General features: G+C 41.3%; 53 protein-coding genes and 2 pseudogenes (1 of these 55 cut by a window edge). 45 read left to right on the top strand and 10 right to left on the bottom strand.

Annotation, left to right across the window (positions count from 1 at the left end; genetic code table 11):
- Positions 1-594: 594 nt before the first annotated feature.
- Entirely contained in the window at positions 595-1,083 is a 489-nt protein-coding gene (locus tag AC0YN4_RS18840; RefSeq protein WP_475836470.1) for a DinB family protein, read from the top strand.
- Positions 1,084-1,213: 130 nt separating this feature from the next.
- Here AC0YN4_RS18840 and AC0YN4_RS18835 read toward each other — a convergent pair whose 3' ends face one another.
- Complete coding sequence (locus AC0YN4_RS18835; protein WP_475836469.1) at positions 1,214-2,140, bottom strand: VOC family protein; 927 nt, start codon at positions 2,138-2,140, stop codon at positions 1,214-1,216.
- Between the two features lie 289 nt (positions 2,141-2,429).
- On the opposite strand from AC0YN4_RS18835, the gene AC0YN4_RS18830 reads away from it, so the two are divergent.
- The 13 genes and pseudogenes from AC0YN4_RS18830 (at position 2,430) to AC0YN4_RS18770 (ending at position 12,708) form a co-directional block, all read left to right on the top strand.
- Positions 2,430-3,299: an alpha/beta hydrolase fold domain-containing protein gene (locus tag AC0YN4_RS18830; protein WP_475836468.1), complete on the top strand. Its 870-nt coding sequence runs from the start codon at positions 2,430-2,432 to the stop codon at positions 3,297-3,299.
- A gap of 71 nt (positions 3,300-3,370) precedes the next feature.
- The gene (locus AC0YN4_RS18825) at positions 3,371-4,123 is read left to right on the top strand and encodes an SDR family NAD(P)-dependent oxidoreductase (protein WP_475836467.1); all 753 of its coding nucleotides are present in this window, start codon (positions 3,371-3,373) and stop codon (positions 4,121-4,123) included.
- A gap of 243 nt (positions 4,124-4,366) precedes the next feature.
- Positions 4,367-5,362: a phosphotransferase gene (locus AC0YN4_RS18820; protein ID WP_475836466.1), complete on the top strand. Its 996-nt coding sequence runs from the start codon at positions 4,367-4,369 to the stop codon at positions 5,360-5,362.
- A 53-nt stretch (positions 5,363-5,415) separates the two neighbouring features.
- A pseudogene (locus AC0YN4_RS18815) lies at positions 5,416-5,748 on the top strand (immunity protein Imm33 domain-containing protein); the annotation flags it as partial.
- Positions 5,749-6,282: 534 nt separating this feature from the next.
- A complete protein-coding gene (locus AC0YN4_RS18810) occupies positions 6,283-6,648 on the top strand; it encodes a DUF2185 domain-containing protein (RefSeq protein WP_475836465.1) in 366 nt (121 codons plus the stop codon).
- Positions 6,649-6,805: 157 nt separating this feature from the next.
- Positions 6,806-7,162 carry a VOC family protein gene (locus AC0YN4_RS18805; RefSeq protein WP_475836464.1) on the top strand — a complete coding sequence of 119 codons (357 nt, stop codon included), beginning with the start codon at positions 6,806-6,808 and terminating at the stop codon, positions 7,160-7,162.
- Between the two features lie 150 nt (positions 7,163-7,312).
- Entirely contained in the window at positions 7,313-7,759 is a 447-nt protein-coding gene (locus AC0YN4_RS18800; RefSeq protein ID WP_475836463.1) for a hypothetical protein, read from the top strand.
- A gap of 307 nt (positions 7,760-8,066) precedes the next feature.
- Positions 8,067-8,369, top strand: a complete 303-nt coding sequence (locus tag AC0YN4_RS18795; protein WP_475836462.1) for a hypothetical protein — start codon at positions 8,067-8,069, stop codon at positions 8,367-8,369.
- A 380-nt stretch (positions 8,370-8,749) separates the two neighbouring features.
- Positions 8,750-9,139 carry a hypothetical protein gene (locus tag AC0YN4_RS18790; RefSeq protein WP_475836461.1) on the top strand — a complete coding sequence of 130 codons (390 nt, stop codon included), beginning with the start codon at positions 8,750-8,752 and terminating at the stop codon, positions 9,137-9,139.
- A 221-nt stretch (positions 9,140-9,360) separates the two neighbouring features.
- Entirely contained in the window at positions 9,361-9,771 is a 411-nt protein-coding gene (locus AC0YN4_RS18785) for a DUF6188 family protein (RefSeq protein ID WP_475836460.1), read from the top strand.
- Positions 9,772-9,998: 227 nt separating this feature from the next.
- Positions 9,999-10,682: an SDR family NAD(P)-dependent oxidoreductase gene (locus tag AC0YN4_RS18780; protein ID WP_475836459.1), complete on the top strand. Its 684-nt coding sequence runs from the start codon at positions 9,999-10,001 to the stop codon at positions 10,680-10,682.
- Positions 10,683-10,868: 186 nt separating this feature from the next.
- On the top strand, positions 10,869-11,453 hold the full coding sequence (locus tag AC0YN4_RS18775; RefSeq protein WP_475836458.1) for a hypothetical protein: 585 nt from the start codon (positions 10,869-10,871) through the stop codon (positions 11,451-11,453).
- A gap of 310 nt (positions 11,454-11,763) precedes the next feature.
- On the top strand, positions 11,764-12,708 hold the full coding sequence (locus tag AC0YN4_RS18770) for a helix-turn-helix transcriptional regulator (protein WP_475836457.1): 945 nt from the start codon (positions 11,764-11,766) through the stop codon (positions 12,706-12,708).
- A 392-nt stretch (positions 12,709-13,100) separates the two neighbouring features.
- Here AC0YN4_RS18770 and AC0YN4_RS18765 read toward each other — a convergent pair whose 3' ends face one another.
- On the bottom strand, positions 13,101-14,018 hold the full coding sequence (locus AC0YN4_RS18765) for a helix-turn-helix transcriptional regulator (protein ID WP_475836456.1): 918 nt from the start codon (positions 14,016-14,018) through the stop codon (positions 13,101-13,103).
- A gap of 210 nt (positions 14,019-14,228) precedes the next feature.
- Between AC0YN4_RS18765 and AC0YN4_RS18760 the strand changes: the two genes are divergently transcribed.
- Together AC0YN4_RS18760 and AC0YN4_RS18755 are read left to right on the top strand one after the other, a co-directional pair.
- Complete coding sequence (locus tag AC0YN4_RS18760) at positions 14,229-15,185, top strand: sigma-70 family RNA polymerase sigma factor (RefSeq protein ID WP_091222579.1); 957 nt, start codon at positions 14,229-14,231, stop codon at positions 15,183-15,185.
- A gap of 65 nt (positions 15,186-15,250) precedes the next feature.
- Positions 15,251-15,676 carry an SRPBCC family protein gene (locus tag AC0YN4_RS18755; RefSeq protein ID WP_475836455.1) on the top strand — a complete coding sequence of 142 codons (426 nt, stop codon included), beginning with the start codon at positions 15,251-15,253 and terminating at the stop codon, positions 15,674-15,676.
- 162 nt (positions 15,677-15,838) lie between these two features.
- Here AC0YN4_RS18755 and AC0YN4_RS18750 read toward each other — a convergent pair whose 3' ends face one another.
- Positions 15,839-16,234: a YmaF family protein gene (locus AC0YN4_RS18750; protein ID WP_475836454.1), complete on the bottom strand. Its 396-nt coding sequence runs from the start codon at positions 16,232-16,234 to the stop codon at positions 15,839-15,841.
- A gap of 244 nt (positions 16,235-16,478) precedes the next feature.
- Here AC0YN4_RS18750 and AC0YN4_RS18745 point away from each other — a divergent pair, with 244 nt between their 5' ends.
- From AC0YN4_RS18745 to AC0YN4_RS18730, 4 genes are all read left to right on the top strand, one after another.
- Positions 16,479-16,667: a hypothetical protein gene (locus tag AC0YN4_RS18745; RefSeq protein WP_091222570.1), complete on the top strand. Its 189-nt coding sequence runs from the start codon at positions 16,479-16,481 to the stop codon at positions 16,665-16,667.
- Between the two features lie 174 nt (positions 16,668-16,841).
- Positions 16,842-17,297 (top strand): hypothetical protein, encoded by a 456-nt coding sequence (locus AC0YN4_RS18740; RefSeq protein ID WP_475836453.1) that lies wholly within the window; start codon positions 16,842-16,844, stop codon positions 17,295-17,297.
- Positions 17,298-17,462: 165 nt separating this feature from the next.
- The gene (locus tag AC0YN4_RS18735; RefSeq protein ID WP_475836452.1) at positions 17,463-18,263 is read left to right on the top strand and encodes an aminoglycoside adenylyltransferase domain-containing protein; all 801 of its coding nucleotides are present in this window, start codon (positions 17,463-17,465) and stop codon (positions 18,261-18,263) included.
- A gap of 217 nt (positions 18,264-18,480) precedes the next feature.
- Positions 18,481-18,741, top strand: coding sequence for a hypothetical protein (locus tag AC0YN4_RS18730; protein ID WP_475836451.1), 261 nt, complete (start codon positions 18,481-18,483; stop codon positions 18,739-18,741).
- A gap of 99 nt (positions 18,742-18,840) precedes the next feature.
- Here AC0YN4_RS18730 and AC0YN4_RS18725 read toward each other — a convergent pair whose 3' ends face one another.
- A complete protein-coding gene (locus AC0YN4_RS18725; protein ID WP_475836450.1) occupies positions 18,841-19,527 on the bottom strand; it encodes an ankyrin repeat domain-containing protein in 687 nt (228 codons plus the stop codon).
- Positions 19,528-20,139: 612 nt separating this feature from the next.
- Positions 20,140-21,411 carry an IS110 family RNA-guided transposase gene (locus AC0YN4_RS18720; protein WP_475836449.1) on the bottom strand — a complete coding sequence of 424 codons (1,272 nt, stop codon included), beginning with the start codon at positions 21,409-21,411 and terminating at the stop codon, positions 20,140-20,142.
- A 305-nt stretch (positions 21,412-21,716) separates the two neighbouring features.
- Between AC0YN4_RS18720 and AC0YN4_RS18715 the strand changes: the two genes are divergently transcribed.
- Positions 21,717-22,187, top strand: coding sequence for a pentapeptide repeat-containing protein (locus tag AC0YN4_RS18715; protein WP_475836448.1), 471 nt, complete (start codon positions 21,717-21,719; stop codon positions 22,185-22,187).
- 324 nt (positions 22,188-22,511) lie between these two features.
- On the opposite strand, the gene AC0YN4_RS18710 is transcribed toward AC0YN4_RS18715, so the two are convergent.
- Positions 22,512-23,774, bottom strand: a complete 1,263-nt coding sequence (locus AC0YN4_RS18710) for a carboxylate--amine ligase (protein WP_475836447.1) — start codon at positions 23,772-23,774, stop codon at positions 22,512-22,514.
- A 154-nt stretch (positions 23,775-23,928) separates the two neighbouring features.
- On the opposite strand from AC0YN4_RS18710, the gene AC0YN4_RS18705 reads away from it, so the two are divergent.
- The 5 genes and pseudogenes from AC0YN4_RS18705 to AC0YN4_RS18685 all read left to right on the top strand — a co-directional run bounded on the left by AC0YN4_RS18705 (position 23,929) and on the right by AC0YN4_RS18685 (position 26,836).
- Positions 23,929-24,459: a hypothetical protein gene (locus AC0YN4_RS18705; RefSeq protein ID WP_475836446.1), complete on the top strand. Its 531-nt coding sequence runs from the start codon at positions 23,929-23,931 to the stop codon at positions 24,457-24,459.
- A gap of 103 nt (positions 24,460-24,562) precedes the next feature.
- On the top strand, positions 24,563-25,591 hold the full coding sequence (locus AC0YN4_RS18700; RefSeq protein WP_475836445.1) for a sialidase family protein: 1,029 nt from the start codon (positions 24,563-24,565) through the stop codon (positions 25,589-25,591).
- Positions 25,592-25,603: 12 nt separating this feature from the next.
- Positions 25,604-26,059 (top strand): hypothetical protein, encoded by a 456-nt coding sequence (locus tag AC0YN4_RS18695; RefSeq protein ID WP_475836444.1) that lies wholly within the window; start codon positions 25,604-25,606, stop codon positions 26,057-26,059.
- A gap of 149 nt (positions 26,060-26,208) precedes the next feature.
- A pseudogene (locus AC0YN4_RS18690) lies at positions 26,209-26,412 on the top strand (AraC family transcriptional regulator); the annotation flags it as partial.
- A gap of 34 nt (positions 26,413-26,446) precedes the next feature.
- On the top strand, positions 26,447-26,836 hold the full coding sequence (locus AC0YN4_RS18685) for a GyrI-like domain-containing protein (protein WP_475836443.1): 390 nt from the start codon (positions 26,447-26,449) through the stop codon (positions 26,834-26,836).
- A gap of 272 nt (positions 26,837-27,108) precedes the next feature.
- On the opposite strand, the gene AC0YN4_RS18680 is transcribed toward AC0YN4_RS18685, so the two are convergent.
- On the bottom strand, positions 27,109-27,504 hold the full coding sequence (locus tag AC0YN4_RS18680; RefSeq protein ID WP_475836442.1) for a hypothetical protein: 396 nt from the start codon (positions 27,502-27,504) through the stop codon (positions 27,109-27,111).
- Between the two features lie 513 nt (positions 27,505-28,017).
- Here AC0YN4_RS18680 and AC0YN4_RS18675 point away from each other — a divergent pair.
- The 7 genes from AC0YN4_RS18675 to AC0YN4_RS18645 all read left to right on the top strand — a co-directional run bounded on the left by AC0YN4_RS18675 (position 28,018) and on the right by AC0YN4_RS18645 (position 32,722).
- On the top strand, positions 28,018-28,314 hold the full coding sequence (locus AC0YN4_RS18675) for a DUF5316 domain-containing protein (protein ID WP_475836441.1): 297 nt from the start codon (positions 28,018-28,020) through the stop codon (positions 28,312-28,314).
- 269 nt (positions 28,315-28,583) lie between these two features.
- Positions 28,584-29,069 (top strand): hypothetical protein, encoded by a 486-nt coding sequence (locus AC0YN4_RS18670; RefSeq protein ID WP_475836440.1) that lies wholly within the window; start codon positions 28,584-28,586, stop codon positions 29,067-29,069.
- 140 nt (positions 29,070-29,209) lie between these two features.
- The gene (locus AC0YN4_RS18665) at positions 29,210-29,626 is read left to right on the top strand and encodes an SMI1/KNR4 family protein (RefSeq protein ID WP_475836439.1); all 417 of its coding nucleotides are present in this window, start codon (positions 29,210-29,212) and stop codon (positions 29,624-29,626) included.
- Between the two features lie 696 nt (positions 29,627-30,322).
- A complete protein-coding gene (locus tag AC0YN4_RS18660; protein ID WP_475836438.1) occupies positions 30,323-30,670 on the top strand; it encodes a helix-turn-helix domain-containing protein in 348 nt (115 codons plus the stop codon).
- Positions 30,671-30,841: 171 nt separating this feature from the next.
- The gene (locus AC0YN4_RS18655; RefSeq protein WP_475836437.1) at positions 30,842-31,312 is read left to right on the top strand and encodes an NUDIX hydrolase; all 471 of its coding nucleotides are present in this window, start codon (positions 30,842-30,844) and stop codon (positions 31,310-31,312) included.
- A 95-nt stretch (positions 31,313-31,407) separates the two neighbouring features.
- Positions 31,408-32,031, top strand: coding sequence for a hypothetical protein (locus AC0YN4_RS18650; protein WP_475836436.1), 624 nt, complete (start codon positions 31,408-31,410; stop codon positions 32,029-32,031).
- A gap of 160 nt (positions 32,032-32,191) precedes the next feature.
- Positions 32,192-32,722 carry a DUF3221 domain-containing protein gene (locus AC0YN4_RS18645; RefSeq protein WP_475836435.1) on the top strand — a complete coding sequence of 177 codons (531 nt, stop codon included), beginning with the start codon at positions 32,192-32,194 and terminating at the stop codon, positions 32,720-32,722.
- Positions 32,723-32,874: 152 nt separating this feature from the next.
- Here AC0YN4_RS18645 and AC0YN4_RS18640 read toward each other — a convergent pair whose 3' ends face one another.
- On the bottom strand, positions 32,875-33,390 hold the full coding sequence (locus AC0YN4_RS18640) for a hypothetical protein (protein WP_475836434.1): 516 nt from the start codon (positions 33,388-33,390) through the stop codon (positions 32,875-32,877).
- A 350-nt stretch (positions 33,391-33,740) separates the two neighbouring features.
- Between AC0YN4_RS18640 and AC0YN4_RS18635 the strand changes: the two genes are divergently transcribed.
- The 5 genes from AC0YN4_RS18635 to AC0YN4_RS18615 all read left to right on the top strand — a co-directional run bounded on the left by AC0YN4_RS18635 (position 33,741) and on the right by AC0YN4_RS18615 (position 36,498).
- The gene (locus AC0YN4_RS18635; protein WP_475836433.1) at positions 33,741-34,148 is read left to right on the top strand and encodes a hypothetical protein; all 408 of its coding nucleotides are present in this window, start codon (positions 33,741-33,743) and stop codon (positions 34,146-34,148) included.
- 57 nt (positions 34,149-34,205) lie between these two features.
- Positions 34,206-34,544 (top strand): hypothetical protein, encoded by a 339-nt coding sequence (locus tag AC0YN4_RS18630; protein WP_475836432.1) that lies wholly within the window; start codon positions 34,206-34,208, stop codon positions 34,542-34,544.
- A 153-nt stretch (positions 34,545-34,697) separates the two neighbouring features.
- Complete coding sequence (locus AC0YN4_RS18625; RefSeq protein WP_475836431.1) at positions 34,698-35,207, top strand: hypothetical protein; 510 nt, start codon at positions 34,698-34,700, stop codon at positions 35,205-35,207.
- A 252-nt stretch (positions 35,208-35,459) separates the two neighbouring features.
- Positions 35,460-35,861 (top strand): hypothetical protein, encoded by a 402-nt coding sequence (locus tag AC0YN4_RS18620; RefSeq protein WP_475836430.1) that lies wholly within the window; start codon positions 35,460-35,462, stop codon positions 35,859-35,861.
- 151 nt (positions 35,862-36,012) lie between these two features.
- Positions 36,013-36,498 carry an Imm26 family immunity protein gene (locus tag AC0YN4_RS18615; RefSeq protein ID WP_475836429.1) on the top strand — a complete coding sequence of 162 codons (486 nt, stop codon included), beginning with the start codon at positions 36,013-36,015 and terminating at the stop codon, positions 36,496-36,498.
- 378 nt (positions 36,499-36,876) lie between these two features.
- Here AC0YN4_RS18615 and AC0YN4_RS18610 read toward each other — a convergent pair whose 3' ends face one another.
- Together AC0YN4_RS18610 and AC0YN4_RS18605 are read right to left on the bottom strand one after the other, a co-directional pair.
- The gene (locus AC0YN4_RS18610; RefSeq protein WP_475836428.1) at positions 36,877-38,142 is read right to left on the bottom strand and encodes an IS110 family RNA-guided transposase; all 1,266 of its coding nucleotides are present in this window, start codon (positions 38,140-38,142) and stop codon (positions 36,877-36,879) included.
- A 203-nt stretch (positions 38,143-38,345) separates the two neighbouring features.
- Positions 38,346-38,723 (bottom strand): DUF3888 domain-containing protein, encoded by a 378-nt coding sequence (locus tag AC0YN4_RS18605; protein WP_475836427.1) that lies wholly within the window; start codon positions 38,721-38,723, stop codon positions 38,346-38,348.
- A 162-nt stretch (positions 38,724-38,885) separates the two neighbouring features.
- Here AC0YN4_RS18605 and AC0YN4_RS18600 point away from each other — a divergent pair, with 162 nt between their 5' ends.
- The 7 genes from AC0YN4_RS18600 to AC0YN4_RS18570 form a co-directional block, all read left to right on the top strand.
- Positions 38,886-39,800: a phosphotransferase gene (locus tag AC0YN4_RS18600; protein WP_475836426.1), complete on the top strand. Its 915-nt coding sequence runs from the start codon at positions 38,886-38,888 to the stop codon at positions 39,798-39,800.
- 363 nt (positions 39,801-40,163) lie between these two features.
- Complete coding sequence (locus AC0YN4_RS18595) at positions 40,164-41,237, top strand: CHAP domain-containing protein (RefSeq protein WP_475836425.1); 1,074 nt, start codon at positions 40,164-40,166, stop codon at positions 41,235-41,237.
- A gap of 999 nt (positions 41,238-42,236) precedes the next feature.
- Complete coding sequence (locus AC0YN4_RS18590; protein ID WP_475836424.1) at positions 42,237-42,785, top strand: hypothetical protein; 549 nt, start codon at positions 42,237-42,239, stop codon at positions 42,783-42,785.
- 97 nt (positions 42,786-42,882) lie between these two features.
- A complete protein-coding gene (locus tag AC0YN4_RS18585) occupies positions 42,883-43,410 on the top strand; it encodes a hypothetical protein (RefSeq protein ID WP_475836423.1) in 528 nt (175 codons plus the stop codon).
- Positions 43,411-43,687: 277 nt separating this feature from the next.
- Positions 43,688-44,719, top strand: coding sequence for a LacI family DNA-binding transcriptional regulator (locus AC0YN4_RS18580; RefSeq protein ID WP_475836422.1), 1,032 nt, complete (start codon positions 43,688-43,690; stop codon positions 44,717-44,719).
- A gap of 426 nt (positions 44,720-45,145) precedes the next feature.
- Positions 45,146-46,456 carry a sugar ABC transporter substrate-binding protein gene (locus tag AC0YN4_RS18575; protein ID WP_475836421.1) on the top strand — a complete coding sequence of 437 codons (1,311 nt, stop codon included), beginning with the start codon at positions 45,146-45,148 and terminating at the stop codon, positions 46,454-46,456.
- Between the two features lie 271 nt (positions 46,457-46,727).
- Positions 46,728-47,552: the 5' portion of a carbohydrate ABC transporter permease gene (locus AC0YN4_RS18570; RefSeq protein WP_475836420.1), read on the top strand. Its footprint extends 321 nt past the window's final position; the window shows 825 of its 1,146 coding nt (coding positions 1-825); the start codon lies at positions 46,728-46,730; the stop codon falls past the right edge of the window.

Genomic DNA, 47,552 nt, shown 5'->3' with positions numbered 1-47,552 from the left:
TAGCCCCACGGGCAGTGACGTTCTACCCCGGCTACCCGTACTAAACCTCTTAAAGACAAAAGAGGTCAACCAGTAAAAACTGGCTGACCTCATAATACGAACGGGCAGTTTGACTGATTAATGTATGTGCAACAATGGAACTGCTAATGAGTCAAACAGGAAGAAGGTCTTCAGTTGTTTCAGGGATTCATAATACTGTTTATCGGTATTTTGCTTTTGGTATCAGCGTATTTTCTTTGGAGGAGAAGCAATGCAGAAACTTTTTGGGTAACAGTTATGGAACTTCTTCATGATATATTTTACGAATATGTTTTTACGAGTTCTCGTTTATGGGCATTAGTTTTGGGGTTGGTCGGTATTGTTATGGCTATCATCGGGGGACTTTCAATTATTTTGTCATTCAACTAAACGGGTACGATAGCTAAACGAACAAGGAGCAGTTTGCCGGCGGCAGCTGCTCCTTGATTCGTTGAAGTAACGGGGAGTATAGTTCCAATAAGTGGTAGTATAGATGACGAGAAGGACTCAATAGTAGGTTCTTTGTTCGACAGAATAGTAGCTTAAATTAAATCGTGAAAGAAGCGGAGGAATATCATGCAAATTATGTTCCGTTACAATTGGTTGGTCAGGGAAGAATGGTACCGGTGGTGTGAGGACGTACCGGAGGAGGAACTGCTTCGTATTCGTACAGGTGGAGTCGGAGGGATTTTACATACTCTTTTTCACATTATCGATGTGGAGTGGAGTTGGATTCGTTCCCTGCAGGGAAAATCGGATTTTCAAGAAAGCTTTGAAAGTTACAGTAGTTTGGAGAAAGTCCGCAACCTGGATGCAGCGTTCCGGCTTGAAGTGCAACCGTTTGTACATTCCTGGGACATAGATATGGAGACTCGCCCATTTTACGATCCCCAACCGGATGGGAAAATGGCCATCGATGCGTGGGGTGAAGTAATGCGTCATATAATCGCACATGAAATCCACCATATTGGCCAACTATCGGTCTGGGCGAGAGATGTTGGCAAAAAGCCTGTGTCAGCTAATGTTATTGGCAAAGATCTCATTAAACCCCAGTTGTTAAGCTAACGGGCATGATAGCTGAACGAAAAAGGAGTAGTTTGCCAGCGGCAGAGCAACGGCCTGCTGGAGAAATCCAGCAGACGTGGTAAAAGCTGCGAAAGCCCCCTTCGATCTATACAGAGAGGGCTTTGAATGATTAGGCTTCGTCGCTCCTTCTCATGCCTCCAAGAATAATGCTGTACCCGTCCGGGTCCGTAATACGCGCATCGAGAAAGTCCCAGCCATCATTTGAGGTTTCAAGCGGTTCCGTTCCGATCGTACCGCCTATGGCTCGTACTTCGTCAACGATAAGTAATACATCCTCCCATGACACATGAACAAAAGTATCCCACGGGAAATCGGGGCCTTCCCATAAACCCTCAACGTCTCTGACTTTTGCGCATTGGGCATTCGGACATACATCGTTAGGAGATGCCGCTTGTTGTAAAATCACTTCCATCACAGGGTACGGTGCCTCCGGATCACCTCGTCTTGCATACCCGGAATCGTTCACCTCGTCACAACCTAGCACTTTTTTGTACCAGTCCAGCGACTTCTTCAAATCGGAAACAAGGCGTACTTGAACCGTTTTTATAAACTTATCTTCCGGCTGCTGCGAAATCGCTTCCTCCGTCTGAGAACGGTTGGCGCTCAAAACAATGTTGTAACCGTCATAATCGGTAATATGCGCTTTCATGTATAGTCGGCCTTCGTACGCGTATTCATAAGGCTCTACTGTAATTTTACCACCTCTGCTGCGTACTTCCTCGATGATATAAGCGAGGTTATTCCAAGCGACCTCAACCAAAGAATCACAACCATACTCCGAGCTTGTCGCTTCCGCTGGTTCATCCGTGCGTTTCTGTGCGACTGCGTTCGGGCGAATATGGTCCGGCGAAGCGGCTGTGCTGACAATGAGCCCCATTCCCCCTCTGTCTCCCCGAGTTGCATGTCCATAGCCGCTGATGTCGTGACATTGCAGCACATTGCGATACCATTCCTGAGACTTTCTGATATCGGATACTAGACGTACAGGGAACGTTAAACCAAATTCTCCTCTTCTGACCGGTTCGTTGGAAGTCAAAATAACAACTCCTCTGCTACAAATATTGGTGATACCATCTTCGCCTGATAGGCTCACAACAAATATATCATATGAACTTTAACCAAACTATTCCTTTATTGCTATAATTAGCAGGTTCTATATTAATGTTCAAGTGGGAGGCTGTCCTTGTTCAGCCAGGGGCAGGAATGACGGCAGTAGCATCGGCAGCCTGTTCCGCTAACGGGCAGGATAGTGTAATCACTTTGTACTTTGCGAATACCTTAAAGTTAAGCATTAATGAGGCAAGGTTCGGAAGGAGACAAAGAAGATGAAAGAAACAAAGATTTTTAAACAAGTGAATAATTGTTCTATTAACGCTGACATCTATTACCAAGGGAGAAATTCGCCTGTCATTATTTACATTCATGGTGGTGGCTTAATTGCTGGAACTAGAGCTTGGATGTCTTTAGAACAAATTGAGTATTTTTGTCAGGCTGGATTTAGTGTTGTGAATATTGATCACCGACTGGCTCCTGAAACAAAATTGGAATCGATTGTAGAAGATATTAGAGATGCATTTGAATGGGCTCGAACCAAAGCAACGGAATGGTATGATTTTGATACAAATAACATTGCTCTATTTGGTAAAGCCTCTGGTGGTTATCTAAGCTTGTTAATAGGCACTATGGACATTAAACCAAAAGCGATAGTTTCTTGTTTTGGACATGATATTCTAGGGGAATGGGCGACGAAACCGAGTGAACATTTCCGCCAACAATATGAAATCGTTGATAAGCAAAGCGCCTATCAATTCATAGGGGAAAAAGAAATAACGAATGGTCAGTGGGAAGAACGGGGCAATTTATTATTTTATTGTTTTCAGCAAGGTGTTTGGGTTAATGAAGTGACCGGATTCGATCCGGCTAATGATTATAATAAATTAATACAATATAGCCCTATTCATAATATCACTGCGGAGTATCCGCCTACGTTATTTCTACATGGAGATAAAGATAAAATAACGCCATATGAGCAATCGGTGATGATGTATAAGAAGCTTCAAGAACATGGAGTATATACTGAGTTGATAACGATTGAAGGAGCGGATCATGATTTTGATCGAAATTTTCATGATCCGATGGTTCAAAGTGCATTTCAAAATGTTGTTGATTTTTTAAGAACACATTTATGCAAGTAATTCTCAGAAATGGCGCGGAGGATCAGCTGCCGTTTTTGCCAATTCAATAAACTTCATTGTGAGGGATAAACATGAAAGACTTATTGGGAAAAGTCATATTAATTACAGGCGCCACCTCAGGCATTGGGCGTGCGACTGCCGAATTACTTGCATTAAAAGGAGCCAAAGTTGTCGTTAACTTTCGTTCAGACGAGAATCGCGCGGTGGAAGTCGTTAACCATATTCGGGAAATAGGCGGGGAGGCATTGTCCGTACAGGCCGATGTTACCCAAAAAGAACAAGTCGATAAGATGGTTGAGCAAGTCATTTCAACCTTCGGGAAGATAGATGTTTTAGTCAATAATGCTGCAGGGGGTATACGTCAAAGTACTTTTATGGATGCCAGCGAAAAATTATGGGAAGAAAATTATAAATTGAATATCATTAGCGTCCTTTTGTGTTCACAAGCAGTATTAAAGCACATGATTCCAAAAGAGAAAGGTAAGATAATAAATATTTCTTCAACGGCAGCCCGTTACGGTGGCGCGGGAGAAAGTATTCATTATGCTTCTGCCAAAGGAGCATTAAATACGATGACAATCGGAATGTCCCGAGAATTAATAGAATACGGAATCATTGTTAACGGAGTTGCGCCAGGTTTGGTCGATACGCCGTTTCATCAAAAATTCGCGCCAGAAGACGATAGAATTGCCCGAATGTCTACTTCCATACCCATTACACGAGTAGCACAGCCCATTGAGATCGCGGAATGTATAAGTTTTCTTTCATCAGATGCCTCGAATTACATATTAGGAGAAATCATAAATGTTAGTGGTGGTCGATGAGTCATTATTGGCTTAAATATTGAGCATCTTCAGGGAATGTCTTAAAATATCCGAACAGAAAGTGGAGTACCCTAAAAAGAAGCCTATTACGCTAACGGGTACGTTAGTTGAAAAGACAATGGAGCAGTTTGCCGGCGGCAGCTGCTCCTTGTTTCGTTGAATATTCCCTAAATTTTCTCATTGTGATACCCTGTTGGGAGTATCTGGTTTGAAAATGAATGGATATAGGATTGGGGGATAATTATGCAAGAAAGAATTGATATGATCGTTCGTAATTACTTTGAGGATTCTGCATACCATATCGATCCGGTACCATTCGGTCTGACTAACTTAACGAAAATTTTAACAATAAATGACCAAAAGTATGTCATTCGAATCTACAACCGTCATACTAAAAGTGTAGAAAGCATTAAATTTGAAGATCAACTAACATTGTATTTGAGTAAACAGAATCTTTCATTTGTCGTGCCCGTATTTTTAAATACGAATGAGGACGAACAATACGTGCACTTGTCCGATGGAACATTATGTGCGATCGTTTCGTTTGTTGAAGGGGCAGTTCCGGAGATATCTAGTGTTAATCAAGCCACAGAGTTTGGTTCTGTTGTAGGTGAAATCAGCTTAGCACTTAATCAATGTGCAGCAGAGTTAATATTTGAAGGCGTTCCCTTCACAGAAATTTATGGACTGCATCCATTAGCCGATTATGATGCTGTTGCATCTTTTATCAAGGCTCCACCCTTTGAAATTCCTCAAACAGCACTTAACTTTTATAAAGATATGATCGGCTTTGTGGAACAACATAAAAATGAATGGATAGAATTGCCGAAGCAATTAGTTCATCATGATGTATTAATCTACAACTTACTCGCAAAAGAGAACAAAATAAATGGTGTATTGGATTTTGATTTTACCTCACTTGATATTAGCTTTATGGAGTTTACTATTTCTCTTAATCACATCATACATTTGACAAACGGATCATGGGATATGACGGAAGCATTTATCAGAGGCTACTCTAAATTTCGAAAATGTACATATCGAGAAATGAATCAACTGGAGATGTTGACTCGAATTTACCATATTGCTGTACTTCATATTTACATCGGTCAGCATTATTCTGGAAATAATGTCGAGCAGAACTTTAATTACATTCTAAGTCAATTTCAAACAAGGAATGAATGGCTGAAAAAACATCTTTCTTCAATTAATGAACTGATTGAAGATTACTTAATTTGATCCATTTGTTCAACTAACGGGCACGATAGTGAAGGTGAGGTGCAATTAGTAGAATGATTGAATCCCAACAAAGTATTTGTCTTAAATACGGTGCTGAATTTCTTGAAAGCGGTCTTAATGAAAAGCTGGGAATTGCTCTTAATGTGAGAGATAAATTAGTCCCTATTAATGGACTAAGGCATAATCCTGAAAATGGAACATGTGGGTGGTATATCTGGGCTGGCGAGGGATTTTCAGAAGAGCCTGACTTCTTTGTCCCCATACATGTAAGGCATATAGATGAGTGGAATCCAGAATTAAAAAAATATCTTGGATTGGGACCAGGTTGGAGATTTCTTATTACGAACGATTATGAGGATGTATGGTTTGACCAGTCATTATTGGATTGACTGATTAAGCTCCCTCGAAATGATTCAGTTTCCTCACTCAGACTCATGAATTCGCAGGATTTCATTCTGTAGATGTTTAAAGAAGTGGATGAAGGAGAAGCCGGTAGCTGGGGGATGGGGAATTGGGCATGCGGGAATAGAGGTGAATTTTGTACCACCCATATTGTTCCATGTGTGCACGTCTCCACATCGCCATAGCGATTCTCGCTCCCTCCCATTCACATCTAACTACGGAGTGGAGGTCGGTCTTGTCGGGTGACAAGAACATTATCTCATTAAAAGCCGCGAATATCGCGGCTTTTTGTATTTATGGGATCAAGTTCTTGTCAAAACCAAATGACAAGAACTTGATCCCATTACCGAAATTGACAAGAACTTGATCTCATTACCGCGAAAAGCTAGAAATCGCATTGATGAGTTAACAATCCAGAAATAACCGACTGCACTTCGTTGAACTAACGGGCAGGATAGCGCGAATGGCTTCGCAAATATTTCAGGACGGAAACATAGTGCATAAGAGGGGGAACATGAATGTTAGGGTTTAAAAAAAAGAAAAAATATAAAATACCTGGAGAAAAGATACGGAAGTTGATTGATTCTAATGAGGGATGTATCGCAACGGACAGGATTACCGTAGATGGATGCAAAGTTGGTTTCATGTACAGAGAAGTACCGTCACCAGATAATCCAGACAGTGGTTGGCGCTTTATGGCAGGAGATGAGGACGATGATTATATGAATAATCCTGAGAATCATGCTGTTTACCAAGTAAACACGATATGTAATTATGATTCTGAAATTATACAATTTCTTGATGCTTCACCGGGAGCCGCTTTTATCAGAGATAAAACAGGTAGGCTGGTATTAGACGAGGAATGGGAAAATCCAGAAGAATGAACTAACGGGACACGATAGTTTCATGATACGACGGCAGCCGGCCAAACGATAGGTTGCCGTTTTTCATTGAAGTAACGGGCAGATTAGTGGAGGAATTTCCCTTTCCTTAGTCGAATACGACTTATGTCAAATTCCAATAAGAAGGGCTGGGTTAGATATGAGTATTATTCTAAATAAAGCTGGCGCGATATTTATACCTGTAAGTAACATAATCAGTGCACGTGCGTGGTACTGTTCCATTCTTAATCTGGAACCCAACTATGAAATAATCGCAGGTCATTTATGCTGTATACCGTTCGATAATAATGGATTAAACCTTGTTCTCGACAGCCGAATATACAACGAGGAATCCCTCTACAAAAACCCCTCATTCCATTTCAATACTGACGACATACATAAGGCATATGACTACTTAAAAGAACGGAATGTTGAACTTGTGACCGAAATAGAGCATGGACAGTGGATTAACTTTAAAGACCCTGATGGGAACGTATTGATGATTTGTCATTGTTAGAGTAACAATCGTCTATTGCGCTAACTTGGAACGATAGCACGATGAAGAACAGGCCGTCTATTGTCGGCGACCTCTTGAGCTAACGGGCAGATTAATTTCAGACTGAACTGGTAAAATAAATATAACTTGGTTGGAAATGAGGACTGAATATTGGTGGATAAGGTGGAGAAAAAGCTCACGGAAGATATTCGAAAAAAATTAGCATTGTCTTTATTTAATATGGGCTTTAAACGAACTAAGCCTACATTTTACACGAAACTACATCAAGACAGAATTGATTTTGTTCATTTGCACAAATTCACGTTTGGTCCTAAATTTAGGGTTCATATAGGAACCAGGCTCTTATTAGATTCGTTTGATGCAATAGCCTTAAATGGAATAGATAGTGACTCATTTAGAAACAAGTATAATTTTAGTTTTGAATCAACTGAAGAATCGGTGAGTCAATGTGTTAGTGAAATGACTCGATTTATTCAAATTGAAGGTACGAATTGGTTTAATCATTCTAAGGCATTAAGTAAATTAGATTCGTTAGAAAACAATTCAGAATTAGTTAGTAATAGTTACAAACTTCTGGGTATCAAAAAACAAAACTAATCTCAACTTGTGCTATGCGATGTATCACATGGAATCGAACGTCAGTATGTCGTTGAACTAACGGGAACGATAGTTCAACAACAACACCAGGCAGCTGGCAGGAATAGGTAGCTTATTACGCAAATGGGTAGTAATGCGGTTACGATATTGTGGTATCTGAAACAGCTTAAAGTAATAAAAAAAAGGGGATGCCTTTTATTAAACAATGAAATCAAAAAAAATATATATTATTTTCATGTTAGTGATTTTCATTTTTACTTCATTTATTGTTTTTATCTACAATTATTACTCGAATTTTAACTTTAGAATGAAGATGGATTTAATTACGACCACCGAGTCTGAAAGTAAAATTAAAGACAAGAATGGGAATGCACTAATATTGCCCAATAAAACAATTTTTCAATTTCAAAGTGGTGAAAGAGAAATTGTATATTATTGCAATCAAACAGAAGATAGAATAAAAAAATTCTATGAAGTAATATCGGAATCGTTTGAAGAAAAAGACAAAAACAATTTTCAATTTAAATACATACAAACCTTATATGAAATACATCTTTCTAAAATGGATGGTTGGAGTGGAAATCGAATTCATATAACATTAATAGAATAATTTTGTATTACACCACCCGAGGCATTTCTGATTACGCTAACGGGCACTATAGCTCAATAAACATCAACGAGGCTGCCGGCAAATAAATCCGGCAACCTTCTTTGCACTAACGGGCAGGATAATACAGGAAATTCAAGAATAACCTATACAACAGGACAACTGATACCGTAGTAGACCAACAAAAATACGAAAGCAGCAGTCAATTAAACGGCTGCTTTTAGGTTTGTTCTGCAAACGGGCAGTTTAGTTCCAATTTGTGGTATTATGTAGACTTTAAACAATAAGGGGGGCTTGCAATTCGTTTTGCTATTTTCTTACTACTTTGTTGTCTAATAAGTGGATGTAGTGGCGTTAAGCAGACGGATGTCAGAACCAACTCGATGATTTATGATTTTACTGAACCCTCAAAGTTCCCATTTGAAATAAATGAGGTTCACACAGAAATTGAAATTGATAACCTTCACCAATTTGTTTTTCATTATAAAAATAAGCAGACTGATCAAGAATTAAAATACATTTTGAGCAAGGTTATCATTGGTGAACCTGATACGTTATCGGATAGGGAAAAAATGCAGTCTTTACAGCTCGAAAACGGGATGCATGCCTATTATAGAGAAGATGGAGAAAGTCAATCGATATGGTGGGAAAGTGAGAATGGTTTTAAAGCTCGCTTTGTGTATTACATTAACAGCAACGGCCATCTGGAGCCATTAGGCGAAAACAAACTAACTCAAAATGAACTAATAAATTTAGTTAATCAAGTTGAGTAGCAAGTTGGAAATGATGATTCGGCATTCAACTAACGGAGAACGTTAGTTCAATCATTACACGACGGCGGCCGGCCAGACAATCGGCTGCCGTTTTTCATTGAAGTAACGGGCAGGATTGTTTAATTTACTGCGCGAATACCTCAAATATAGAAAGTCCACGAAGTCCCTAATATGACGTTAGATGAAATGGCCGAACAACTTGAAAGATCGAAGGTGAATTTGTGAAAAGAGACAAAAGTCTGATAGATTTTTCACCAATTTTAGGACAAAAGATTACTGAGATAAACCGAATGTTTCCAATACTAATTCTCAATGAAGGACACTTGACTATTGAGTGCCCTTGGAGATTAAGGAAGGGAAACAGAGTAATTGTGGGACAACCAGAAACAGAAATAGAAGACAAGAAGGATCAGGCATTTATAGAATTGGAAAACATACTCATAGGTAATACAATAAAAACCATAATACATTTCGAAGATATTTCAGATCTTATTGTGGAATTTGACGGGGAAGTGTTTCTCGATTTATTTCATGACAGCTCATGGTATGAGGGGTGGCAACTTCAAGGTCCAGGACAATTTTGTGTTGTATCAACGCCAGGTGGAGGCTACTCGTATTGGAAAGAAGATTAGACCTGATTACGCATCGGACCATTCAGCCCCTACCAAGGGGTCCGAAGGTGCAGGTTCATGCGGACATACCTGCGAGAGATGGCAACAATCATTAAGCTAACGGGTACGATAGCTCGGACAATAGAAAGGCAACCGATCGGAGGATCTGTTGCCTTTCTATATTTAAAGGGCAGGATACATTGGTGGTACCTCGAATATACAGTGAAATCGAATTATTTAAATAAGAGGTGGATAAAGTGAAATGTTTTATTCTAACAGGTGCTTCACATGGAGTAGGTGAAGCCATCGGCAAAAAACTATTATCAGAAAATCATCATCTTATATGTATCTCTAGACAAAAGAATGAAGCACTTATTACTTTAGCAAATTCTAAGCAGACGATTTTGGATTATTTCGAATTTGATTTGAATCATGTTGCGGACATTGATAGATTAATGAAAAACATCTTTGAGAAGATAAGTCCTGACATTGCTTCATTATACCTAATTAATAATGCAGCAATTTACTTTAATCAACCTATAGCAGAAACAGATCCAGGTTTGTTAGCTCAGTTGATGAATATTAATTTGGTTTCACCCATGATTTTAACTTCAAGTTTCATAAAGCATTCTAAGCAATTATATGTTGAAAAAAGAATTTTGAATGTTTCGTCCGGATCATCATTCAATTTGACCTCAGGTGGAAGTTGTTATTCAACATCCAAAGCCGGTTTAGAAACTTTCACAAAAAGCATTGGAATCGAAGAAACTAATGTCAAAATTATGGCTGTTCGACCAGGTATGGTCGATACAGAGATGCATGCTACTACAGCAAATAAGAAGATTCTAAAAACACCTGAATATGCTGCTGATCGAATACTTACTTTCCTAATGGATCGTTTTGAACACGGGAAGACGGTAAAAGCATGGTAAGCATCAACTAACTGGGAACGATAGCTCAATGACACTAAGCTGCCGGAATGAACGGTAGCCTGTTCTGCTAACGGGCAGGATAGTTTCATGACTTCACGAATACTTCAATTATGTAGATCACGTGATTTTAGGTTATCTGGTAGGTGAGATCCCCTAAAACAATTTATTAAGGCTTGGAGGATTGTTATGTTTAACATAAAAGAAAAAACATTCTGGAGTTGGTTTCAAGAAAACGAAAGCTCACTTATTAATGATATTTTACTCCAGGATCAATTAGTCGAGAGATTACATGAATACTGTGAAATGCTTTCATATGAAATTGGTCAACTAAGTGAAAAAGAATACGAGTTTGTAGTTTCAGCAGGCGGTAATACGGATTATTTCAATAAAGTAGAAAAGTTAGTAAAACATTCTCCATACATTAAGAACTGGTTAATAACTGCCTTTAAACAACCCAAAAGTAGAGAATTCAAAATTAATCAACACAGTATTGAAATTAGTACAGATGATTTATGGTTTGAACCATTAGAAAATAAGAAACAGCCGAATAATTTTGGTCTAATGATATTTATTAATGGGTATTCAAGTTTCAAGCGTATAGAATATAGGGAAATGATAGAGTTAATTTTGCAAACCATTCTCGGAGAAGAAAGTTTTGCGAAGAATATTAAATATATTGAAATGGAGCCATTACCAAATGATTTTGAAAAGTACATATCAATAAAGGATTTGCCTGAATATATAGATTGGAAGAAAAGTAGAATACAATGATTTTTGAGAATATCCATGAGTCCAGGACACTTCACCTAATACCGTATCCGCGCTGTGGTCCTGGCGGCTCCTCGGTCTGCCCGAGGAATTTCGAGTATCAGATTCGTCCTTCATTGAGCTAACGGGCACGATAGTTGAACGAACCAAGGAGTAGGGAAGGATCATCCCTCGTGTTCGACTCTTGCTCCTAGCTACCTGATATTTACGACAAGCTTGCCCGTTAACTTAATGAATAAAGGAGCAGCTGCCGCCGGCAAGGTGACAGAACATGTCATTGAATTATTTAAACATTGCTAAGAAGGTGGTCAGGATGTCCAAGTCCAAAAGATTGATGGAAATGATGATGACCGTTAACCGGAAGCGGCGGTTCAAAGTTCAGGAGCTTGCCGACGAATTCGGTGTCTCCAAACGCACGATTCTAAGGGATTTGCAGGAGCTTAGCGAGCTGGGGGTACCGCTCTACTCGGAAGTAGGGCCGCATGGGGGGTATCAGGTTGTAAGGGAGCGGGTGCTGCCTCCGATCGCTTTCACGGAGGAAGAGGCCGTGGCGATGTTCTTTGCGGTGCATGCCCTGCGCCATTACTCCTCGTTGCCGTTCGAAGCGGAATCCGCCTCGGCGCTGAGCAAGTTCTACCTTCATATGCCCGGGGACGTCCGGGATCGGATCGACGGCATGAAAAACCGGGTCGACTTCATTACACCGACAAGGCGGGGAGACGCGCCCTGCTTGGCCACTCTTCTTGACGCTGCCGTACACCGGAAGGTACTCTCAGTCAAATACGAGTCGAAGGAAGAAGGGGAGAGCAGTCGCCGGATTCAGCCGGTCTGTATTTACGCGAACAACGGTTTTTGGTATTGTACGGCTTATTGTTTCCTGCGCCAGGGTTTGCGCGTGTTCAGATGCGACCGAATTGGCGAGGCGGCTTATGACGAATCCGGCACGGCGCCGCTCGATCTGGGCGATGTAAGCCTTAGCCGTCGTGCGTCAGCGGAGCCGAGAGAGCCGATACGCCTTCGCGCGGAGCTGAGCAGAGCCGGTGTCCAGCGGTGCGAATCCGAATTGTGGCTCGCTCCTCTGCTCCGCGTGCGCGAAGACGGAAGCGGGACAATCGATAATAAAGTGTCGCGTGGAGACATTTCTTTTTACACGGATTTCTTCATCGGACTAGGAAATGAAGCTGAATTGGAAGAACCGGCAGAATTAAAGGACTCGATTCGGCGGAGGCTCTCGGAGATGTTGGCTCGCTGTCAATGAACGGTTTTTCCCCATTCAGCCTTTTTTCCAACGAAAAACTGACACCTGCAAGGAGCAGGTGTCAGTTCACATCACGGCCTCTTCTTTTATTGGCTACTGATGCCGGCGATAAACTCCACACTCTTTATCTCCGAATAAAGTTTTTATAATTTCCGCTTTTGAAAGAAAGCCAGCAACGAAATCATATGAAACAGAGGTAGCTTAGGCGTCTTCTGTTCAATCCGATAATACTTCCAAGCATGTTTATCGATTTTTTTAAGCTCCCAATTTCTTAGTCTAGTCTGTTCTTCATAAAAAAAAGAATGATCTAACAACTAAATCACTTCCCTTTAAAATAAATGGTGATCGATCGAACGGTTTTATTATAAAAAAAGAAGTATGACAGCATAGTGTCACACTTCTTCATAGCGATTTAACATTTTCCCAATTTTATCTTTTATCTTTTGCCTGAGTGATTGAGGTTCAAGTACAACTGCGTCCTCGCCAAAACTGAGCAATTTCTCAATTAGCCAATCTGTGTCAATTGCCTTAACAATTGTTAACAACAGAGAACCGTCTTCATTAAACTGCTTCTCATCCAAATAAAATTCATCCAACACAGTTGCAAGCGAACCAGCAGTGAAATGAATGACGGCATATTCGGTTTGCTCCTGATTCTTGCCGCCGCCGGATAAAATATCCTCGGTGTGGATATTATGATGCCGCTCGAACAATTCCGGTAAGACAGCAAGCTTCGACATTCTCGTTAATTTGAACACCCGATAATCGTCCCTGGAGCGGCAGTAGCCATACAAATACCAGGCGTCGTATTTTAGCAGAAGACTGACGGGCTCGACTATGCGATCCTGACGTTCGTCCTTGGCATTCATATAATGAAAGTGGACAAGCTGGCGGGCATTAATGGCAGAGTGCAGCGTACGGAGATGGGAAGTATAGGATCTCCAACTGCCGAGATCCATCGTCAGGCTCGGAGCTCTGCTGTTCTCAGTCTGAACGGTCTTCAGTCGTTGTATCGTATCATGTGCCCGCACATCTTCAAATACGGTTGTCGTGGACTTGAGCAAGGTAATTAAGGAGGCAATATCGTCGGAGCTGAGTAGGCTTTTATCCATCTTGTATTCCTTCATGATTCCATACCCACCGTTTACGCCTTGGTAGGAGACAACAGGAATGCCCGCCGCACAGATCGCCTCAATGTCCCTGTAAATTGTTCTTTGCGAAACACCGTACTTGCACGACAATTCAGATGCAGATACCACATCATTATTAAGCAGCATATAGATAATTGATATTAATCTCTCTAACTTCAAGGAAGTCACCACCTTTAGTATTGCACTGTTATGATAGTAGTGTACATTGATAGTTCTTATTTAACAAACTGGATGTAACTAAAGGAATGCTAAGGTTGCCGTTTTCTCAACTAACGACAGGCGGCGTAGCCGTTTCGCCTTGTGGCTGCCGGATGATTCGAATATGATGGATGGAGGACGTTTCAAGTAGATCGACCTTAGGAGGCGAAGATGAACGAAGCCGCTTTTGATATGAAGTTATTTGAGAGCTACAAGCCGGGGTTAACCTCGTATTGTTATCGAATGTTGGGATCCATTGATGATGCGGACGATGCTGTACAGGAAACCTATATTCGGGCATGGCAGAGCTGGGATCGTTTCAGACAGGACTCATCTATTAAAACATGGATCTACCGCATAGCGTCGAACTTATGCCTGGACAAGCTGAGGCAAGCGAAGCGCCGTACACTTCCCGTTGACCTGTCCGATCCGGCAGTCAAGATTGTCGAACCGAACGAAACGCTGCCAGATTCGTCCTGGATTTGGCCCTCACCTGAATTCGGAGAAAATCCGGAAGATGCTCTCGTTCGCAAGGATACCCTTCAGTTCTGCTTTATCGCACTCTTGCAAACCTTGCCGCCTCGTCAACGCGCGGTTCTTATTCTGAGGGATGTCTTTGAATGGTCTTCGAAACAAATTGCGGAAACATTGGGAATGTCGCCGGCAGCGGCGAACAGCGCCTTGCAACGCGCCAGGGAGACGATGGACCGAACGCGGCTTCGCTCCGACGAATTTAGCAAGATGGATGTCAATCCCGACCAAAATCTTCTCTCGCGGTATGTGGAAGCGTTTGAGCAATTCGATATCCAAGCGCTTGTGTCGTTGTTCCATGAGGAAGGTTGTATGTCCATGCCGCCTTTCGCCATGTGGATAAGCGGGCAAGAAGATTTGTCCGCGTTTTTTGCGCTTACGCGCTGGCATTGCGAGGGGTCCAAATTTTTGCCAACTACAGTGAATGGTGGTTATCCCGCTCTGGCGCAGTATGTGCCAGGTAAGGAGGCATCCGTCCTGGTGCCTTGGGGCATTCACGTGATTGAAGAGAAAGATAATCGGATCTTCCATGTTCAAAATTTCATAAATGCAAAATTATTTTCCCGATTAGGGCTTCCGGAACAAATAGACCGATGAATTCGGAGATTGGCGTTCGTCTATATTAGTGAGAACAAAATTCCCGTAAAGAGGTGTCCTTCACAATGGAAACAAGCAATCCAACAAAAGTAACCGTAGAGACCGTCGTTCAAGCCCCTGTAGCAAAAGTATGGAGCTATTGGACCGAGCCTGACCACATTACGAAGTGGAATCAACCTTCCGAGGAATGGCATGCGCCAAGAGCGGAGAACGACTTGCGGGCCGGAGGCGAATTCCTGACAAGGATGGAAGCGAAGGATGGCAGCATGGGTTTTGATTTTAGCGGAATTTACGACGAAGTGAAGCTGCATGAGACGATTGCCTACACATTGGGAGACGGACGGAAAGTGGATATTGCGTTCGTCGATCAAGGCGAGGCCACTAAGGTCGTTGAAATCTTCGACCCGGAGAGCACTCACCCCGTTGAATTCCAACAGGCGGGCTGGCAAGCGATTATGGATAGTTTCAAACGTTATACGGAAGCATCATAATAATAATCGAGGCGCCTATTAAGGCGCCTTTTTCAACAGGATAAATCAAAACTCTGAAGCAGCTGGCTAGAATGCTCGGCTGCTTTTTCGTTACAGGATAGGGAGATGCAAAAAAAGCCGTGCTTCGCGGCTTTTCTAGTTGAGGTAATGAACCTGTAATGCTTACATGCTACTGACGTCTACGCCTGTTTGCCCGTTGTAGCCATGAGAATGCGGGTTGCGGCCATCGACCGTCGTAAAGCCTTCAAACTGATGGTAGTGTCCCCCGTTAGGAAGGGGAACCGCTGGACCTGTAGTTCCTTGTAACGTATGGGTGTGGCCTTGGCTAACAAACGTGACTGTATTATAGCTGTGAACATGAGGGACACCGGTAGGAGAGGGAGCGGTCCAATTCACGTATTGGTGCGAGTGTCCGTCGTTCACAGTGGTCATCCCGGACAACGAATGAATATGAACTTGACGAGGACTGCCGTCCCATGAAGTGATAAAGAGCTTGTGGGCGTGAAGAGAATCATCTTCACCGGAATCGAAAATGAAACCGCTAATTGGAATTTTCATGGAGGATCTCCTTTCATGAGTTTGGTTTCTCGGGATAGTGTATGGTTGTTTCATTGAGGAGTGAAACGGCATTCGCCTATACTCGATGAGCACTTTAGACCCGCAGAATAATGTAGCGAAACATTAAGTAGTTGGCAACGTATTGAGTTATACCTACATCTTTTGTAAAGTCGTTGTATGAGGCGAAACTGTCACAGCAGTAAAGCTTTGGAATGAAATTAAGAAGCGGAGTGATTATTTGAAAATGAAAGATGACGGTAATGGTTCTTTCATAGGCCTTGGAATTGCTTTAGGTGCCGCTTTTGGTTCCGCTTTTGGTGTCGCATTTGGAGCAGTATTCGGTAATGTAGGTCTTGGAATTGTATATGGAACTTCATTTGGAATTGTAGTCGGATTAGCAGTCGGTATTTTTAGAAATAACAAAAACAAGTGAAAACGCTCGATTACGTTAACGGAGAACGATAGTTCAATATAAATACTATGCTGAAGCTGCCGGTAAGATCGGCGGCTTTATCACGTTAACGGGCAGGATTGCGCAATGTTTTCGCGAATATTTCAAGATGAATTTGCTAAAGTCGATATACTAAAGAACTTGGAGAAAAATCTCATGAAATATTTTCTTTTTCCATATTTAAAGTACAAAGAAGTAAATGTATATATTGATGGTCAGAATCAATTGTATTTAGTGTCAACAGGTAAATCTAAAAAGTATGGTGTAGCGGAGATAGATTATATCAATAAATTAGAATCCGGATTCACGGATAATGACCTTAAAGAAAAGTTAATGGATTCATTTTCCAAGTGTTATTCCATTGAATCTACGGATACAAAGGCAAATGAAACAGTCATGGGTAGATTAATGGGGTACAAATCTTATACACGAGCAGTAAAGGGTTTGAAATTAGTAGGTATATCATGGAGTTATAGAAAGGGATATAAAATTGTTCTAACTGAAAAGATACAAGGACAAGGTTTTGTTCAACTAATTATAGAATCCAATGATGAAACACTTGTCAGATCTGTAAGAGAGGGAATTGAGCTGGCATGTATCTCAAGCGAATGAAGTACGACTATGCTGGTTGGAGTCATTGAGCTAACGGAGAACGATAGTTGAACGTAAATTGGAGCAGTTTGCCGGCGGCAACTGCTCCTTTGTTTCATTGAAGTAACGGGCAGTTTAATTCAATCAATCTGTTTGAAGTTACTATTAACAAAAGGGGATAGACTAATGAATGGTAATATCAAACCAACAGTCTATGAAGATGTAAACGAGGTCCTTAATTATTTCCTAACGAATATTCAGAGCATTACAGCAGAAAATTTTGTTGGCATGTATGTGATTGGCTCACTTGCACTTGGAGATTTCAACCCAGTTAGCAGTGATATTGACTTTGTCATTGTGACTGATATTGATATTGGCGATACTCTCTTCAAAAGATTGAAAGATATACATGCTGAGTTTGCTTCCAGTAGTTCGCCCTGGGCTAATAAGATAGATGCGGTATACATTACTTTAGAAGCCTTTCGTAATGACAACTCGCCCTCAATACAGTATCCTCAAGTAGAACATGGGACTGAGTTATTCAAAAACTCTCTTGAAGATGGCTGGATCTTTCAGACATACACATTACGTGAAAATGGGATTGTCGTTTTTGGTACTGAACCATGCTCCTTTATTAACCCTATTGACCCTAAAGATATGATACCTTCAGTAAAGGCTATTGCAGGATTGTGGCTCGAATGTGCCCAACGCGATTCTTCTTGGCAGGAATGGGTTAGAATTAGGAAATGGCAGGTTTTTGTTATACAAACTCTTTGCCGAATGCTTTACTCACTGCATACGGGTTCAGTAGCCTCAAAGCCTCTAGCTATAAATTGGGCTCGACACGAACTGGGCAAGCCTTGGGATTCGCTGATTACGCGTTCTTTATCATCGAAAGACGAGAATAGTAATATTACAAAGCGTGATATGGACGAAACAATTGATTTTATTCGATACACAGTTGAGAATGCTAAAGTAAATTGGTAATTACGCTAACGGGACACGATAGTTCAAAGAATCATGGAGCAATTTGCTATTCGCAGATGCTCCATTTTCTATTGCCGCTTTAATCTGACACGCCTGGTTGCCGCAGCTGACTGGTCATTCTCAGCTGCCGTTGCTCATTGAAATAACGGGCAGGATTGCGTGGTGTATGCTCCGAATTACTGATGAGGGAAAATTCCATACTTAAGCGGAGGGCGTTATGAAGTTTGAATATGAACTAACAGGTATTGGTTGGGCTGATGGTTGCATTGAAATCAACTCATCTACCGCTCACTTCGCAGCAAGCTATATAACGGATGCTCTTTACGACATGTTGAAAGCAGTCAGTTCACTTGTTCCAGAAGTAAGCCCATATCCTGTCTCAATGGCGCAGTTTGAATGGAATGAGGAGCCCGGTGGAACTTTGTGGACATTAAGGAAGATTAATGTTAATTCCTTACGTGTACAAATTAAGTCTTAAAAGGGGGCTAATTTTGACTTTCCAATGGATAATTATCTGAAATTAAAAGGTTTCACAGCGAAAAATGATTAAGCGTTGCTTAACTGTGAAAGGATCGATTTAATGCGCTTCAAATAGACGCAGCACTTTAGTCCGGTTATTCTTCTCCGCCCAGGTTTTCGGTGAAATTCCAAGCAAGTTCGCTTGATTGCAATCTGCCCCGAAGCGCAGTAGCCACTCAATTTGCTCCACTTTATATTTACGCTGCAATGCGAGTTGAAGGGCCGTATTGCCATCCGAATCGGCAAAGTTAACATTCGAACCGTTGTTTAAGAACCATTCCGCGATCTCGAATCGCTTCCAATTAAACGCGGATAGAAATGCTTCATCCTCAATTTCTGCTCCATGTGTTTTAAAGCGACTAGCCGCTCTGACATCGTCATACCATGCGATCGCAAACATGCAGCCATTGGGGTTGGCGCCTTCATTCAGCAGATAGGTGTAAAGCTTCTCGTTTCTGCCGCGCGTGTACGCGTACCAGAGCGGGGTAGCGTTGAAGAAGCCGCACTTGTCATCCGGAATTCGTTGGACGCTGTTTAGGTCCATGCCGCTTGATAGGAGCAGCTTGACAATTTGAAGACTCGCATCCACTTTCCGCGGATCATCTGAAATATCCAGCCCGCATATATAATGGAGCGCGTTTTTGCCATCTTCCTCCGACCATTGCAGCCACTTTGACTCCTTTTGAAGCAGCTCTTCGATGACCTTGACATCTAATGCTTTCACTGCGCGAATGTATTTGTTCATGTCCGCTATAGCTCCTTTACTGGATACATGCTGTTCCTACCTATCTACATACATTCACGGTTTAATCTCATAATCCTTTTTTGAGAAAGTCTGAACCCTCCTTGCATGATATCCAAATCGCATTTCCATCTCTTATAACATTTATCCTATAATAGTATGGAAAGATGGAGTATATGATGGAAAATACTATCATGGAAGAATCCAAAAATAATTGTGCCATGTTAAACTCCCTCGGTACGATTTAGTTTTCTCACGAATGCTCGCTTATTCGCAGGATCTCACCCTTGCCAGAAATACAGAAAGATAGTAAGAGAACCACAGTTATAGACCAGAACAACATGAAGGCGTGTCGAAACAGAGGGGGAGGTTGTAGCCCCCATATCCTTCCATATACTGCACGCATTCTCCACGCCGCCCCTGGAGGTTTTCACTCCCATGTCTCAACGGGTCGATGCCCTCTCATTCCTTCGTTACGCCTGTCCAAGGGGTGGAGGCCGGTCTTGCTAACGGTACGGGTCGGTGCCCTTTGGTTTAATGTATCCGGTACCCCGTGCTTTCTTTGAAATCCCGCGAATAAGCCAAAACTCGTGCAACGAAACGGGAAGATGTTGGTTAAGCCGCTAGCTGAATGGGCATCGTTTTATGAGGATTGTAGGCTTCGCGGCTGCGAGCCATTCCAACGAGTATGCGAGCAAGTTTTCCACATAGCTTCATAATAGACCTCATTTTCTTCAACTTCTTCACCTGCACGTTGTGAGCATGCATAGCTTGAAACTCCGGGTTGTTCATCACCAAACTCATGGTCATTATGAAGATAAACCGTCGGAGACGAGAGCGTCCTCGTTTGCTAATTTTCATCTGTCCGGTCCATTTGCCTGAGCTAGCTTCTGCAAGATTGAGGCCAGCATGACGCAGCAGGGCATTGCCGTGAACAAACCCACTTAAATCCCCTGCCTCACCAAGAATACCAGCTAATGAAATGGCGCTGATCCCTTTGACAGCAAGCATGGATTTTGCAAAAGGAATGCGATCTAGAACGGCAATGATCTCTGCCTCAACCGTTTTTAGCTGCTGGCAAGCAAGGTCGTACTCATCGAGCAGTTGCTTTAAGTGAAGCTTGTAAGCATGCGTGGCTTGTTTAGATCCAACAGAACGACAAGCAAGTGAGATAAGCACTCGAGCCTTCCGCTCACCAGAATGCCGTTTCATAAGGGTTTTCCAGCCAGCAATGACGTCTTGAGGTTGCAGCTTACTCAATTCTTCGGGCGTTGGGAAAAGACGTAGAGTAGCTAACGAACCGGTGCACATTAAGATCTTGAAAACTTGCCGCAGCTCTGGGAAAACAACATCGACCCAGCGATGAATTTGGTTTTTAGCGCTAACAAGTCTCGTTACGACAGAGTCGCGGTTGGAGAGATAGACACGTAGCTCTTCAAAGGCCTCAGGGGTGTTACGGACGAAAGAGTAGTAGCCGTTTTTGACCATGTCCGCAATGACGAGCGCATCCTTTTTGTCGCTCTTGGACGGCGTATTGTCGCGGTTTTCCTTATTCTTTTTTACAAGATGAGGATTGACGAGAACGACTTCAAATTGACGCTCGGAGAGCCAGTTGGAGACGTTCAACCAGTAATGGCCGGTTGGTTCCATACCAACAATGGCAGCAGTTAGGCTATGAGCGGCTTGTAGCAAGTGGATCCACTGAAGCAGGTTTTGAAAGCCTTCTTCATCGTTCGAGAAGGACAGGGGATGACCAAGTGCAATTCCTCGAAAGTTAACAGCCCGTGCCACATGTGTTTGCTGAGCGATGTCGATACCGACGACCAGATGGTGAGCGGTAATTTTTTCAATGAGTTGATTTTGTTTGTCCTGCGATTTAAACTTCATAGTAGAGCGTCCTCCTGGATGATGGGATTTAAAGGGCTATGACCCGTTGCGTACTCCCATCGTACCGAGGCGCTTTTCTTTTTACAAAGACGAAATTAATCCATCTACAGGAATGCTAACGGGACACGATAGTTATATAAACGACCAGGAAGAAGTTGCCGGCACTGATCGGCAGCTTCTTTACGCTTTTCATTGAAGTAACGGGCAGAAGAGTGTGGTAGATCCTCTATTTAATGGAATTTAAAGGTAATCTTATAGTAGCGTCGAATACTTTTTTAATATCAAATATTTGGAGGTTGAGAAAGATGGAATTAAAGGTTGAGCGTTTAAATTTTGAAATGGCTGATATTTCAGGGTCTCGATTTGAAAATGTAAAAGCAGAGGAACTAAATTTTAATAATGTCAATTTGGCAAGAACGCAAATTAATAATGTAAATATGAGTGGAATGACTTTAAATGATGTTAATATGTCTGGATTTAAAATTTCGGACGCTAATTTGAGCAATCTTGAAATTTATGAAGCTCAAATGGGCGGAGCCTATATACATAACATTGGTATCCCTAAAGAAGGAGATCCCCACTACAATCCAAAAACCGCTGGTCAGCCAATAAGATTTGAGAATTGTGAACTAAGAGGTAGCCAGATTTCAAACTGTGACCTTAGCAATGTAGAGATATTGGATTGCGAATTAAAAGGTATGAGAATAAACGGGATACTGGTTGAAGAACTTATAAAAAATTATCAAGCAAGCAAACAAAAGACTAATTTAGAATAGGCTGCCTACATTATGCCTTAAGTCTTTCGGTCAATTCTTTGGAATTATGAATTACGCTAACAGGCACGATAGTTCAACGACATGAGGGCTGCCATTGTTGGCGGTCCTCGTTACATTTACGGGCAGTTTAGCGCAACAAACTCAATCGTATTTGCGTATCATTTCATTTTATATGGGAATAAGTGGTATAAACAGATTTGGAAAAAGGTAAAAAAATCTACTAACGAGAACAATAGTTCAATTAAGACACGAAGGCAGCCGATCGGATATGATCGGCTGCCTTCGCTCAACTACCATGAAAGAACGAATTAACGCACAAACACGTTATTTGTCTTGCAAATTTGCAAATGAGGCGTGTTCTTTATCGAAATAATAGCGTCGATAATTGCTGACGTGACCGAAAAAATAGCGAGTGACGCTGATAAATCGCTTCACATTCAGATCTTTCTTGTACCAAATCGAACGAATCACATTCTTCTGTTTATAATGCTGATCGATCTCAGCCGATAACGCCGGATCGGTGATGTAACGCCTTAATACCATTTTCGGAACATTCGTCCACAGCGCAGAAGCTTGTCCGTACACGCAATCGGTTTCTTTGCCGTAAACGACTTGGTCCACGAGCGCTGCAATCATGTTCAAACCTGCTGCCCGGACAAACAAACTACTTCTACCTAATCGCGGGTTGATTTCAAACATCATGTATTTGCCCGTCCTGTTGTCGAACTTCATGTCGATATTGGAAAAACCGACATAACCGATGTTTTCCAAGAATGCCTTAATTTTGGCATAAATATCCTTATCGAAGCGGCTAATAATAGCGGCATAGTTACCGAGTGTTTTCGGTGCATACTCTTCGAGTACGGGCTGGCCGAGACACATCATTTTTACGGTTCCATGATCATCGGAGTAGCTGTTGATTACACGCATCGCACTGTCGCCGCCGGGGATAAACTCTTGGATGATCAATTTCCCGTTATAATCGGATCTATTCATATTGCGAATCATTGCTAAATAGTCTTCTCGCTTGTCAAAAAAGAAGACCTTCTTCTTACCTTCAAAGTGACAATGAAGGTATTCATAAGCATTGCTATTCTCGGGCTTTACTACGATCGGAAATTGAAAATCCATGCGCTCTAACGCGTTTTCACGCTCGTTCGGTTCGCAAACGACTGTCTTAGGGTAGTCTAAACCGAATCGTTCGCACAAGGCATAGAACTTGTCTTTGGTATCGAGCGTTTCCAGCAGCTTGTCCGATAAGAAGTGATTCGCAATCAGACCTTTGAACTTGTCATAATGTCGCGATAACATACCCGCATAATAATCTGAACAAGGAATAACGATCAATTTCTTATTTGGTTCAGCATGCTTCTCCAAGATGGACAACAAAGCGTTGGGGAATACGTCCTCTTGGTCGAAGTGGTCGATTTGGACGAGTTCGAACAAATTGCTGTGCATGGTTGGAATCAACAGCCGCGTACAGAGTAGGAGCGGTTTTACCTTGTAGGTTTCGTGGATAAGTCTGACATTACCGTAGGCGTTCTCATCGCTGCCAAGTATGATGGGTAGAAAATTGGGCTGGTTCATAAGTTCTCCTCGTTTAACAAATTCTTGGTTCATTGTTCTTATTATAGCTTAATTGAGTCTAAACGTCTGAGAAGGTCAGACGAAAAGGATTTCCCAATTTACTTGCGGGAGGTTACGCTAGTGGGAGATATCATCAAGGGGCAGGAGGTTGTCAATGGCAACAAGGGTTTCAATTCTTTTAAAAGAAGAAGGACACGAACTAGAGGTTTGGGAAGGTGCAGGTTCGGAGTTCCAACATTATGTCAACGACCATCGGATAACGGTTCGTCCTGGTTACAATTCGAACAACGCTATTATCGAATTTCATTGTGGCGTAATTGATCTCACTGTGAATTTAAGCCTTCTTGATTTGTCTCAGGAAAACTCACCAATGTTGGCTTCGATTAACCAAAGTGTCGTGGAAGATACAACTGCTGATGAATTTGACTGGTGGGATACGATTCCACCATTCGGGGTGGTAGAACTATACGGTATCGTAATAGATCGTGGAAATGAAACGACCGATGGTGAGATTAAGGCGTTTTTCACGTTACTCTATCATTTCATCCGAAAGCATTTCCCCGTATTTGTATTTCGAGAAAGTGAGATATTATCCATTCGTTCCTATATTAGCGATTGGTTCAATGAAACAAAGACTTTTATTCATGAAGAAGAAAGAGGATATCGAGTGAAGTTTTCACACTAAAAAGCCGTCCGAAAACGATCCTCTTACAAATATCGCAGATAAGATGGGATCTCCGTGAAATAAGGAGCATTACAATATAACTATGATGGAGTGTGAGTAGAACGTGGAGAAACTGAAACTGATAAGTACCGAGAAGGAATATATTTTTGGCGAAGGGCAGCCTTTTCAAAGCAGCCATGCCTCGACGGTTGCAGTACTGCCGAATGGTAATGTGGTTGCAGCATGGTTTGCCGGCAAGCACGAGAAATCCAGCGATGTGGCAATTTGGATGTCCACACGTATTGGAGGTAGCTGGGCAGTTCCGTATAAGGCGGCAGATGAGGAGGGGATTGCCCATTGGAACCCTGTATTATTTGTTCAGGGAGACACTTTAGTTTTGTTCTATAAGGTCGGCCATGAAATCACGGATTGGTATACGCGAGTCACCTATTCTGAAGATGCCGGGCGAACTTGGACGGAGCCGCGCGAATTAGTTCCAGGGGATGTTGGGGGGCGTGGGCCTGTGAGAAATAAACCAATTGCATTGAAGGATGGAACGATATTGGCCCCGTCATCGGTGGAGCGGCACGATCCTTCTGCTGCAGGAAAACAGATCTGGGAAGCATTTGTTGATATATCGCGTGACAATGGGCTAACTTGGACAAAGAGCGAGCTTGTGCCCATGAATTTAGATAAATATGTAGGCGCAAACCATTGGTTCGCAAAAGGTCTCATTCAGCCAACCCTATGGTCTTCAGGCGGAGAACGAGTGCATATGCTTCTTCGCAGCACGGAAGGCATGATATTCCGCAGCGACTCGCGTGATAATGGGCAGACTTGGTGCCAAGCATACCCAACCTCGCTACCGAATAACAATAGCGGAGTTGATGTGACCTTGATGGACAATGGCAAGTTAGCACTTATTTTTAATCCGGTTACGGGATATGCAACGGATAGCCCTCGTACACCGCTAGTGGTTCGATTTTCGAGCGATAACGGCCTTACTTGGGGCGACGAGGTAGTGTTAGAGAACGAACCGGGTGAATACTCCTATCCGGCAATAGTATCCAAAGATAATGAACTATATCTTACCTATACGTGGAAGCGGGATCGGATCGCATTTTGGAAAATGACGTTAGATGTCAACAAATAGGAGGCATGGTTAATGAAGCCTATTAAACTCCTTTTCGTCTTTATCAGTGTCATAACAGGTATTTTCTCATTTACAGAAGGAGCAATGGCTACTAGCTATCCAAGTGCTGTTGCTTGGAATAATTACCTATACGGACTCTCCACAGAGGAAGTTGATAGTAAAAACATTGGCAATCAGATTGGAAGAATCGAGCGTCTAAGGACACCTATGCCAAAGAAGAACGGAGAATCTAATGACAAGCCCGTCGGAAGCCTGTTGTTTGAAATTAATGGGGTAGATACACATGATGTAATCGCAGTTAAAGTAGATGATAAATATTACAAGGCATCCCCAAATGGACCACTTCCTGTTACAACCAAGGATACCATTGCAGCAAGTAAGGTTATAAAAATGTCAGTTATTAGTTTTTTGGGTGTTTTTTTAACATTGATCATCGTATGGAGAAGAAAAAGAAGACGCATTAGTTAGTTCATTCCGTTAACGGGACACGATACTGGGATCAGTTCAGGAAACAGGGTTTCTGTTTTCGGATGATTACCACCTGATATTATCCTGCACGGAAAGTCAGGCGACATAAACTACCGGATGATATGCTTCTTACGAAAGGAGGGATTGCCGTGGAGTGGCTAGAGCGAATGAATCGAGCTGTCAGCTATATTGAAGACAACTTAGACCAAGATATTGATTACGACCAAATTGCTAAAATCGCCTTATGTTCGGTTTACCAATTTCAACGCATGTTTTCATTTGTACTTGATGTCCCATTGTCCGAATATATCAGGCGCAGAAGGCTGACGCTTGCTGCATTTGATTTAAAGAACAGAAAGAACACTGTGACGGAGCAAAAATGGTGAGTTGGACCGTTTATCCCAGTCGGTAAGTGGGGATTGGAGAGTCGAATGCAGTCTCAGCAAGGAACTTGGAGCTGTCTTTGCATTTGATTCTTATAAATTTACAAACAATACGACGTTCCCTTATCTGATCGGGTGTTACAAAGCGGTCGATAGCAAGGTGAATGGATATACAGTTGTTGATGTTCCACCATCTACATGGGCAGTATTTTCAACATTACATGATGGGAATGGCAGCGGAAAGTTTGATTTGCGGTCTTTGAAGAATCGGATATTTTCGGAATGGCTGCAAACATCAACATTTACGATTTTAGATGGCGGCAACTTCGAGATGTATGGTACAAGCGCAGATGGCTACGAATATTGTGAACTATGGTATAGGGTCGAGGGATAGAATGGAAAAAGCGGCTGCCGACATGACCGGTCACCGCGTTTTCTTATCTCGAAGATGTCACAAGGACCATTTCAGCATGGTTCTTTAAACTACCATGAAAGAACGAATTAACTTTCATGCTCTGTGGTCAGTAGAAGAGATGCATGAATGGCTAACGGGTACGTTAGTACAAAGATTAAGGCACGCAAGGGCCGTGGAAAGTATCCACAGCCCTTTTTCGTGAGAAATTACAATATTGTTAATCTGAACTTTGCGCGGAACTTTTTATCTTTTCACCGGTAATCGTGTTGCACGTCTTCCCCGGTCTTCCATGGAATATAGACGAGCACGGCATCGTCCGAAACGAATTCCAGATGAACAGCTCCAGTCTGACCAGGGATTTGCTTTTCAAACCCAAATTGGCTGCCTAGCCATTTATACTTTTCACTGTATGCAGCACGAAAATCTGATTTCTCTTTCGGAAACTTAAACCATAGCGTATCTGCGATGCCAGGCTTTAAATCTCCAACATCGGCGCCTTTTCGAACAAGGTGTTGATAGAATTCATTCGTATTCGGAACGTGAAAATGAAGTTTGCCTTTGCCGGCGCTATTGACATCCAGCTTAATCCAGCATATTCGCCCAGGTGCGATTTCAACTGTAGCAAAATTCGGGTTGTAAGCTAACACTTTAAATCCGAGGCATTTGCAATACCACGGCAACGCCTTGAACTAGATTCTCGTTTTTAGATGAAAAATCCTGCATTTTCTTATTTGAAACTTTTTCGAGCTACGAAACGCCTTCTGAAGACAATATTCGTCACGTCAAAAAGATTACCGAATTTGGCTTATGTTGCGTTACGGGCACGATAGCTCAATAAATGTAACACGAATGAAATCCAATCTTTAGCTCAGCTTTATGAAATGCGTCTATAATAAATCTTGACCCCCCTTTATTATATATAGCTTAGACCCGTAGCCCGTTGCTGCGGGTCTCTTTTTAGATTGAAGTAACGGGCAGGATAGTAAAAATTGGGACACGATAGCTCAATAAACACAAGATGCGGCAGCGGGCATAATGGCTGTTATTTTCTCATAATACAAAGTGAATTTTTTCCAAGATGCTGAAAACGAAACCTAACTCCCTACATTCCGTACAAGTTATACATTACTGGGAAAGCCTTTAATGGAGGTGTGCAAGTCTTGAAATTAGCTAAGTACTCATTTTTATCCGGTTTGCTGATTTCATTAGTTCTATTTATTCTGACGTTCTTTATAAATAATGATGTAATTCAGCGAATTTCTGGTTACAGTGGTTTAGCCCTAATAGCTTTCACAGTTATTTTAAGTGGAGCGATGATATCTGGAGACCGTCAAAGAGCTAATGACAGCAGTGAGGATTCAAAGGAAAAAAAACAGAGAGAAAATGCGGCTATGGCTTGTTTTCTAGCAGCAATCCCGATTTTACTACTTTGGGGGTATCTGGAATATTATTTTTAAACTATAGAGGAACGATAGCTAAACGAACAAGGAGCAGTTTGCCAGCGGCAGATGCTCCTTGTTTCTTTGAAGTAACGGGGCAGTTTAGCTTAAAAACAGGACGAAATTCCCTTTGGCATCCTAATTCTAATTGGTAAAATTGATGCATGTAACAACGGCATTATGCTAACGAGTGGAAATATTAGACAAAGGTTGTGTTGGTTTAAATGGGCAAGGGAAAGCGAAATGTATTTATACTAATTAGCATATGCATTGTAATAATTAGTTCTATGTATTTGATTAACATCCCCAAGAAAACAAAGCCTGTTGGCTCAACACTAACAGAACAGGAATTAATGGATGATTTAAAAATTGTGGCAAACCAAATTGTAAAAGTTTACGGGTCAGTTAGTGTTTCAAATATTGATGAAATATCTGATTTGGTTGATAAAAGTGATTTAGTAAATAAAAGTGGAAAAGTCATTTATTTAGAATCGAAAACACGAAACAACTCCAAGTTAAATCATGTGTATGCTGCTATGGGAATGTTACTCTATATGGATAAAAGGAACTTGCCCATTGATGTTGCCGGCGTAGTTATTCTTACTTCGCGAAAAATTATGATCGATGGAACTTGGAAAATCACCATTACATCAGATGAGTTCGAAGAGTTGTATAATACTTTAAAAGATAAAAACCTCCAAGATAAAGAACTTATAGATCAATTGGCAAAGGACTGGATAAAAAAACACAACTACAAAGGGTGGTTAAAGTAATAGGTTATCAACTTCAGAATGACGAGTTCTCCTTACTTATAGTAGTAGATAAGCATTACGACGCTAACGGGGCAGTTTAGCTGAATCAAGACATTCCTTATAACTAAAATAATGTATCATTAAAGCAGGAGGTGTTGTTTTTGTTTGAGGATAAATTAAAGGAACTTGTAGATACAAAAAGTGTCCACAAGCTAAATGGGGCATCCCTAGGTATTGTAAAAGAGATAGAAAATCAATTAAATGTAGTGTTGCCTGATAGTTATAAATGGTTGATAAAGGAATACGGTTCCGTTGGTTTTGAAGGATTTGATATTGATGGAATAGGATTAAACAATGTCTTAATATGTGTACAGAACACTGATAATTGGAAGAATTTCGATATCCCACATGGTTATGTAGTTATTTATGAACCAGGAGCCGACTGGATTTATTGTTTAGATACGACCCAAATGAAAAACGGGGAATGCCCTGTTGTCGCTTGGTATCAAGGTCAGAGTAAAGGTGAAATGGAAGCCGAGAATCTGTATCAGTTTATTTTAAACTACATTGAAGCTTAGACCTTGTCATTACGCTAACGGGCACGATAGTTCAACAAGCATGAAGAAACGGCAGCCGGCATGGCTGTCGTTTTCTCAACTAACTGGCAGGATAGTTGTATACCTCCATATGAATTAGGAACAATACGTATAAGAAATTTGTGGAGGTAACGTTGGTGAATATACTGAAGGTACGTCTGATTTCAATCATAATTGTCACTGTGGTTTCGCTTGGTTGTACCGACTCAGAAATGGTTGTAGTTAGCGCGTCCTGCGCCGGAAACCATACATGACCCTTTTGTTGAACCCCAGGCGAACATTAATTTAATGAATGAAGTCTTCTTGTTTGAGCTTAGTTCGAGAATAAATAAAGCGGTAAATGAGAAGTTCGGAGAAGTCCATTCTGAATCATACGAGATAAATGGAATTAGAGCAGATGGACATGGAGGTTTTGATGTAAGGATTTATGGACGGATACATCATGGGTCAGTATTTGACGACGTAAACATATACTTTGACACTCCGCACTTCAACAGTGGCTTAGTTTTTTCTAGAATAGATATCGTACACAAAAGTGAATGAATGAGAATAAAAGTGGGCTGCCGGCATGAACGGTAGCCTTCTGTTATGCTAACGGGCAGGATACTTCCAATTATGTTAAAATTAAGTATGCTTACATATCGTAATTAGTTGATTTATATTTGGAGGGAATTTTAGTTGAAGAATATTAATTTGAGCAATGTTATCTGTTCCGTGTTTTTAGGAATAGCTTTCATCACAGGTTGCCTTATCATCAGCGGAAATCAATCATCATCAAGCAAAACGATTGAAAAGCATAACTCAGATAACCCCCTTATGACACTCAAAGAAACTGCGGATTATCTAAATATATCTGAGTCTCAAGTAAGGGGAATTATTAGTTCTGAAGAAACAATCCTCAAAACATCTGGAACATATTCGGGAAAGATGTTTCCCATTATCAAAATCGGTAACGATATATTTGTAAGTAGTGTTGGTTTAAATGATTGGATTTCAGAATCATCACAACAGAGAATTCAGTATTGAATGGATTCAAATTGAAACAATCGTTAAACTAACGGGCACGATAGTTTAATAAATACTATGATGAAGCTGTCGGCAAGTTCGGCGGCTTTATCACGTTAACGGGCAGGTTTGCTTAAGTGTATGGCGAAATCTTCTTATCAGGGAAAAGCCTTACTAAGAGGGGGAAACAATTTGTCAGGTAATCCAAACTATATTCAATATATCCGTGAGAGAGTTGGACAAGATTTAATTTTTTTGAATTTTTCTGGAGCGATAATCTATAATCAAAACAATGAGATACTGCTACAAAAAAGAGGAGATAGAAATGCTTGGGGATTTCCAGGAGGAGCGATGGAACTTGGAGAATCTGCGAAAGAAACAGCAATCCGTGAAGTGTTTGAAGAAACTGGCCTTAAGGTAGAAGTTGAGCATCTCATAGGTGCATATACTAAATACTTTGATGAATATCCTAACGGTGACAAGGCTCAGACAATCTCATTCTTTTTTCAATGTAAAGCCGTTGAAGGAGAGCCCAAAACGGATGGAAATGAAACTTTAGAGTTGGCTTACTTTCCAGTAACAAATTTACCACCTCTGTTTGTAAAACAGCATCAAGACGCAGCTGAGGATTTTTTAGCTCGTAGGAAGGGATGTATTAGATAAAGTAATTGATTAAACTAACGGAAACGATAGTTCAACATAGACATAATAGAAACCGACAGATAGAGCGGCAGCTTTTCATAAAGGGGTTTAGACATATGGAACAGTTCATTGACGAGGATTGGTACGGCAGCTATTTTGAATTAGCCATTCAATTTAAAAACAAGTTAAGTGATGATTTGCTAAGAGACTGTATTCACGGATTATGGTCAAATGATCACCTGTTTGGCCCTTGTATTGAGAAAGAGAATGTGGGTAAAGGATCTATCGATTTCGGCTTAGTTTCAAGTGAAGTTTTCTCGAATTATCTGTACGGTATTTTAACATTGCCTGACTCAACACTGCTCGGATGCTTGTCATTAACTGTAAGAGAGGAAGAGGGATCTGATTGGCTGGACTTTTGCATCCCTTCAGGAATATTAGAAAAGAAGTATTCTGTTACGTATCCACTTATCCCCGAGACAAATTTATTTCTGCAAGAACTCGAAACGGTGTTTTCTGAGATCGCGAAGACAGTTTATTCAATATCTCCATTTGATATGGCGTTGATCGGAGAAGAGGTTTCTGGCATGCTCTATGTCGATTCTCTTACTAAAGATTACGTGTTAAAAGGGGGAGTAATCATACCAGAAAAAACCGCAGCTAAAGTGGGAGCTTTGAATGCGGGTATTCGAATAAGTTCGGATTTGCTTCTATACCCAAACAAAACAAACTGTTTCTGAGCAGGCATAACATTGGATTAACGATACGATGGCACAACGTAGAATAGGTTGCTGAACAATCGGCAACCTATTAAGCTAACGGGCAGGATAATTTAATTATGAACCGGTAAAAATATCCTTAAAAACGGACGAAGAGTCCATGCTTAGGGAGTTCTATAAAATGAAAAATATTGTTGCTGTTTTCCTATCAATATTAATAGTTATTCCGATTTGTCATGCAACTGAGCTGCCCTCAATTTCACATGTTGAATTAAATCCTGGATTTGTTGGTTATGTTACGAAGATTGAAAATCAAAGTGCCTTAGTCGTTAAGCCTTTTAGTAGAAAAATAAATGAAACAAGAAAAGAGTTCTATGATGCAATATGGGTTACGAATATGCCCCCAAATATAGAGGTTGGACAAAATGTCCATGTTTGGTTTGAGGGGTTAATAGCGGCTTCTTACCCAGGTCAGGGAAAGGCGTTGAAGGTCACGATTTCCGAAATACAAAAACCTGTAAAAGCAATACTTACTCAAGACGAAGTAATACGTAAAGCCCTCATGAATAAGGACATTGAACATATAAACATCCTCGTAATTAAAGAAGTGAAATATGATGAAAAATCAGCAATGTGGACTATTCGATACAAAAGCTCAGTCATTACGGATGGTGTACTAGAAGAGCATACTATACCAATACCTGATAAATAATTTCGTTTAACTAACGGATACTTTAGTTTAATACAGACCACAAAAGGCAACCGACATTTACCGGTTAACTATATTTGACAAAGAAAATTATAGCGGAAATTATTAAAAAGCTTGGCGAAATCTCCAAGCTTTTTAATATCAATATGTCAAAACTATTGTTTCTTCCATTCCGCCGCGAGCTTGTCATAAAAAATCAACACGGAATTTAAATCATTCATTTTATGCGGTAACTCAAGCTTAGAAGTTACTCGACTTAATTTTAAAATAATGTCCTTATCTTCGGCAGTTAAATTCCCTTTTTTGGCGCTAATCTTCATAACATCCATGTACCAATCAGTGAAATCGAAATAGAAATCATTTAGTTTTTGACTGGATGAACCAGGTATTAAGTAGAAGAAATCTTGCAAGGTTTTATTCGCATCGGTTAGACTTTGGTAAGTGAATATTAATGAATTACTGTGCAGCAAGTTCGGTTCGATCCATTGATTTTGTTTATTAATTGTTTCAAAACTTGCTCCTGTATTCATTATATATTGTGCGGTGGTATATGCCATTGTTGCTACGTGCACCCTGATTTTCTTTTGTTCTTCACGTAACTGAAAGTTCTGCCATACCGCAAAACTAATAATTAAGACGAGCGAAATGATAAAAACGTATCGTTTATTCAACTTTCCTTAGCCTACTTTCTTCGGATGGTGAGAGTGGTTATTCTAATGCAGTGTTATTTTAATTATATGACTACTTGGCTAATACCAACAGCTGATAATTTTGGGAAGAATGTAATTTGGGTTTTAAAAATAAAACTGCTGACGTGAATTATTACGCTAACGGTACTATAGTTAAACGAACAAGGAGCAGTTTGCCAGAGGCAGCTGCTCCTTGTTTTATTGAAGTAACGGGCAGGATAGCGCAACTTCTCTAACAGCATTTCGTCTAATGATAGGGAAATATTGAATAAATTGAAAAAATTCAAAAGGAGATTGATGAATTGTTGCGCACTTTGAAAATATTTGTATTCATGGTTATGATTTCGTCTGTTGCAATTACTTCGGGGTGCCGTGCGGACGAAAACCCGCCAGTGAAGAGCTCATCTATCTCACTCGATGAGCAGTCAACAACACAATTTCATTGGTCATTATCTAAAACTCCTGACCACTGGAAGGTTTCGGTAACTCCAAATAGTAAAATGAATGAATATAAAATTGATTTTGATTATTTAGGAGAATCAGCAGCAATAAGTCCATCAATTACTCTTAAGGGTAGTCTCACTGTTTCTACAAGCACGATTCAGCCACATTCTAAAGGGTTTACACTTAGCAATGTTCACTTCGAAGATAAAAAAATCACTCATGAATACATCCTTAAATGGGTACAAGACAATAAGGATTACCAAGAAACCGCAATAGTTAATATTACAATCCAATGAGTTGTTTAAGCTAACGAGGAACGATAGTGATATTTATGGTGATTTACGGGGGGAACGATGAAAAAAAGAAATCGAAAAAAATATCACAAGTCTTATATTGCGACGATGAAGTATGAAGTAGAGTTTAATACAGCATTGAAAGGAGTCAGTTTCGGATTTGAAATAGGAGAATCAACTATCATCAGTCGAAAAAACCTTGATGTAGTTAGGGATTATGGACTTTGGAATGGGATTTCTGGATATAACTTAGTTTTTATTGTCAAAAAGATTGCCACTGAAGCTTGGGTACCTGATTCCGTTAGACAAGATTTTGTCACGGTATGTATTTATTCTATGGAGTTTCCATCAATAAAACGAGTCCTTACTTACTATCATTCAACTAATGAGGAACGATAGCTAAACGAACAAGGAGCAGTTTGCCAGCGGCAGCTGCTCCTTGTTTTATTGAAGTAACGGGCAGGAATGTGGAAATAGTTGCATGTGTTCGATTATTGCTCAACCTGCTAAATTAGACATACTTGGGGAATTTGGGAGATGTGATGTATCAGCATGAGAAGTACAAAGATTGTTATTGGAATATTACTTTTGTCACTCGTCTTTAACATTTATCAATGGAAAACGATAAAGTCGAATAAACAAACAGAGCAATCCTCTTTGAGCAGGAATATGGGGATTCTAGGCTCTAATTTCATACAGGCAAGGTCTTCTATTGAGGATATCCTGACTGGTTATTACAGGGGATTTCACATTGGACGAGCCTATGCTGTCCTTAGGGACGCTAGCTTTAGAGCAGATGAGATGTATGCTCATTATAAAAATGAGAATAAGGTTCGGGGTTGGTATTATATTGGTCATAGTATGGACAACGCATCTAACAAAATGGGGAAATTAATCATCAAAGCAAAATTGGACGAGAATGATGTTGTTCAACTAAATGACATCAAACAAATGCTGGATGTGTATATCGAAATGATGCAAAAAAGCAATGCGAATACTGGCTACATTGACGACCAATCTCTTCTTGAAGCTGAAAAAGCCGCAGATCAATTTAATAAGTAGTGAGCTTATATATTGAACTAACGGGCACGATAGCTCAATAAATGTAACACGAATGAAATCCAATCTTTAGCTCAGCTTTATGAAATGCGTCTATAATAAATCTTGACCCCCCTTTATTATATATAGCTTAGACCCGTAGCCCATTGCTGCGGGTCTCTTTTTAGATTGAAGTAACGGGGCAGAATAGTTCAACGGAATCTGGAACAAATTGAATAAATGGAACGTTGTTATATTATGAGGGGGAGTACGTTGGTGAAGATAATTATTTCGTTTTTAATCACTCTATTGATGCTTACGGGATGTAATCAATCCAAAGTAATCAATTCTGAAAATTCAATAACTGAGTCCACTCATAATCCAACAGCACAGGAAATTATCGCTCAAAATCCGAATGCAGACATTTTTCAATACCAAGGAGTTATTTACGACAATGCAAGTAATATTGATTGGGTACAACAAGAAAAGTTATCAGTTGGAGATAAGGTTGGAATGATTACAAAGCAATATAAAGATGGTCTTAATTTTGAAGACGAAATGGCGACGAAACTTCCTGTTGGAGTAGAAATTTTTGAGCCGATTAAGAAAAGTGGACCAGTATTAATAGTCAAATTAAATGGTAAGGAAATTAGATATTTGGGATTACTCGAGGGTTGAATCTTTGCCTGGCGTTCCGCTAACGGGCACTATAGCGTAAAGACAATAGGGCTGCCGGGATGAACCGTAACCTGTTGAGCTAACGGGCAGTTTAGCGCAATTCGACAAGTGGATATAATATGCATATAAAACTTTCAGTGAGGTCGGTGGCATGAATATTAAGTATCCCTTTAGACCGAAATCAAATGCATCACTTGTTCCAGGGCAGTTCTGGGCAATTCCCTTGAAAAATGGGCAATTTGCTTGTGGCAGAGTGATACAGGTAACCAAATCGTATATGGCAAGTCCAACAAAAACATTCCTAGCAGGACTAATGGATTGGTTGGGTGATTCGCCACCAACACCAGAGTATATTGCTGGAAAACAGACCATTGTACAAGGCGTAGCGCACATTCGTACAATCTACGAAACTGGACTAGGAGAAATGATTACAGGCTTTCGTCCACTGGAGTCAGATTCAATTGAGCCAGATTCTTTCCGTTCTCAGACAGGGTACCAGCCTGGGATTTGTATGTTGATGAAGGGATTAATCGAAATAAGACCAATCACTCATAGTGAGTGGGAAATCTGCCCAACATTAGGTGTTTGGGGAACGGACTTCATTAGAGAACTTGCAGAGGCTAAGTTATTAGGATAGCCATTAAGCTCCCTCGAAATGATTCAGTTTCCTCACTCAGACTCATGAATTCGCAGGATTTCATCCCGTAGTTAAGGTGCCAGAAGGGGATGGAAGAGTAACCGGTGACGGGGGATTGCAAATTGGGCATGCGGGAATAAAGGTGAATTTCTAATCACCCATATTGTTCCATATGTGCACGTCTCCACTTCGCCCTAGCGATTCTCACTCCCATGTCTCAACGGGTCATAGCCCTTTCATTCCTTCGTCACATCTAACTACGGGGTGGAGGTCGGTCTTTCTAACGGAACGGGTCCGAGCCCTTTTGTTGAACATATCCCGATACTCCGTGCTACTTGTCATCCTGCGAATGCTTGAGCTGGTGAGGATCGTTAGATCTTAAGCTGCCAGCGGGAAAACACGAGTTGAATCGTAGGCTTCATTGCTTTTTGCTAAGCTGACAAGCAAACGAGCTACTTTGCTGCATAGTTTCATGATGGACTTCATTTTCTTCAACTTCTTATCCTCCACGTTATGACGGTGCAAAGCTCGTATTTCCGGGTTTGTCATGACCATACACATCGTCATGAGATAAAGAAAATGACGAAGACGCGGCCGACCTCGTTTGCTAAGTACCATCTTTCCCCGCCACTTTCCAGAACTGGCCTCAGCTAGATTCAACCCTGCATGCCGCAGCAGCGAATTGCCATGCGAATAGCCACTTAGATCACCAGCCTCACCAAGTACTCCAGCTAAACACGTTGCACTCACACCACGTATTTCTAGCAGTTTCTGAGCGTACGGAATGCGTTCAAGAATGAGGTGAAGCTCATGCTCAATTTGTTCAAGCTGACTCCGAGCCAGGTCGTATTCTTCAAGTAATTGCTCCAGATGAAGCTTGTAAGCGTTGAGTGCCTGCTTAGTGCCAACACTGGATTTTGCAAGTAAAATGAGCAACTCAGCGCGTTTTACTCCAGCATGACGCTTCGCATATTGCTTCCAACCTTCGAGGACTTGTTCCGTGTTCATTCGACTGATGTCTCTCGGCAAAGGGAAGAGTCTGAGTGTTGCGATTGCACTGATGGAGGTAAGGATTTTAAACACTTGCAGAAGCTCTGGGAAAACGATATCCACCCAGCGGTGGATCTGATTAACCGTACTGTTAAGTCGTTTGGTAACCGTCTCTCGATTTGCCATGAGAATGCGTAGTTCCTCGTAAGCTTCCGAATGAAACCGAACAGGGGAGTAATACCCGTTTTTGATCATATCTGCAATGACAAGGGCGTCCTTACGGTCACTTTTAGAAGGTGTATTGTCACGGTTTTCCTTGTTCTTTTTGACGAGATGGGGGTTAACCAAGACAGCTTCAATGCCTTGAGAGCCAAGCCAACTTGCTAAGCTGAACCAGTAGTGGCCGGTGGGTTCCATGCCAACGATGACGTTGCTCAGCCTGTAGCTCTTGAGTAGATCTTGAATCCAACGTTCGAACAGTTTGAATCCCTCGTGATCGTTACAAAACTCGAGTGGAGTACCCAGAGCAATGCCGCGAAAGCTGACAGCGCGAGCTACGTGAGCTTCCTGAGCAATGTCTACGCCGATGACTAGGTGAGAAACGGTAATGTTTTCAATGAGTTGATTTTGCTTATCCTGTGACTTAAACTTCATAGTAGAGTGACCTCCTGATGGGCTTTTTGAGGCTTTTGACCTCGTGTGCAACCCCATCGTACCGAGGCGCTCGTTTTTGTTCAAACGCCAAATTATTCGTTTTACAGGAATTCTAACGGAGCACTATCGCTCAATACACGACGGCAGCTGGCTTAATGATCAGCTGCTGTTTTTCATTGAAATAACGGACAGTTTAATTGTGTTTATTCTGTTCTTATGACTTTCTTCACTGTTACTTCATTTGCAACCAAGTTGGTGAAGGTAATGATATAGTGATGGTAAGGCGGGTTATGAGGTCCTTCAAAAGTCGATACTTTCAAGGTTGTCTCCCAATAATATTGACCTGGCTTCAAACGTTTGACCTCAACGACATTATCGACCATGAATTGTCGCTCATCCTTATATTCTCGAAGAACGTTTTCTATCGGTTTGAACAAAGTCCACACGAATGCGTCTTTAACCACATCACATGAAGATTGTTGTTGATTCTTTGTTGCTGTTTCATTTGCGACTTTATCCATGGGCGCAGATACACCCAATGAAGCGGCAAGTAAGACATTTGCTAATAATGTTAACTTCATCAAAATAACCTCCTTTTATAGAGGTATTTTCTCCCCAAAGAAACAAGTTATAAACACTGCTAACCTCAACGACAGGCTTGTTCCGCTAACGGGGCAGTTATGCGTAACTTCCAGGGAATGTAAACATCTAAATAACGTAAGGAACGAGGAGGCAGACAATTCATGGGAGGAACGAATGTATGGGATGCGGAGTGGGAGGTTAACGAAGAGCAGGCGCGGACGCTGATCGGCAGACAATTCCCTCAGCTGTCATCGAAGCAAGTGAAGCGATTGGGCTGGGGCTGGGACAATACGGTTTTTCTCATCGGTGACGAGTACGTGTTCCGGTTTCCAAGAAGAACGATTGCAGTTGGCTCGATTCGTATGGAAGGGAAGCTGCTGCCGAAGCTGGAGGCATATATGACCATCCCCTATCCGAAACCGTTGTTTTATGGCGAAGCAAGTGACGAATACCCGGCACCATTTCTTGGCTATGCCTACGTGCCAGGAGATTTCCCAATCGGTTTGACGGAAGAACGCCGGGCTTTATCGGCAGAGACGCTGGCGAAATTTTTGCGGAGATTGCATGAGTTTCCGGTGCAGGCGGCGCTGAAGTGCGGAGTTCAGCAAGATCATCGAAACTTGACGGACATAGCATCGCGCAAAGTGAAATTGGAGGGCTTTCTATCGAAGGTGGCTGAACATTTGTCGCCGGAGGAGTCCGGTGTGATCGAAGCGTATATTAGCAGGCTGCAAAAGGACCGTGTCGAGGTGGTGAATGCACTGCTACATGGCGATCTTCATTTCAAAAATATGCTTGTGAATGAGAACGGGATCGTTTCCGGCATCATTGATTGGGGCGATCTGAGCGTAGGCCATCCGGCTTGCGATTTGAGCGTTGCTTATAGCTTTTTACCACCTTACGCTCGCGGCGTGTTTTTCGAAACGTACGGAGGAGCGGACGAGGAAACGAAGCTGCTGGCGCGGCTGATCGCGGTATACATCCCCATACTGATCTTAATGCAAGCGGTCGATGACGGGAATGAAGCGATTGCGGCAGAGGCGAAATCCAACATCATGCGGGCACTGTCTGATTAGGCTCATTATTTCGTTGCGGCTATGGGGCTATGACTATCGGCACCATTTTGTCGTTTAAAGGCCGCGATAAGGTACGATCCGCCTTCTCTGATGCCGCTTTATGTTGAGGAACACGAAATTCAACAGAGTAAGTCGTTGCGCTAACGGGACATGTTAATAAACGACCAGGAAGAAGTTGCCGGCACTGACCGGCAGCTTCTTTACGCTTTTCGTTGAAGTAACGGGCAGTTTAATGGAATTTCTAGGGGTATTAGGAAAGAAGATGCATTACAATAATAAATGGTGTTAAGAAACTGGGAGAAGCAAAAATGATTTCTAGTTATAAGCCTTAGCTGCTGCTATAAAGAATAGGGAGGCGTAATATTGATCTTCGAGAAGAAGACTAAGCGGCTTGACAGTGTGCGAGCTCTAATTCATGAAATGCTTCTTACAAATGAGAGTAACTCCAAGAAACAGGAGGCTTGCGAACAGTTGTCAGGGGTTTCTACTTTTGCTTCGATGCTCGCTCTGAGAAGAGGACAAGATTGGGAATTTGCTGCGATTGCGGGTTTGCTTCACGATTTTTATTTCTATAAAACTGGAATAAAGGCCTTCCCTGGCCACAACAGCGCAGATGCTGTAAGACCGATTATACGTAGCACCCAAATTTTTTCCGACGAAGAGATGTCAGTCATTCTTAGATCGATCTTTTATCAAGAAGATAGATATCGAGCCCATGGACCATATGAGGAAATTATCAAAGACGCCATTTTATTGCAATTATACTTTCACAATACAGGTAACATTTTACCGAATACGGGTACATGTAGACTACAAAATGTATTTATTGAATTAGGGATTCCAGTGGAAAATGTGAACGTGGAATCCAACGTCGATACGGAAACATTAAACACTGAAGAAAGACGACTTATGCTGGCTGATTTTGCAGAAACGCTTGCTGGGCAAAATATTGTTGGCGTCCCGGAAGATGAGCGTTATCGGGAGATTTGCAAGTATTGGCCGGACTCGGATATCTATAAAGTGCTTAAGGAAAATTGGTGTGCTGCATTCGTATACTACTGCTGTATGCAGGTTGGATTTCTACTGCCAATTCGATATCCAAACCGCATGTATCGATTAGCTGGGGTTGGTGCATGGTTGGATTGGGCCCAGCTGCCTGAGACAGGATTTTTCTATCACGATAGACAAGATGGATTCAATCCAGAACGTGGTGATATTGTCATTTTCGAGAAGCTACTTTCTGATAATTCTCACGATCATATCGGAATTGTTTTAGCTTGTGATGACAACAAAATATTGGTTGCGGAAGGTAATAAAGATAATAAAAACTACTCCAGTGTTTTATACAGGGGTAGGGGTCACTGTATATTCGGCTATATCCGTATAGACAACGGCTATCAATATCATTTCAACGGAGAGTATATACCGATTGGTTAATAATTTCGGGCAATGTGTTATTGCGCTAACGGAGAACTATAGCACAACAATTACTGTTTCAATTGGCATTCCGCCGGTAACGGACAGCATACTCTAACGAACATAATGGATACTTATAGTGAAATTACGAAAGGAGAGGATATAATGCGTATATCACTCTTAGGTATATCAATATCACTTTTTGGTATAGCGCTTATTCTAGCTTCAAGTGGTTCAGCAACTTCGTTTGGACTTGGAGTCACGTTTATAGGACTAATATTTTCATTTGTTTCTTGTTTTCTGAAAGATAAAAATAACTAAACTATTATTGCGATTTAACGAGAAATGATTGCGCAACAATAAACAGGTTGCCAATGAAATCAGCACCATTCGTTGCTATCGTTCTCCGTTCAATTAACTGAATATTGATCTTGAAAAGACATTATTATTATTAGCGTTCATCATGAAAGAGCTGCCGACTGGCAGCTCTTTGCTATTCTAACGTGCAGTATCTTAATACCCAATCTAACTATTTTTTTGGTAAACTTGATACAGAAATAAGTAACGGATTTTTTGATATGGAAAGGGACACATTGGAGATCAGCTTATGCGAGAAGCTGAGATATTCGCAGCTTCTATGAGTCATAGATCAATATTTCTCTTCACACATACAGCTCAATTGTATTATGAAAAAAGAGGGTGGGAGATTGTTGACATTGTCGAACCCCCTGATGTTCCCTACGTATCGGTAGTTATGTCTAAACAAATTGGATGATACCTTGGTTACGCTAACGGGCAATAGCTTAATAATCATCAAGAAACGGCAGCCGGCATATGGTTGCCGTTTTCTCAACTAAAGGGCCAGTTTAGTGGATTGAATTATCCATTTATGGTTGGTCAATTCCATGCTAAACTAAATCTTTAAATGATTACGAAAGCAGTAAAGCAGTCTGACATCACCCAAGGGAGGATATAACTATTAAATACAATTGGAAACACCTCTTAGTTGGCCTACTATTATTGAGCTTTATTTTTCTATATTACAAAGAAAATCAAAATAATAAGAAGTACGAGAGTTATCTTTCTCAAGAAATATCAAACAAGCACAACGAGCTCATTGGGAATTTCTTTCTCATAAGAGATGACTTAGAACCCTTACTTAACAATCAACCTAATTTCAACTATAAAGAGATTTTGGCTGAAAGGTTATATAAAATCTCAATGCTTTCGCAGGACTTAGACTATTTTATTAGTTATTTTCATTTAGCAAATGGACTACATAATATAACATCAAGTGTTTCAAATAATTTTGGCTTTTATTTTGAAAGAAATGACTTTACCAAAATTACTAATGAAGATAGGGAAAAGATAACTAAATTAATTGAACTGTCAGATAGATGGATGAATGTAATATCATATGAATATCCAGGAATTACAAGAGAAAATCAAAACGAAATAATAAACAAGTATAAGAGTAATTCCTTTATAAAGAATGAAAAATGGATGGAAACAATGATCGGATTAGATAATGTTTCAAGAGAATATGAAGGTATGTCAAGAAGTGAGTAACCTAAGATGCAGCCGGCAAGAATGATCGGCTGCTTTTTTTGTAGAAGTAATAGACAACTTAGCTTGAAAACAGGACGTAGTCGAGGGGGAGTTGCTGTTGAAACGGCTTAAGTATAAATCACTGCTTGTTACATTAGTTAGCGCATTGATTATCATAGGTGTAATTAGCGTAAGCATCTGGTATTATCGTGCTGACCCGTTAGTTGACGATGGTTTAACCACCTATACAGACAAAGTAGGGAATTATAACGTTTATACCATTATGCTTATAAATAAAAGCAGAACAGATATCAAGATTCAAAGCGTGACAGTCAACGGGAAAATGAAGCCGGACCTTGTTCAACTTGGTATTAGTTATAATACGGGTCACCAGGTCCAATTCATGGGGGAAAAGACAGACCCTGCGACTAAGTTCATGGATGTTCATAATCAATCCATTCGTCCTCAATTATCCGCACAAAAGGTTCGGGCCATTATTGAGAATAAAGCTAAGTCAGATCATAGGACACCAATCCATTACGGTATTGCCGTCCGATTCGACCAACAACCCTTGCAAGAGGTAACGATACGTTATAAATATTTAGGTTTGACCAAAGAAAAGCATATTACTAGATGGTTCGAATAATGATCCGAAAACGTTATGAACGCTAACGGACAGATAACAAAAAAATTATCGATAAATTTTCGATAATTTTTGACAGTATTATAGACTCTTGTTATAATGGCGGCAGGGGGGAAATCGCTTCAGGGTAATATTCATGAAGTTTTGGTGTATTCCTCCATATGATATAATACGAATAATAGGCCTAAGGACATGCTGAAAGAGCTTAGTTAAGCAACTGAGAGTAGCTTTTGGCTTTTGTTATAGTGATATTGAAAATGCTGTTAAATTTAGTGAAATCATGACTTCAAGGAGAAAGAGAAGTGCTGCTATTGTGGCTAAAATCAAAGAAATTGCAGAGAAAATGAACATATCAGTAAGCACGGTATATAAAGCTTTAAGCGACGCAGAGGACGTAAATCCGGAAACGAAAAAGAAAATATTGAAAACGGCGATTAACATGGGCTATGTTGCCAAGCGGAAAGGCGATAATCACAAACGGATTTGCGTCTTCATCGACCAGCCGGAGGATAATCATGTGCAGTATTTCGATTATGAGGTCATGATGGCTTTCAAGCGTAATGCGATTCATAGCGGGCATGAAGTATCTATAATGTCACTGGATTATACGCTGAATCATTCGAAATCCTTCGATGAATTGATGAATGAATATCAATTCGACGGTGCCGTCATATTAGGTTTAAGCAATTTCAATCCTTATTTCGAACAGTTGAAAACGACAAGCCATCCTGTGGTCATTCTAGATAACTTCCTTGAAAACCAAATGGTTTCCAGCGTATGCTGCGACAACATGAAAGGGATGAAACTGGCGATCGATCATCTGGTTGATCTGGGCCACACTCGCATCGGTTTTATTAACGGTCAGAATGATGCCTATGTATGCAAGGAAAGGTTGGGGGGGTATATCAGCAGTATCGCGTTACGCGGAATTGCATATGACCCTGAACTTGTATGCAATGGGAACTTTACGGAGGAATCGGCGGCTCCCTTAGCACGTCATTTAGTCAGTATGGGTGTGACAGCGATTATGTGCTGCAACGACATGCTCGCTATTGGTGCGATTAAGGAATTAAAGGGGATGGGACTTAACGTTCCACGAGACATTAGCGTAGTCGGATTTGATGATATTAAATTATCAAGCTACATCACGCCGAAATTGACCACGATTCATACGGATCTCGGTAATATGGGTGAGAAGCTCTTTATTGTTTTGGAGCTGCTAATGAAAGACAACCGACTGGATATGTCGTTGCAGCCTTCGTACCTGGTGGTTAGGGAATCTACGGCAACCGTTAATAGCAAAGCTGAATAGCCGGATAGCCGGATAGCCGGATAGCCGGAGCGGCTAGCTATTCCCTTATGATGACAGAAACGGATACGATATCGCACCAACTTTTCTGCCGAACGGGTTCGGCGGATTTTTTTTCATGTGAATAGTGATGAAATTTACAGCAGCACAATGAAGGATGAGACACCTGAACGTCCAGGCGTTTCATCCTTTTATTGTGCTTTTTTTTCGCAATGGATGCGAACATAAAACTCAATTATATTTATCGATAATTTATCGATAAATAATTGACAATATTATAGAGGGTTGTTATGATGGACCAAGATTCAAATCGATCACTGCGATGATCCATTTTATGGACAAGGAGGTGTGCAGAGTTAGCCGGTATCCGTTGTTTTCGTGAAAATGATCAGGTGGGTTGAATGAAAAAATCGATAGTTGGAGGTTAACATGAAAAAGATATCAAGTCTCATTCTTGCGATGATTGTTATGCTTACTTTGGCGGCTTGTGGCAATGGCAATAATGAAAGTGCTTCCAAAAACAACGGCGGCACATCTGCCAGCGAGCCGGCACCGGCTGCCGGTCAGTCGGAGGAGAATGAAAAAAGCTTGAAACCAGAGGAAGGCGCAACGATTCGGTGGTGGGGAAATAAAGAAGATTTGGAATGGATGAAATTCGTAGGGGATGCATTTACAAAACAATATGGTGTGGCAATTGAATATACAGATCAATCTACGGTTGATGCGTTTCAAAAACTTCAGACTGATGGGCCAGCCGGGTTGGGACCGGATTTATTTACCTCCGCCCATAACAACACAGGAACGCTAGCAGCATCAGGTGTACTTATGGAAAATTATTTTACTGATGAGTATAAAGAAATGTTTGTTAAGGAAGCGATAGACGGCACTTCCTATAAGGACATTCTTTATGGCTATCCGTTAAGTATTGAGACTTATGCGCTGTTATACAATAAAGACTTGGTCAAGGAAGTTCCTACGACGATGGATGAATTGATTGAACAATCAAAGTCTTTCACGGATGCGAAGCAAAATAAATTCGGTTTTATGATGCAAGCGGATGACTTCTATTATGTCCATGCCTTCCTTGCGGGTTATGGTGGTTATGTGTTTGGCAGTAACAATACAGACCCAACCGACCTATCGGGATTGAATAGTGAAGGTGCGATAAAGGCCGGCAACTTGCTGCAACGCATACACAAAGAAATATTGCCATTAAGCGTAGAGGACATGACGTTTGATATTATCAGTTCCATGTTCAATGAAGGTAAGCTGATGTTTCGGATTGGTGCTCCACCGGACTTAAAGAGCATTCGAGAAGCGGGTGTGGATTTCGGAATCGTACCATTCCCTCTGCTTGAAACAGGTGAGCATCCGAAGAGCTTCTCCAATGTAAAATCCATTTATCAGAGCGCCTATAGCAAATATCCGGATGCTGCTTCTCTTCTGGCGCAGTTTGCCACATCGGAGGAGATGCTGCGTAAGCGTTTTGAAATGGTTGGTCAGATCCCCGCTTTAAAGAGCCTATGGGAGAGCGATGCAATCAAAAACGATCCTAACGTAGCGCCATTCATGGAGCAGGTGAAATATTCCGTTCCGATGCCGAACATTCCTGCGAACAATTCGATGTGGGTGCCGATGCAGCAAGCGTATAATCTCATTTGGAATAAGAATGCAGATCCCAAGACGGCGTTGGATCAGGCGGTTGCCAATCTTAAGGACTCCCTTGCAGCTGCGAAATAAAGGAAGCGTGCGCGAACTACTGTATGTAGTTGTACAGTAGTTCGTAATCTACACGGGAAGGTGATTTACGAACTTGCAACCAATGGAGGCTATAGAAACAGGAACAGGAAAGCATCGTGTACATGTAGTCAGGGGAACAATTCTCTCTACTCTATTCATGGGTTTGGGTCAAATTTATAATCGTCAATATGTAAAGGGAATCGGTTTTTTTCTACTTGAGATTTATTTCATCCTAATAATGAGTCACCCCATTATAAGAGGCATCATAGGCGTGATAACGCTTGGAGAGCAGCCGCAGGTTAGAAGCAGAGGGCGTATTGTTACAATCGGGGATCATTCCATCTTTCTTCTCATTTCCGGGATCATTTGTATCATTACACTTGCTCTGTTCTTATTCGTGTACTATTTGAATATTCGGGACGCGCATGCAGTTGGTAAACGGCGAGAGGCTGGCATGCACGTCAATTCTTTCAAAGAGATGGTTCAGAACATCAGGGAAAAAGGATTTCCATACATGTTGCTGATTCCTTCCATTGTTTTCACGGCATTTTTAACGATATTGCCCTTACTGTTCGGAGTTCTGATCGCGTTTACGAATTATTCCGGTCCCGATCATCTTCCTCCCAAAAACCTTGTGAGCTGGACTGGGCTGGATACCTTTAAAGATCTGATTACGTTGAAATCATGGAGCCAAACCTTTTATGGCGTATTTGCATGGACGATTGTATGGGCGGTCATTTCAACCGTGACAACGTTCGGTGTTGGATTGCTATATGCTCTAATGATTAACTATCGAAAAGTAAGATTCAAAAAACTTTGGCGGGGCATTCTGATTCTTCCGTGGGCAATTCCAACGTTCATCTCGTTGCTTATTTTCCGTAATATCTTCAACGGAGCATTCGGTCCATTGAACCAATATCTTAAGATGTTGTCTATCAGTCCAATTCCTTGGCTTTCCGACCCCATATGGACGAAAACGGCAATCATCATTACTAATATTTGGATTGGTTTTCCGTTCTGGCTCATTCTCATGTCGGGCGTGTTGACGGGAATTGACAAGGAACTCTATGAAGCTGCGGAAATAGATGGAGCATCT

This window comes from Paenibacillus sp. J22R3 (assembly GCF_056269305.1).
The sequence above is the reverse complement of the archived record's forward strand: the minus strand, read 5'-3'. Positions and strand labels throughout refer to the sequence as shown.

Bases quoted from the DNA above. Each gene is read 5' to 3' on its own strand.
- AC0YN4_RS18670 (WP_475836440.1), top strand. From the start codon at position 28,584: ATGTATTTGATTAACATCCCCAAGAAAACAAAGCCTGTTGGCTCAACA.
- AC0YN4_RS18580 (WP_475836422.1), top strand. From the start codon at position 43,688: ATGACTTCAAGGAGAAAGAGAAGTGCTGCTATTGTGGCTAAAATCAAA.
- AC0YN4_RS18615 (WP_475836429.1), top strand. From the start codon at position 36,013: ATGAATATTAAGTATCCCTTTAGACCGAAATCAAATGCATCACTTGTT.
- AC0YN4_RS18610 (WP_475836428.1), bottom strand. From the start codon at position 38,142: ATGAAGTTTAAGTCACAGGATAAGCAAAATCAACTCATTGAAAACATT.
- AC0YN4_RS18705 (WP_475836446.1), top strand. From the start codon at position 23,929: ATGGCAACAAGGGTTTCAATTCTTTTAAAAGAAGAAGGACACGAACTA.
- AC0YN4_RS18755 (WP_475836455.1), top strand. From the start codon at position 15,251: ATGGAAACAAGCAATCCAACAAAAGTAACCGTAGAGACCGTCGTTCAA.
- AC0YN4_RS18625 (WP_475836431.1), top strand. From the start codon at position 34,698: ATGAGAAGTACAAAGATTGTTATTGGAATATTACTTTTGTCACTCGTC.
- AC0YN4_RS18790 (WP_475836461.1), top strand. From the start codon at position 8,750: ATGATTTATGATTTTACTGAACCCTCAAAGTTCCCATTTGAAATAAAT.
- AC0YN4_RS18600 (WP_475836426.1), top strand. From the start codon at position 38,886: ATGGGAGGAACGAATGTATGGGATGCGGAGTGGGAGGTTAACGAAGAG.
- AC0YN4_RS18820 (WP_475836466.1), top strand. From the start codon at position 4,367: ATGCAAGAAAGAATTGATATGATCGTTCGTAATTACTTTGAGGATTCT.
- AC0YN4_RS18830 (WP_475836468.1), top strand. From the start codon at position 2,430: ATGAAAGAAACAAAGATTTTTAAACAAGTGAATAATTGTTCTATTAAC.
- AC0YN4_RS18795 (WP_475836462.1), top strand. From the start codon at position 8,067: ATGAAGATGGATTTAATTACGACCACCGAGTCTGAAAGTAAAATTAAA.
- AC0YN4_RS18730 (WP_475836451.1), top strand. From the start codon at position 18,481: ATGAAGTTTGAATATGAACTAACAGGTATTGGTTGGGCTGATGGTTGC.
- AC0YN4_RS18825 (WP_475836467.1), top strand. From the start codon at position 3,371: ATGAAAGACTTATTGGGAAAAGTCATATTAATTACAGGCGCCACCTCA.
- AC0YN4_RS18695 (WP_475836444.1), top strand. From the start codon at position 25,604: ATGAAGCCTATTAAACTCCTTTTCGTCTTTATCAGTGTCATAACAGGT.
- AC0YN4_RS18760 (WP_091222579.1), top strand. From the start codon at position 14,229: ATGAACGAAGCCGCTTTTGATATGAAGTTATTTGAGAGCTACAAGCCG.
- AC0YN4_RS18775 (WP_475836458.1), top strand. From the start codon at position 10,869: ATGTTTAACATAAAAGAAAAAACATTCTGGAGTTGGTTTCAAGAAAAC.
- AC0YN4_RS18645 (WP_475836435.1), top strand. From the start codon at position 32,192: ATGAAAAATATTGTTGCTGTTTTCCTATCAATATTAATAGTTATTCCG.
- AC0YN4_RS18725 (WP_475836450.1), bottom strand. From the start codon at position 19,527: ATGAACAAATACATTCGCGCAGTGAAAGCATTAGATGTCAAGGTCATC.
- AC0YN4_RS18750 (WP_475836454.1), bottom strand. From the start codon at position 16,234: ATGAAAATTCCAATTAGCGGTTTCATTTTCGATTCCGGTGAAGATGAT.
- AC0YN4_RS18715 (WP_475836448.1), top strand. From the start codon at position 21,717: ATGGAATTAAAGGTTGAGCGTTTAAATTTTGAAATGGCTGATATTTCA.
- AC0YN4_RS18605 (WP_475836427.1), bottom strand. From the start codon at position 38,723: ATGAAGTTAACATTATTAGCAAATGTCTTACTTGCCGCTTCATTGGGT.
- AC0YN4_RS18805 (WP_475836464.1), top strand. From the start codon at position 6,806: ATGAGTATTATTCTAAATAAAGCTGGCGCGATATTTATACCTGTAAGT.
- AC0YN4_RS18630 (WP_475836432.1), top strand. From the start codon at position 34,206: ATGAAAAAAAGAAATCGAAAAAAATATCACAAGTCTTATATTGCGACG.
- AC0YN4_RS18710 (WP_475836447.1), bottom strand. From the start codon at position 23,774: ATGAACCAGCCCAATTTTCTACCCATCATACTTGGCAGCGATGAGAAC.
- AC0YN4_RS18735 (WP_475836452.1), top strand. From the start codon at position 17,463: ATGAATGGTAATATCAAACCAACAGTCTATGAAGATGTAAACGAGGTC.
- AC0YN4_RS18575 (WP_475836421.1), top strand. From the start codon at position 45,146: ATGAAAAAGATATCAAGTCTCATTCTTGCGATGATTGTTATGCTTACT.
- AC0YN4_RS18840 (WP_475836470.1), top strand. From the start codon at position 595: ATGCAAATTATGTTCCGTTACAATTGGTTGGTCAGGGAAGAATGGTAC.
- AC0YN4_RS18740 (WP_475836453.1), top strand. From the start codon at position 16,842: ATGAAATATTTTCTTTTTCCATATTTAAAGTACAAAGAAGTAAATGTA.
- AC0YN4_RS18745 (WP_091222570.1), top strand. From the start codon at position 16,479: ATGAAAGATGACGGTAATGGTTCTTTCATAGGCCTTGGAATTGCTTTA.
- AC0YN4_RS18635 (WP_475836433.1), top strand. From the start codon at position 33,741: ATGGTTATGATTTCGTCTGTTGCAATTACTTCGGGGTGCCGTGCGGAC.
- AC0YN4_RS18810 (WP_475836465.1), top strand. From the start codon at position 6,283: ATGTTAGGGTTTAAAAAAAAGAAAAAATATAAAATACCTGGAGAAAAG.
- AC0YN4_RS18770 (WP_475836457.1), top strand. From the start codon at position 11,764: ATGTCCAAGTCCAAAAGATTGATGGAAATGATGATGACCGTTAACCGG.
- AC0YN4_RS18720 (WP_475836449.1), bottom strand. From the start codon at position 21,411: ATGAAGTTTAAATCGCAGGACAAACAAAATCAACTCATTGAAAAAATT.
- AC0YN4_RS18650 (WP_475836436.1), top strand. From the start codon at position 31,408: ATGGAACAGTTCATTGACGAGGATTGGTACGGCAGCTATTTTGAATTA.